Annotated in this window: 43 protein-coding genes, 1 tRNA gene and 1 riboswitch (1 of these 45 only partly in view); of the genes, 15 read left to right on the top strand and 29 right to left on the bottom strand. The window is 66.8% G+C overall.

Annotated features, from left to right (window positions below):
- Positions 1-955, top strand: a 955-nt coding sequence (locus AB4Z27_RS07405; RefSeq protein ID WP_441644156.1) for a T6SS phospholipase effector Tle1-like catalytic domain-containing protein, incomplete at its 5' end; no start/stop codon positions are given.
- On the top strand, positions 922-1,161 hold the full coding sequence (locus tag AB4Z27_RS07400) for a hypothetical protein (RefSeq protein ID WP_441644155.1): 240 nt from the start codon (positions 922-924) through the stop codon (positions 1,159-1,161). The genes AB4Z27_RS07405 and AB4Z27_RS07400, both read left to right, overlap by 34 nt.
- A gap of 27 nt (positions 1,162-1,188) precedes the next feature.
- Here the strand turns inward: AB4Z27_RS07400 and icmF are convergent, their stop codons facing one another.
- Both icmF and AB4Z27_RS07390 read right to left on the bottom strand, forming a co-directional pair.
- Complete coding sequence (gene icmF / locus AB4Z27_RS07395; RefSeq protein ID WP_441644154.1) at positions 1,189-4,503, bottom strand: fused isobutyryl-CoA mutase/GTPase IcmF; 3,315 nt, start codon at positions 4,501-4,503, stop codon at positions 1,189-1,191.
- Between the two features lie 234 nt (positions 4,504-4,737).
- On the bottom strand, positions 4,738-5,076 hold the full coding sequence (locus AB4Z27_RS07390) for a DUF2917 domain-containing protein (protein ID WP_092291522.1): 339 nt from the start codon (positions 5,074-5,076) through the stop codon (positions 4,738-4,740).
- Between the two features lie 176 nt (positions 5,077-5,252).
- Between AB4Z27_RS07390 and AB4Z27_RS07385 the strand changes: the two genes are divergently transcribed.
- Positions 5,253-6,659 (top strand): aminotransferase-like domain-containing protein, encoded by a 1,407-nt coding sequence (locus tag AB4Z27_RS07385; protein WP_092291520.1) that lies wholly within the window; start codon positions 5,253-5,255, stop codon positions 6,657-6,659.
- Here the strand turns inward: AB4Z27_RS07385 and AB4Z27_RS07380 are convergent.
- Positions 6,656-8,065 carry an amino acid permease gene (locus AB4Z27_RS07380; RefSeq protein WP_441644153.1) on the bottom strand — a complete coding sequence of 470 codons (1,410 nt, stop codon included), beginning with the start codon at positions 8,063-8,065 and terminating at the stop codon, positions 6,656-6,658. The two genes, AB4Z27_RS07385 and AB4Z27_RS07380, sit on opposite strands and share 4 nt — an antisense overlap.
- Before the next feature lie 150 nt (positions 8,066-8,215).
- On the opposite strand from AB4Z27_RS07380, the gene AB4Z27_RS07375 reads away from it, so the two are divergent.
- The 3 genes from AB4Z27_RS07375 to AB4Z27_RS07365 all read left to right on the top strand — a co-directional run bounded on the left by AB4Z27_RS07375 (position 8,216) and on the right by AB4Z27_RS07365 (position 9,987).
- Positions 8,216-8,632, top strand: coding sequence for a WapI family immunity protein (locus AB4Z27_RS07375; protein ID WP_441591387.1), 417 nt, complete (start codon positions 8,216-8,218; stop codon positions 8,630-8,632).
- Positions 8,633-8,859: 227 nt separating this feature from the next.
- Positions 8,860-9,690 (top strand): RNase A-like domain-containing protein, encoded by an 831-nt coding sequence (locus AB4Z27_RS07370; protein WP_144199062.1) that lies wholly within the window; start codon positions 8,860-8,862, stop codon positions 9,688-9,690.
- Positions 9,691-9,696: 6 nt separating this feature from the next.
- The gene (locus AB4Z27_RS07365) at positions 9,697-9,987 is read left to right on the top strand and encodes a contact-dependent growth inhibition system immunity protein (protein ID WP_144199064.1); all 291 of its coding nucleotides are present in this window, start codon (positions 9,697-9,699) and stop codon (positions 9,985-9,987) included.
- A 57-nt stretch (positions 9,988-10,044) separates the two neighbouring features.
- Here AB4Z27_RS07365 and AB4Z27_RS07360 read toward each other — a convergent pair whose 3' ends face one another.
- Both AB4Z27_RS07360 and AB4Z27_RS07355 read right to left on the bottom strand, forming a co-directional pair.
- Entirely contained in the window at positions 10,045-11,571 is a 1,527-nt protein-coding gene (locus AB4Z27_RS07360) for a CoA-acylating methylmalonate-semialdehyde dehydrogenase (RefSeq protein ID WP_092291514.1), read from the bottom strand.
- Between the two features lie 43 nt (positions 11,572-11,614).
- The gene (locus AB4Z27_RS07355) at positions 11,615-12,946 is read right to left on the bottom strand and encodes an aspartate aminotransferase family protein (protein ID WP_092291512.1); all 1,332 of its coding nucleotides are present in this window, start codon (positions 12,944-12,946) and stop codon (positions 11,615-11,617) included.
- Positions 12,947-13,245: 299 nt separating this feature from the next.
- On the opposite strand from AB4Z27_RS07355, the gene AB4Z27_RS07350 reads away from it, so the two are divergent.
- Positions 13,246-14,679, top strand: coding sequence for an aminotransferase-like domain-containing protein (locus AB4Z27_RS07350; protein WP_092291510.1), 1,434 nt, complete (start codon positions 13,246-13,248; stop codon positions 14,677-14,679).
- Positions 14,680-14,690: 11 nt separating this feature from the next.
- Here the strand turns inward: AB4Z27_RS07350 and AB4Z27_RS07345 are convergent, their stop codons facing one another.
- Together AB4Z27_RS07345 and AB4Z27_RS07340 are read right to left on the bottom strand one after the other, a co-directional pair.
- Positions 14,691-15,278, bottom strand: coding sequence for an acyloxyacyl hydrolase (locus AB4Z27_RS07345; RefSeq protein WP_255370706.1), 588 nt, complete (start codon positions 15,276-15,278; stop codon positions 14,691-14,693).
- A gap of 444 nt (positions 15,279-15,722) precedes the next feature.
- A complete protein-coding gene (locus AB4Z27_RS07340) occupies positions 15,723-16,601 on the bottom strand; it encodes an alpha/beta fold hydrolase (protein WP_092291506.1) in 879 nt (292 codons plus the stop codon).
- Between the two features lie 171 nt (positions 16,602-16,772).
- Between AB4Z27_RS07340 and AB4Z27_RS07335 the strand changes: the two genes are divergently transcribed.
- Both AB4Z27_RS07335 and dmeF read left to right on the top strand, forming a co-directional pair.
- The gene (locus AB4Z27_RS07335) at positions 16,773-17,690 is read left to right on the top strand and encodes a LysR family transcriptional regulator (RefSeq protein ID WP_092291504.1); all 918 of its coding nucleotides are present in this window, start codon (positions 16,773-16,775) and stop codon (positions 17,688-17,690) included.
- A gap of 106 nt (positions 17,691-17,796) precedes the next feature.
- Positions 17,797-18,798 (top strand): CDF family Co(II)/Ni(II) efflux transporter DmeF, encoded by a 1,002-nt coding sequence (gene dmeF, locus AB4Z27_RS07330; RefSeq protein WP_441644152.1) that lies wholly within the window; start codon positions 17,797-17,799, stop codon positions 18,796-18,798.
- Between the two features lie 15 nt (positions 18,799-18,813).
- Here dmeF and AB4Z27_RS07325 read toward each other — a convergent pair whose 3' ends face one another.
- From AB4Z27_RS07325 to glmU, 9 genes are all read right to left on the bottom strand, one after another.
- The gene (locus AB4Z27_RS07325; protein ID WP_441591391.1) at positions 18,814-19,797 is read right to left on the bottom strand and encodes a quinone oxidoreductase family protein; all 984 of its coding nucleotides are present in this window, start codon (positions 19,795-19,797) and stop codon (positions 18,814-18,816) included.
- A 93-nt stretch (positions 19,798-19,890) separates the two neighbouring features.
- A complete protein-coding gene (locus tag AB4Z27_RS07320; protein ID WP_092291498.1) occupies positions 19,891-20,334 on the bottom strand; it encodes a GNAT family N-acetyltransferase in 444 nt (147 codons plus the stop codon).
- A gap of 353 nt (positions 20,335-20,687) precedes the next feature.
- Positions 20,688-20,762 (bottom strand) — tRNA-Cys (locus AB4Z27_RS07315).
- Positions 20,763-20,857: 95 nt separating this feature from the next.
- Positions 20,858-21,346, bottom strand: coding sequence for a bacterioferritin (gene bfr, locus AB4Z27_RS07310; protein ID WP_441644151.1), 489 nt, complete (start codon positions 21,344-21,346; stop codon positions 20,858-20,860).
- 252 nt (positions 21,347-21,598) lie between these two features.
- Positions 21,599-22,054 carry a PA2169 family four-helix-bundle protein gene (locus AB4Z27_RS07305; RefSeq protein WP_092291494.1) on the bottom strand — a complete coding sequence of 152 codons (456 nt, stop codon included), beginning with the start codon at positions 22,052-22,054 and terminating at the stop codon, positions 21,599-21,601.
- 177 nt (positions 22,055-22,231) lie between these two features.
- Positions 22,232-22,828, bottom strand: a complete 597-nt coding sequence (gene ribA, locus AB4Z27_RS07300; RefSeq protein WP_092291492.1) for a GTP cyclohydrolase II — start codon at positions 22,826-22,828, stop codon at positions 22,232-22,234.
- Between the two features lie 235 nt (positions 22,829-23,063).
- On the bottom strand, positions 23,064-25,286 hold the full coding sequence (locus AB4Z27_RS07295; RefSeq protein WP_441644150.1) for a catalase: 2,223 nt from the start codon (positions 25,284-25,286) through the stop codon (positions 23,064-23,066).
- 251 nt (positions 25,287-25,537) lie between these two features.
- Positions 25,538-27,376: a glutamine--fructose-6-phosphate transaminase (isomerizing) gene (gene glmS, locus AB4Z27_RS07290; protein ID WP_441644149.1), complete on the bottom strand. Its 1,839-nt coding sequence runs from the start codon at positions 27,374-27,376 to the stop codon at positions 25,538-25,540.
- Between the two features lie 107 nt (positions 27,377-27,483).
- On the bottom strand, positions 27,484-28,848 hold the full coding sequence (gene glmU, locus AB4Z27_RS07285; RefSeq protein ID WP_092291486.1) for a bifunctional UDP-N-acetylglucosamine diphosphorylase/glucosamine-1-phosphate N-acetyltransferase GlmU: 1,365 nt from the start codon (positions 28,846-28,848) through the stop codon (positions 27,484-27,486).
- A gap of 254 nt (positions 28,849-29,102) precedes the next feature.
- On the opposite strand from glmU, the gene AB4Z27_RS07280 reads away from it, so the two are divergent.
- Positions 29,103-29,915: a DUF6279 family lipoprotein gene (locus AB4Z27_RS07280; protein ID WP_092291484.1), complete on the top strand. Its 813-nt coding sequence runs from the start codon at positions 29,103-29,105 to the stop codon at positions 29,913-29,915.
- Here the strand turns inward: AB4Z27_RS07280 and ttcA are convergent.
- The 3 genes from ttcA to AB4Z27_RS07265 all read right to left on the bottom strand — a co-directional run bounded on the left by ttcA (position 29,908) and on the right by AB4Z27_RS07265 (position 32,198).
- The gene (gene ttcA, locus AB4Z27_RS07275) at positions 29,908-30,852 is read right to left on the bottom strand and encodes a tRNA 2-thiocytidine(32) synthetase TtcA (RefSeq protein WP_441591396.1); all 945 of its coding nucleotides are present in this window, start codon (positions 30,850-30,852) and stop codon (positions 29,908-29,910) included. The genes AB4Z27_RS07280 and ttcA overlap by 8 nt on opposite strands.
- A gap of 70 nt (positions 30,853-30,922) precedes the next feature.
- Entirely contained in the window at positions 30,923-31,315 is a 393-nt protein-coding gene (locus AB4Z27_RS07270; protein WP_092291480.1) for a dihydroneopterin aldolase, read from the bottom strand.
- Between the two features lie 64 nt (positions 31,316-31,379).
- Positions 31,380-32,198 (bottom strand): SDR family oxidoreductase, encoded by an 819-nt coding sequence (locus tag AB4Z27_RS07265; RefSeq protein ID WP_092291478.1) that lies wholly within the window; start codon positions 32,196-32,198, stop codon positions 31,380-31,382.
- A 16-nt stretch (positions 32,199-32,214) separates the two neighbouring features.
- Between AB4Z27_RS07265 and AB4Z27_RS07260 the strand changes: the two genes are divergently transcribed.
- A complete protein-coding gene (locus tag AB4Z27_RS07260) occupies positions 32,215-33,393 on the top strand; it encodes a class I SAM-dependent methyltransferase (protein ID WP_441644148.1) in 1,179 nt (392 codons plus the stop codon).
- Positions 33,394-33,405: 12 nt separating this feature from the next.
- The gene (locus AB4Z27_RS07255; RefSeq protein ID WP_092291474.1) at positions 33,406-33,600 is read left to right on the top strand and encodes a DUF2905 domain-containing protein; all 195 of its coding nucleotides are present in this window, start codon (positions 33,406-33,408) and stop codon (positions 33,598-33,600) included.
- A gap of 10 nt (positions 33,601-33,610) precedes the next feature.
- On the opposite strand, the gene AB4Z27_RS07250 is transcribed toward AB4Z27_RS07255, so the two are convergent.
- The 4 genes from AB4Z27_RS07250 to AB4Z27_RS07235 form a co-directional block, all read right to left on the bottom strand.
- Positions 33,611-34,861 (bottom strand): multifunctional CCA addition/repair protein, encoded by a 1,251-nt coding sequence (locus AB4Z27_RS07250; protein WP_441591399.1) that lies wholly within the window; start codon positions 34,859-34,861, stop codon positions 33,611-33,613.
- 7 nt (positions 34,862-34,868) lie between these two features.
- Complete coding sequence (locus tag AB4Z27_RS07245; RefSeq protein ID WP_441644147.1) at positions 34,869-35,558, bottom strand: glutathione S-transferase family protein; 690 nt, start codon at positions 35,556-35,558, stop codon at positions 34,869-34,871.
- Between the two features lie 143 nt (positions 35,559-35,701).
- Positions 35,702-36,724, bottom strand: coding sequence for a complex I NDUFA9 subunit family protein (locus tag AB4Z27_RS07240; RefSeq protein ID WP_441591401.1), 1,023 nt, complete (start codon positions 36,722-36,724; stop codon positions 35,702-35,704).
- Between the two features lie 83 nt (positions 36,725-36,807).
- On the bottom strand, positions 36,808-38,766 hold the full coding sequence (locus AB4Z27_RS07235; RefSeq protein WP_441591402.1) for a transglycosylase SLT domain-containing protein: 1,959 nt from the start codon (positions 38,764-38,766) through the stop codon (positions 36,808-36,810).
- Between the two features lie 118 nt (positions 38,767-38,884).
- On the opposite strand from AB4Z27_RS07235, the gene AB4Z27_RS07230 reads away from it, so the two are divergent.
- Positions 38,885-39,478: a 5-formyltetrahydrofolate cyclo-ligase gene (locus AB4Z27_RS07230; RefSeq protein WP_441644146.1), complete on the top strand. Its 594-nt coding sequence runs from the start codon at positions 38,885-38,887 to the stop codon at positions 39,476-39,478.
- On the opposite strand, the gene AB4Z27_RS07225 is transcribed toward AB4Z27_RS07230, so the two are convergent.
- The 4 genes from AB4Z27_RS07225 to ahcY all read right to left on the bottom strand — a co-directional run bounded on the left by AB4Z27_RS07225 (position 39,475) and on the right by ahcY (position 42,963).
- Entirely contained in the window at positions 39,475-40,236 is a 762-nt protein-coding gene (locus AB4Z27_RS07225; RefSeq protein WP_092291462.1) for a Mut7-C RNAse domain-containing protein, read from the bottom strand. The two genes, AB4Z27_RS07230 and AB4Z27_RS07225, sit on opposite strands and share 4 nt — an antisense overlap.
- 38 nt (positions 40,237-40,274) lie before the next feature.
- On the bottom strand, positions 40,275-41,105 hold the full coding sequence (metF, locus tag AB4Z27_RS07220) for a methylenetetrahydrofolate reductase [NAD(P)H] (protein ID WP_441591404.1): 831 nt from the start codon (positions 41,103-41,105) through the stop codon (positions 40,275-40,277).
- A gap of 12 nt (positions 41,106-41,117) precedes the next feature.
- Entirely contained in the window at positions 41,118-41,465 is a 348-nt protein-coding gene (locus AB4Z27_RS07215) for a phage holin family protein (protein WP_092291458.1), read from the bottom strand.
- Positions 41,466-41,544: 79 nt separating this feature from the next.
- Complete coding sequence (ahcY, locus tag AB4Z27_RS07210) at positions 41,545-42,963, bottom strand: adenosylhomocysteinase (protein WP_092291456.1); 1,419 nt, start codon at positions 42,961-42,963, stop codon at positions 41,545-41,547.
- Positions 42,964-43,073: 110 nt separating this feature from the next.
- A riboswitch (S-adenosyl-L-homocysteine riboswitch) is annotated at positions 43,074-43,145 on the bottom strand.
- Between the two features lie 98 nt (positions 43,146-43,243).
- Here ahcY and thiD point away from each other — a divergent pair.
- Complete coding sequence (thiD, locus tag AB4Z27_RS07205; protein WP_092291454.1) at positions 43,244-44,083, top strand: bifunctional hydroxymethylpyrimidine kinase/phosphomethylpyrimidine kinase; 840 nt, start codon at positions 43,244-43,246, stop codon at positions 44,081-44,083.
- A gap of 9 nt (positions 44,084-44,092) precedes the next feature.
- Positions 44,093-44,509, top strand: a complete 417-nt coding sequence (locus AB4Z27_RS07200; RefSeq protein WP_092291452.1) for a PGDYG domain-containing protein — start codon at positions 44,093-44,095, stop codon at positions 44,507-44,509.
- Here the strand turns inward: AB4Z27_RS07200 and AB4Z27_RS07195 are convergent.
- On the bottom strand, positions 44,506-44,940 hold the full coding sequence (locus AB4Z27_RS07195) for a PaaI family thioesterase (protein ID WP_092291450.1): 435 nt from the start codon (positions 44,938-44,940) through the stop codon (positions 44,506-44,508). The two genes, AB4Z27_RS07200 and AB4Z27_RS07195, sit on opposite strands and share 4 nt — an antisense overlap.
- 110 nt (positions 44,941-45,050) lie before the next feature.
- Positions 45,051-45,703, bottom strand: partial view of a thiamine phosphate synthase gene (locus AB4Z27_RS07190; RefSeq protein ID WP_441644145.1) — the 3' portion only. Its footprint extends 496 nt past the window's final position; only the last 653 of its 1,149 coding nucleotides appear in the window; the start codon falls outside the window, past its right edge; the stop codon is at positions 45,051-45,053.

The following is a 45,703-nucleotide window of genomic DNA, read 5'->3' as shown; positions in this document are numbered from 1 at the left end:
CATGCTCCCAGATCACGTGATGAGAGCCGTCGTATCAGGCATGAGCTATGACCCGAATGATCCCATGCGCAAGCTCGCGTTCAAGACCTGGGAGAACAAACTGGCGAAAGTGGTGGCAGACCGCGAGCGCAAGGTCACGCGGATCAATGTCGCGGTGTTCGGATTCTCTCGCGGCGCCGCCGCAGCCCGCGCATTCGCCCATTGGCTGTTCGAATTTCTTGCGCAGAAAGATGGCGTCTACCGGCTGGCTGGCATACCGATTCGCATCCACTTCATGGGCCTGTTCGATACGGTCGCTGCAGTCGGCATCCCCGACGGCATTCCGGGCGCCGACGGCCATGGTTCCTGGGGCGCCCATATGGCCATCCACCCCGCCATCGAACAATGCGTGCATTTCATCGCCCTGCACGAACAGCGCGGCAGTTTTCCGCTGGAAATGGCGCGTGGCAAGCAGGTGGCTTACCCCGGCATGCATTCAGACGTGGGGGGCGGCTACCGGCCCGGTGATCAAGGCAAGGCGATGCCGGATTGGGGATTGTCACCGCAGTTATCGCAGATACCGCTGATCGACATGCACCACGCGGCGCTCGTCGGCGGTGTGCCGCTGTTGTCATCCGATGAAATCCAGGAGGACCCCGGCCTCGCCCGGGCCTTCCATTGCTCCCCGGACCTGATCGCCACCGTCAATGACTTCTATGCGACCTGTGGCATCGCGCCAAGTGCCACCGGCAAGCCGGCAACGCAAGCCTTCCTCGAGGCGCATACCCATCAGACCTGCAATGGCGCAGCGGCCTGCACTTGCCGGGCCAGGCGCTGGAGCGACGCCGCTTCTACCAGCGGGCGAGAAAGGACCCCGACCAGATCGACCTGCGTGAAGGGGCCGAGGACTTTGCCACCCACCACCGAAGCTTGCGCGTGGCGATGCGTCCGCCTATTCCCGCAGGAGGCCGCGTAGGCCCGAGCATCGCCAACGCGCCGCGCGTGGATGCCGCCACGGCTCGCCTGCTGGCAGCACTGGAAGCGCCGGGCGCCCTGCCACCAAGCGTGCACAAGCTCATGGACGACTACATCCACGACTCGCGGTGCGCGTTCCGACCCACCGGAAAGATGGAGTCCACGGCGCGGACAAACGGCTACTTCCGCTACCGCACCTTCTTCTAGCGTTGCGTCGGCTGCCTGCATCCACTCCTACATGTTGCGCCGATACTGCCCGCCGACCTCGAACAGCGTGTGCGTGATCTGCCCTAACGAGCACACGCGCACGGCGTCCATCAGCACTGCGAACACGTTCTGGTTGGCGATCACGGCCTGGCGCAGCCGCTCCAGCATCGCCGGGGCGTCCGCCGTGTGGCCCTGCTGGAATTCCGCCAGGCGGTTCAGCTGGCTCTGCTTCTCCTCCTCGCTCGAACGCGCCAGCTCCAGCTTCTGCGGCGTCGGGTCCCCTTCCGGATTGCGGAACGTGTTCACGCCGATGATCGGCAGCGTGCCGTCGTGCTTCAGCTGCTCGTAGTACATCGACTCCTCCTGGATCTTGCCGCGCTGGTAGCCGGTTTCCATCGCCCCGAGCACGCCGCCGCGCTCGGCGATGCGCTCGAACTCCTGCAGCACGGCCTCTTCCACGAGGTCGGTCAACTCCTCGATCAGGAAGCTGCCCTGATTCGGGTTCTCGCACTTCGCCACGCCCCATTCGCGGTTGATGATGAGCTGGATCGCCAGCGCGCGGCGCACCGATTCGCCGGTCGGCGTGGTGATCGCCTCGTCATAGGCGTTGGTATGCAGCGAGTTGCAGTTGTCGTAGATGGCGATCAGCGCCTGCAGCGTGGTGCGGATGTCGTTGAAGTCGATTTCCTGCGCGTGCAGCGAGCGTCCCGACGTCTGGATGTGGTACTTGAGCTTCTGGCTGCGGTCGTTGGCGCCGTACTTGTCGCGCATCGTCACGGCCCAGATGCGGCGCGCCACGCGGCCGAGCACGCTGTACTCGGGGTCCATGCCGTTCGAGAAGAAGAACGACAGGTTCGGCGCRAAGTCGTCGATATGCATGCCGCGCGCGAGGTAGGCCTCCACGTAGGTGAAGCCGTTCGAGAGCGTGAACGCGAGCTGGGAGATCGGGTTCGCGCCGGCCTCGGCGATGTGATAGCCCGAGATCGACACCGAGTAGAAATTGCGCACCTGATGGTGGACGAAGTACTCCTGGATGTCCCCCATCACCTTCAGCGAGAACTCGGTGGAAAAGATGCACGTGTTCTGGCCCTGATCCTCCTTGAGAATGTCTGCCTGCACCGTGCCGCGCACGTTCTGGAGCACCCAGGCGCGGATCTTCGATTCCTCGTCGGCGGTCGGCTCGCGGCCGTTGTCGACGCGGAACTTGTCCAGCTTCTGGTCGATGGCGGTGTTCATGAACATCGCCAGGATGGTCGGCGCGGGTCCGTTGATGGTCATCGACACGGACGTGCTCGGACTGGTCAGGTCGAAGCCGTCGTAGAGCACCTTCATGTCGTCGAGCGTGGCGATGCTGACGCCCGAGTTGCCGACCTTGCCGTAGATGTCCGGGCGCAGGTGCGGGTCTTCGCCGTAGAGCGTGACCGAGTCGAACGCGGTGGAAAGGCGCTTGGCGTCCATCCCTTCCGACACCAGCTTGAAACGGCGATTTGTGCGGAATGCATCACCCTCGCCAGCGAACATGCGGGTGGGGTCCTCGCCCTCGCGCTTGAACGCGAACACGCCGGCCGTGTACGGGAAGCTGCCCGGCACGTTCTCGCGCATCAGCCATTTCAGGATCTCGCCGTCGTCCTCGAAGCGCGGCAGCACCACCTTGCGGATCTTGGTGCCGGAGAGCGTGGTGGTCACCAGCCCCGTGCGGATCTCCTTGTCGCGGATCTTCACCACGTATTCGTCGCCGCTGTATGCCTGCTGCATCTGCGGCCACATCGCCAGCAGCTTGCGCTCCACGGCGCCGAGCGCGGCGTCACGGTCGGCGGCCAGCGTGTCCAGCGCGGCGGTATCGCCGCTGGTGTCGGACTGCTTCAGCATCGCCCCGGCGGCGCGCAGTTGCTGGCGCTCGCGCGCCAGCCGGCTCTGCTCGGCCACGCGGCGATGGTAGGCGCGCACGGTGTCGGCCAGCTCGGCCAGATAGCGGCTGCGCGCCGGCGGCACGATCACGTTCTGGCCRGTCGAGATCCGCCCGCTGGTGGCCGGCAGCACGCCGGGCTTCAGCGCCAGGCCACGCTCGGCCAGGGCGGCGGCCAGCCCSTGATAGAGCATCGTCACGCCRTCGTCATTGAAGCGCGACGCCTGCGTGCCATAGACCGGCATCTCGTCGGGCTTGCTGTGCCACTGCTCGCGGTTGCGCTGCACCTGCTTGGCCACGTCGCGCCAGGCGTCCTGCGCGCCCTTGCGGTCGAACTTGTTGATGGCGACGAAGTCGGCGAAGTCGAGCATGTCGATCTTCTCGAGCTGGCTCGCCGCGCCGAACTCGGGCGTCATCACATAGAGCGACAGGTCCACGTGCGGCACGATGGCCGCATCGCCCTGCCCGATCCCGGACGTCTCCACGATCACCAGATCGAAGCGCGCCGCCTTGCAGGCGGCAATCACGTCCGGCAGCGCCTGGGAAATCTCCGAGCCGGCCTCGCGCGTGGCCAGCGAGCGCATGAAAACGTGCGGATGGTTGATCGCGTTCATGCGGATGCGGTCGCCCAGCAGCGCGCCGCCGGACTTGCGCCGCGACGGGTCGATCGAGATCACCGCGACCGACAGCGCGTCCTGCTGGTCCAGCCGGAAACGGCGGATCAGCTCGTCCGTCAGCGACGACTTGCCGGCACCGCCCGTCCCCGTAATGCCGAGTACCGGCGTKGTGGCGGTCTTCGCCTGGGCATGGAGGGTCTCGACCAGCRCCGGGTCGGCGCGGCCGTTCTCGAGCGCGGTCATCAGCTGGGCCAGCGCGCGGCGGTCGCCGCCGGCCACGGCATCGAGCGAGGTGGGCGCGTAGCGGGTCAGGTCGATGTCGCAGCGCTGCACCATGTCGGCGATCATGCCGGCCAGGCCCATGCGCTGGCCGTCCTCGGGACTGTAGATGCGCGCCACGCCGTAGGCCTGCAGTTCGCGGATCTCGTCCGGCACGATCACGCCGCCGCCGCCGCCGAACACCTGGATGTGCTCGCCGCCGTGCTCGCGCAGCAGATCGATCATGTATTTGAAGTATTCGACGTGCCCGCCCTGATAGCTGGAGATGGCGATGCCCTGGGCGTCTTCCTGCAGCGCGGCGGTCACCACCTCGTGCACGGAGCGGTTGTGCCCCAGGTGGATCACCTCGCAGCCGTGGGACTGGAGGATGCGCCGCATGATGTTGATCGAGGCGTCGTGGCCATCGAACAATGACGCGGCGGTCACAAACCGCACCTTGTTGGTCGGCGAAGCGGGCGTGGTGGGCGAAATGGGGCCCTTGCCCGTGGCTGCGCGCGGCTTGGGCGCCGCGGTCCTGCTCACATCGGAAAGATCAGTCATTGTCTCCACCGCTCGGATATGTGGCTGGCGTGCCAMGCGCCGGCGGTTCTGACGACCGCACTGACGGGGCCGGACGATTATATGACGTTTACGTTAACGTAAGGCAAGGCGGGCAGGAAGGCTGCGCGCCAAGGGTCATGGCGGCATCCTCGCATGGCGGGAGGGATTGGACCAGCGGGGTTGGCCCGGATGGATCGCGGCAGGCACTTGCCCGCCGCGCGGCGTTRCGGAGGCTCAGGCGTGGATCTGCGGGCAGTCGCCGAAGGCGTCCGTCTTGCGGGCGCGCCASCGGCGCAGCAGTTGCCGGGCGATGGCGGCGGCACGTTGGAGCGAGAGCGGCGCGGGGGTCTCGGCCAGTTGGAAGCGGGCCAGCAGCGACTCGCCCGACAGCCAGACCTGCGCGCCCTCGGGTAGCGCGAAGATGTCGCCCGGCCGCAGCCAGATATCGGCGGCCTGCCCTTCGATGGTCAGCCACAGCCGGCCTTCGAGCACGGCAACGCTCTGGCCATGCCGGACACGCCAGCTCACGGGCTTGCCCGGTTCATCGAGTTCAAAGGTCCTGAGTTCACGCATGGGGGTCTCCTCGTTCTGCCCGGCGGAGCGGCGTCGAAGGACAACGCGGACGCCTCCGCCACGCTTCCATTATTCATGGCGAGGATTACAATCCCATGCACAGTTCCGAACAGTTTTCGATGAACTGTTCAGTAGTTTTTGCTGACAGTTCGCCGCCACCCCCCGCCGCCCCCGCCATGAAGCTCGTCCTCGACCCCTCCACCGGTGTACCGCTGACCGAGCAGATCGTGCTCGCCGTCAAAGCCTGGATCAGTTCGCGCGAGGCACTGCCCGGCGCCCGCCTGCCATCGATCCGCCAGCTGGCCGCCGAGCACAACATCAGCCGCTTCCCGGTCATCGAGGCCTACGACCGACTGGTCTCGCAGGGCCTGCTCGATTCACGGCAGGGCTCGGGCTTCTATGTGGCGGACAGCACGCTGGCCGGCCGCAGCGGCCGGGGCTGGTCCGACCCGAGCCTGGCCGAAGACCTGTCGGTCCATATCATCGACCAGTTCCACCACCCCAGCGGCGCGCTGAAGCTGGCTGGCGGCTTCGTGCCCGAGGAATGGCGCGATGTGGAGGGGCTGACGCAGGCCATCCGCCATATCACCCGGCATGACATCGACAGTGTGATCCACTACGCCACGCCGCTCGGCCACCCGGAGCTGCGCAAGCAAGTGCTCACGCGCGTGCGGCAGGTGGGCGTGCAGGCCGAGCTGTCGCAGGTGCTGATCACCACTGGGGCCAGCCAGGCGCTCGACCTCGTCGTGCGGCACCTGCTCAAGCCTGGCGACACCGTGTTCGTCGAAGACCCCGGCTACTACAACCTGTTCGGCCTGCTGCGGCTGCACGGCGTGCAGCTGGTGGGCGTGCCGCACACCCCGAACGGCCCCGACCCGGAAGCCTGCGAGCGCCTGCTGCGCGACCACAAGCCCAAGCTGTTCTTCACCAACAGCATTCTCCAGAACCCCACTGGCTCCACGCTGACGCCCCCGGTGGCGTTCCGCCTGCTCGAACTGGCGCGCAAGCACAACTTCCGCTTCGTCGAGGACGACATCTTCTCGGACTTCCAGCTCACGTTCACCGACCGGCTGGCCACGCTCGATCAGCTCGAGCACGTCATCTATATAGGCGGATTCTCAAAGACCGTGTCGGCGGCGCTGCGCGTGGGCTACCTCGTGGCCGACAAGGCGCTGGTCAAGGACCTGATCGACGTGAAGGTGTTGACCAGCGTGGCCGGCTCGCATTTCGCCGAAGCCGTGACGGCGACAATGCTGGAACGCGGCGCCTATCGCAAATATGTGGAGCGGCTGCGCGTGCGCACCCGCGAGGTCACCGCCGATGCGGTGAAGATCCTCGGCGAGAGCAACTGGGACGTGTTCTGCGAGCCTGCGGGCGGCAACTTCCTGTGGGCCCGGCCGCGCGGCATGGCCGACTCGCGCGACCTCGTCACGCTCGGCGAGCAGTACGGGATCGCGCTGGCGCCGGGGCACTTCTTCCGCCCGGCCGGCGAGACCACGCCCTGGGTGCGCATCAACTCGGCCTATGCTGGGGAAGCGCGCTCGCGCGCGTTCCTGGCCGATGCCGGATCGCGAGACAGCTAGCCCTCCGCGTCGCCGCCGTGGTTGTGCAGCACGGCGTTGCGGCGSGAGTAGGCGAAGTAGACCACCAGCCCGAGCGCGAGCCAGCACAGGAAGGCGACCCACGTCAGCCATTGCAGGTGCGCCATCAGGAACAGGCAGAACCCCACCGCCARCAGCGGCACCACGGGCACGCCGGGGCAGTGGAAGCCGCGCGGCAGGTCCGGCCGGGTGCGGCGCAGCACCAGGATGGCAATCGAGATCAGCGTGAAGGCCGCCAGCGTGCCGATATTGATCAGCTCGGCCAGCACGTTCAGCGGCACAAAGCCGGCGATGGCGGCGAAGATCAGCCCGACCGTCCAGGTGGCGACGAACGGCGTGGCGTGCACGGGATGGACGGCCGAGAGCGCCTCGGGCAGCAGCCCATCGCGCGACATCGCAAAGATGATCCGCGTCTGCCCGTAGGTCATGACGAGGATCACCGTGGTCATGCCGAGGATGGCGCCGAGATCGACAAACCCCGCCACCCAGTTCTGCCCGGCGTACTGGAGCGCCAGCGACACCGGGTGATCGACCCCCGCGAACTTCGCGTACGGCACGATGCCGGTCATGATGGCGGCCACCACCACATAGAGAATGGTGCAGACCGCCAGCGAGCCGATGATGCCGATCGGCAGGTCCCGGCGCGGGTTGCGCACCTCCTCCGCCGCCGAAGTCACCGCGTCGAAGCCGATGAAGGCGAAGAACACCAGCGCGGCGGCGTTGAAGATGCCGGTCATGCCGAACGGCGCGAACGGCTCCCAGTTGACCGGCCGCACACGCCACACGCCGACGACGATGAACAGCAGCACCACGCTGACCTTGATCGCCACCATCACGTTGTTGAGCCGCGCCGACTCGCGCACGCCGTAAGACACCACCCAGGTAATCGCCAGCATGATCAGCACGGCCGGCAGGTTCAGCATGGTCTCCACACCGGGCACCGCCCCCGGCGCCGCCGTGAGCGCCACGGGTAGCCGAATCCCGAATCCGGCCACCAGCGACTGGAAGTACCCCGACCACCCCACCGACACCGCCGACGTGGCCAGCCCATATTCGAGCAGCAGATCCCACCCGATCATCCACGCCACGATCTCCCCCAGCGTGGCGTAGCTATAGGTATAGATCGACCCCGACACTGGGATGGCCGACGCAAACTCGGCATAGCAAAGCGCCGCAAACCCGCACGCCATCGCCGCGATCACGAACGACACCGTCAACGCCGGCCCCGCCGTGAGCGCCCCGGTCCCCGTCAACACGAAGATCCCGGTGCCGATGATGGCGCCAATCCCCATCATCACCAGATCCMCAGGCCCGAGCACCTTGCGCAACCCGTCGTGCGCGCTGACCTCGAGCATGGCATCGATGTTCTTGGTGCGAAACAGACTCATSGCGAGGGCTCCGACGGGGGTGGGTCAGATCATTGTTGTGCTTGGGGACGGTTTGGGGAAGGGGAATATCGGCTGGGTCTCTCGCACGCATTGACTCCCTCTGATGACATTTTCAACATTTCAGTGCGTTGCGCTATGTACTATTGGCCCATGCTGACCCTTGACACAGACGACTTCAAGCTTCAAATCAGGCCGGTTTCCGCGCGGCGTGAGGAACCGGGAGGACCCTATCTCGAATGGATCGATGTCCAGATCGACTTGACTGCCCCGGGCATTCGCGCCGAGGGGGCATGGAGTGTCATGCCTGGGGAATTGCGGCAGTTTCAACAACAGCTGGAGACCATGCAAACCCAACTCCAGGTGGGACAAACAGCCGAGTTGGCAGGTGTTGAAGCTGGCTTTTCGCTGATATTGCGAACGCTTGATCAAGGGCAGATCATTGGCGACTGGCGGTTTCAGCCAGCACCACCCGTTGGCGCATGGATTACAGGGCAATGTGGGCTGGATCAGTCCTTCCTAGGCGAACTTCTGCGAGGGATCGACGCGCTTCTGTCCTTTTCTGGTTGAGCCATCTAGGCTGCCTCAATAAGAAACTGCGGAGTCCACACACCCGCCATTCCGCACTTCTCACCATCACTTCGCCACCGGCATCATGCAGCGCGTGTAGAACCAAGCCAGCCTCAGGCCACTGCAACATTTTCGTTACGAACCCGCGCGGTTTGAGATATCTCAAATGTGTCTGGCCGTTGAACAGCTAGCGTCGATCCTCCTTTTCTGACAGGAGGTAGGTTGCAATGGCTCAGTTGGACGAGATGGAAGGCGTGCGCGTRGTCCTGAGCGCGCCGCAGTTGGCTGCGGTGCTTGCGCATCGCTCGATCAGCCCCGCTGAAACGATGAGCAACCGCCTGTGGGGCGGCCTGGACATCGTCGGCGGCGTGCTGGAGATGGTCGGTGCCGGGGTGCTATGCATCGCACCGGAGCCGACCGGGGTCACCAAGGCAGGTTGCATCGCCTTTGGCATGCATGGCGCCGACACCGCCTGGCGGGGCATGCGGCAGGCATGGACCGGGCGCGACACGGCAACCCTGACCCAGCGGGGCGCCGCCAAGCTGGCCCACACAATGCGGGCGCCGCCCGATATGGCCAACAACATCGGGCTGTCGCTGGACATCGGCGTAGGCTTCGGGCTTGCGGGGATGTTGAAGGCCGCGCGGGTGGCGAGCATTACGCTGGGGCGCATCAATTTGATGCAGCATGAAGCGAAAACTGCGGGCGGCTTGGGCGGGCATACGATCCTGAAACACATCGGGCAAACTGAAGCCCAATTGCGCGCCCGTTTGGTACGGGAGTCGAAGCGGGGTAGGGTATCGACATTCACCAATCTGCACACTGCCGAATGGGCGATTTCCGACGTCATGCGTCGGGAGCAAAATCGAATAGCGGGATGGGCCGCCACCGGAAAAGGCCGACTGGTCCTCACATCTAGCTTGGGGAAACCTGTAGGGAAAGTGCTGTTTCGGAATTCAGGCAAGATGCATGACGCCACTAGCGTTACTGTAGTGCTGGAACCCGTCAGCTACAACGACATGCCGTTCTATATAGTGACGGCCTATACCGGACTTTGACTCCAGATGGCGACACCCAAATACCCTCAACTTTGGCACCTTATCATCGGCTACTTTAACGAGGACGCGGACATGTGGGGAGAAAATATCGAGGAAATCGTCGAGACCTACATGCGTCAATCGGATCCTGACATGCGCAAGAGCGTGATGCGCGAGATAGAAAACATAAAGGCAGACCACCCTTTCGATCTGGATGCAGCATTTGAGAATCTGTTTGGCGGTGAGCCTGACCCGGCGTTATGGGGTTACACCACGCAATCGTTCCTGAATGAGATTGCAAGGGTGCTTCGACAATAAAAAACGGCAGGGTCAAAACCCTGCCGTTTCGCACTTCTACGACCTTTCCCTACMCCMTCACTTCGCCACCGGCATCGTGAATTCGGCGCCCTTGCCGATACTGTCGGGCCAGCGCTGCATGATGCTCTTGTAGCGCGTGTAGAACCGCACGCCTTCCTCGCCGTAGGCGTGGTGGTCGCCGAACAGGGAGCGCTTCCAGCCGCCGAACGAGTGCCAGGCCATGGGGACTGGAATCGGCACGTTGATGCCCACCATGCCGACCTGGATCTGGCGCGAGAATGCCCGGGCGATGCCRCCGTCGCTGGTGTAGCACGACACGCCGTTGCCGAATTCGTGGCGGTTGATCAGGTCCACGGCTTCGGCGAAGTCGTGCACGCGCACCACGGACAGCACCGGGCCGAAGATCTCTTCCTTGTAGATCGTCATGTCCGGCTTCACGTGGTCGAACAGCGTGCCGCCGACGAAGAAGCCGCCGTCGTGGCCGTCCACCTTGTGGCCGCGCCCGTCCGTGACCAGCGTGGCGCCTTCGGCCTCGCCCTTGGCGATGTAGCCCTCGACCTTGGCCTTGTGCACGCCAGTCACCAGCGGGCCCATTTCGGCGTCGGCGTCCATGCCGTTGCGGATCTTCAGCGCGCGGGCGCGTTCGGCCAGGCGCGGCACGAGCTTGTCGGCCACGTCGCCCACCGCCACCGCGACCGAGATCGCCATGCAGCGCTCGCCGGCGGAGCCGTAGGCGGCACCGATCAGCGCGTCCACGGCCTGGTCCAGGTCCGCGTCCGGCATCACCACGAGGTGGTTCTTGGCGCCGCCCAGCGCCTGCACGCGCTTGCCGTGCTTGGTGCCTTCCGTGTAGATGTACTCGGCGATCGGCGTGGAGCCGACGAACGACAGCGCCTGCACGTCCGGGTGGGCCAGCAGCGCGTCCACGGCGGTCTTGTCGCCCTGCACCACGTTGAACACGCCATCGGGCAGGCCGGCCTGCTTGAGCAGGTCGGCGATCAGCAGGCTTGGCGAGGGGTCGCGCTCGGACGGCTTGAGCACGAAGGTGTTGCCGCAGGCCAGCGCCACCGGGAACATCCACATCGGCACCATCACCGGGAAGTTGAACGGCGTGATGCCGGCCACCACGCCCAGCGGCTGGCGCAGGTTCCAGTTGTCGATGCCGCCGCCGATGTTGTCGGTGAAGTCGGTCTTGAGCAGGTTGGGGATGCCGCAGGCGAACTCCACCACCTCGATACCGCGCGTGACCTCGCCCTTGGCGTCCGAAAACACCTTGCCGTGCTCGCGCGTGATCAGCGCGGCCAGGTCGTCATGRTGCTTGTCCAGCAGTTCCTTGAACTTGAACAGGATGCGCGCGCGGCGCAGCGGGGCCAGTTCGGACCATGCCGGAAACGCTGCCTTGGCGGCGGCCACGGCGGCACCGACGTCTTCGGCGCTGCCCAGCGCCACGCGCGCAGCCACCTCGCCGGTGGCGGGGTTGAATACCTCGGCGAAACGGCCGGTACCCTCGGCGGCGGCGCGGCGGACGCTACCGCCGATGTAGTGATGGATTTCGGCGATCTGCCGGTTTTCAGCGATGTTCACTGCGTCTTCCTCTCAGTCTGTCTTGGCGAGCCCCTGTACGGGCTTATTGCACGTCGTTCAGCACTTGCCTGACGGTATCGAACAACTGGTCGATCTCYGCCTCGGAAATGATCAGCGGCGGCGAGAACGCCAGGATGTCGCCGGTGTAGCGCACCAGCACGCCGCGCTCGAGGCATTTCAGGAAGGCCTCGTAGGCGCGCGCGCCCGGTTGGCCGGGGCGCGACTCCAGCTCCACGCCGGCYACCAGCCCCAGGTTGCGGATGTCCTTCACATGCGGCGCACCGCGCAGGCCATGCACGGCCGACTCGAACTTCGGCGCCAGTTCGGCGGCACGGCCGAACAGGTTGTCACGCTGGTACAGGTCCAGCGTGGCGATAGCCGCCGCGCACGCCAGCGGATGGCCGGAATAGGTATAGCCGTGCAGCAGCTCGATGCCGTTCGGCGCGCCGGCGTTGACCACGGTGTCGTGCACGTCGCGGCGCACAGCCACGGCGCCCATCGGCACAGCGGCGTTGTTGATGGCCTTCGCCATCGTGATCAGGTCTGGCGTCACGTTGAAGCGCTCGGCGGCGGTGGCGGTGCCAAGRCGGCCGAACGCCGTGATGACCTCATCGAAAATCAGCAAAATGCCATGCTTGCTCGTGATCTCGCGCAGCTTCTCGAGATAGCCGACCGGCGGCACCAACACGCCTGCCGAACCCGCCAGCGGCTCGACGATCACGGCGGCCACGTTCGAGGCATCGTGCAGCGCGATGATGCGCTCGAGTTCATCGGCCAGGTGGGCGCCCCACTGCGGCTGGCCCTTCGAGTACGCAGCCTCGGCGATGTTCAGCGTGGCCGGCAGGTGGTCCGTGCCCGGCATCAGGTTGGCCGACCAGGTCTTGCGATTCGGGCCGATGCCACCCACGGCCATACCGCCGAAGCCCACGCCGTGGTACCCGCGCTCGCGGCCGATGATGCGCGTGCGCTGGCCTTCGCCCCGCGCGCGGTGGTAGGCCAGGGCGATCTTCAGCGCCGTATCGACCGACTCCGAACCCGAGTTCGTGAAGAAAATGCGATCCAGCGTCTTCGGCATGATCGCGGCCAGCTTGGTGGCAGCCTCGAACGAGAGCGGATGGCCCATCTGGAACGGCGGCGCGTAGTCCAGCGTGGCGGCCTGCCGGGCGATGGCATCGACGATTTCCTTGCGGCCATGGCCGGCGGCCACGCACCAGAGGCCGGCACAGCCGTCCAGGACCTTGCGGCCGTCGTGGGTGGTGTAGTACATGCCGCTGGCCGAGGCCAGCAGGCGCGGGGCGGCCTTGTACTGGCGATTGGCGGTGAACGGCATCCACAGGGCATCCATATCGGGGATCACGGTCTTGGCGGCGTCCATACTTTCTCCTCAGCAATCAGGGGTAGGGGGCGCGGAGCGAAGCGCCCCGGCACGGATTCCGGCAACTCTACCGGCGCGGTCGGGCCGCACGAATATACGGTCGGGAGATCGCTGCCTTACCGTACAGTGTAGACAGCCTCGACTGTACAGATAGCGGATTGGGGCGCGAAGCCACGCGGCGGCCCGGATCGACGGTGATACGGCGCTTCACCGCTGCACCGCACCAATGGGAAAGGTGCCCGGTCGCGCGGCGCGGTAACCAGTACACTGTACAGGTTTCGCGCCCTGCCGAGTGCCTGATGCTTAACCTGAACCTCGTCCGCAGCCGCCGTGGCGGCGACACCCTGACCGAACAGATCGTGGCCGGCATCGCCGCGCTGGTGGACCGCCGCGCGCTGCGTGCCGGCACCCCCCTGCCCTCGGTGCGCCGCTTTGCGCAGCAGCACAACGTCAGCACGTTCACGGTGGCGGAAGCCTACGGCCGGCTGACCGCGCTGGGCTACCTCGCGGCGCGCCCCGGCTCCGGCTACACGGTGGCGCACCGCCACGCGCCGGCCGGCCATGCCCGCGCGCCCCACTGGGAGGCGCCGGGGCTCAACGCCGCCTGGCTGCTTTCCGATGTGTTCGCCGACCATTCCGTGCCGATCAARGCCGGCGCGGGCTGGCTGCCGGGCGACTGGCTCAACGAGGAAGGGCTGCACCAGGCCATGCGCAGCGCCGCGCGCGTGCCGGCCGCGCAGGTCTCGGGCTACGGCCATCCCTATGGCTTCGCGCCGCTGCGCGAGCACATCGCCGCGCATATGAGCCAGTACGGCATGCCGGTGCAGGCGCAGCAGGTGGTGCTGACCCAGGGCGCCACGCAGGCGCTGGACCTCGTGGTGCGCACGCTGCTGCGCCCTGGGGACACGGTCCTCGTGGAAGCGCCCTGCTATTGCAATCTATTGCAGATCCTGCGGCTGGCCGGGTTGCGCGTAGTGGGCGTGCCGCGCACGGCGGCCGGGCTCGATACCGACGCGCTCGAAGACGCCATCCGCCAGCACACCCCGCGCGCGCTGTTCGTCAACACGGTGTTGCAGAACCCCACCGGCGCCAGCCTGACGAGCATGAACGCCTTCCGCGTGCTGCAACTGGCCGAACAGCACCGGCTGCTGGTGGTGGAGGACGATATCTACCGCGAACTGGCTCCGGCCGGCTCGCCGATGCTGGCGGCGATGGACGGCCTCTCGCAGGTGGTCTACGTGAACGGATTTTCGAAGACCATCACGCCGTCGCTGCGCGTGGGCTACCTCGCGGCGAGCCCGGATCTGGCGAAGGCTTTCGCGCGGACCAAGATGGCGGTGGGACTGACCTCGTCCGAGGTCACGGAGCGACTGGTGTATTCCGTACTGACCAGCGGCCACTATGGCCGCCACGTGGCGGCTTTGGCCGAACGGCTACGCGCGCAACAGGATCGCGTGACGGAAAAGATGGAAGCGCACGGGCTGGAGGTGCTGCTGCGGCCCGAAGGGGGGATGTTCGCCTGGGCGCGGCTGCGGGGCGACGACGCGCCGCCCGCAAGCCGCCTCGCCACGCTGGCGCTGGACCACGGCATCTGGCTGGCACCGGGCTCGTACTTCGAGCCCGACGAGACCGATTCCCCGTGGATCCGCTTCAACGTGGCGACGAGCGACGCCCCGGCATTGTGGACATTCTTCGAGGCCTGCCGCGCCGGCCAACTGCCGCGCGCGGCCTAGCCTGAGACGCCTCAGAAGCGGTAACGCACGTACCCGGTGTAGAAGTTGCTGCCCGGGTTCGGCCCCTTGATGCTGGCGTTGGAGATGTGCTGGAAGCGGAAGCCCGCTTCCGTGTTGGCATTCTTGCCGAAGCCCACGCCGATACCGACCATGTCGGAGAACTGGAACGCCGTGCCCGAACGGTGTTCGTCGGACGTGCCGGTGTGGGACTGCACGCGCAGCCCCACCGACGCCTCGGCGAACGGCACGAAATAGCCACCGCGCTTTTCCACGCGCAGGATCGGCGATACGCCAAACTCGAACAGGTTCTGCTGGTTGGTGCCGCTACGTGCATCCCATCCGGCGACGTTGAATTCGCCCTGCAGGCGGAACAGCCAGCCTTGCGGATTGCCGTACTGGATCGGGGTGTTGAAGTTCAGCCCGAGTTCGTATTTGTTGATGTTATGGCCGGGATCACGGCCATAGGCCACGTGCACGGCGGGATGGCTCCAGCCAACCAGTTCCTCGGCGCTGGCGGCCGACGTGGCGCCCGCGGCCAGCGCGGCAACGGCAAGAGTCCGGGTGATAAACAGGGTACGAGCGGAGAGGGCGGAATGCATGCGGCGTTCTTGTTGTTCTGTCTTCATGAGGAGGACTACGAAGAGAGATGGCTCGACAACACAACTCGGCGCGATTGACGGGCCCTGCCCGCTTCCGAGAAGGAACGCGGGCGATCAGGCCCAGAGTCGCTCGACCAACCAGCTCGCGGCAACGCAAATTCCGAGCCAGACGGCGAGGCAACCTGCAATAAATCGGTACGTCATTGTGGAAAGGGACTTCTGAGGGGGTCTTGGAATGGAAATGTGCGCGGATTATACATCCATCCGTGAATGTATGTTTGCCCCGAACTCTGCCGAGTCAAACATGCGCAGTCAGACCATGCCAAAAGTCCTCAGTTCGYCATAATGCCAGTGAGCGGCGAACCGTGCACTGTGCCGAGCGCGGCGGATCGTACAACACACTGTTCCCCCGACGCACACAATCTGTGCCGATAACGACGCCCGTCAGCCGCGCAGGAACGGCAGCACTTCCGCAAGTAGCTGTTCCGGCACTTCCTCCGCAATATAGTGACCGCTCGGCAAGGCATGACCCGTCACCCGGCGGGCCACCTTGCGCCACTCCTCCAGCGGCTGGAAGCACTTGCCGACCGCACCGTCGGCGCCCCACAGGGCCAGCATTTCGCACTCCACCTGGCGTCCGGCCTCGGCGTCGGCGCGATCATGCTCCAGGTCGATGCCGGCGCTGGCGCGATAGTCCTCGCACAGGCCGTGGGCGGCGCCGGGCAGCTTCAGGCAGCGCAGGTACTCGGCCAGCGCGGCCTCGGTGAACGGGGCGAGGCCGGCGCTGCGCGAGCCCATGGTCTGGCGCAGGTAGAGGTCGGGGTCGGCCTCGATCAGCGTTTCGGGGAACGGGGTGGGCCGGATCAGGAAGAACCAGTGCCAGTAGGCGCGCGCGAAGGCTTCCGAGGTCTGGGCATACATCGCCAGCGTCGGGGCGATGTCCAGCGTGACGAGCTTTTCCACGGCCTGCGGGTGGTCGAGCGCCAGCCGGTGCGCCACGCGTGCCCCGCGATCATGCGCCAGCACGCGGAACCGCTCGAAGCCGAGCGCCCGCATCACCGCCATCTGGTCGGCCGCCATGGTCCGCTTGCTGTAGTTCGCGTGATCCGGCAGGCCGACGGGCTTGTCGCTGTCGCCATAGCCACGCAGGTCCGTGGCCACCACCGTGAAATGCCGGGCCAGCTCGCCAGCCACCTTGTGCCAGATCACATGCGTTTGCGGATGGCCATGCAGCAGCAGCAGCGGCGGGCCCTCCCCGCCGACCACGGCGTGAATCGCCACGCCCTGGCTGTCGATCCGGTGTGTTCTGAATCCTTCAAACATCGGCTGTCTCCTTGGTCCTTGATGCGTCGATGCGTCRATGTGGCAAGCCGTGCCATGGTAGTCGCCGCGCATGGGRTGCGCATCGGCGGGCAGTGTAATCGCGGAATYCATCGCTATAATTGCGCGAACCGAACTTCATTCGTGCGCTCGATTCACGAATTGCCGCCACCCATGGACACCTTCTCGGATCTCGCCTTCTTCGTCCTGCTGGTCAAGCGCGGCAGCCTCGCCGGCGCGGCGCAGCAGCTTGGCGTCACGCCCTCGGCCGCCAGCAAGCGGCTGGCGGCGCTGGAGGCGCGGCTGGGCGTGCGACTGCTCAACCGCACCACGCGCCGGCTGTCGGTCACGCCCGAGGGCGAGTCCTACCTGGCCCAGGGCGGGCGCATCCTGGCCGAGCTGGAGGAACTCGAACAGGGCCTCGGCGGCAGCCGGGTGGCGCCGCGCGGGCTGCTACGGGTGAACGCGACGCTCGGATTCGGCAGGCGCCACATCGCCCCGCTGGTCAGCGACTTCCTGCAGGTCTATCCCGATGTCGAAGTCCAACTGCAACTGACCGACCGGGCGATGAACCTTGCCGAGGAAGGCTACGACGTCGGCATCCTCCTCGGYGACCTGCCCGATGCGCGGCTCAACGCCCGCCTGCTCGCGCCGAACCGCCGGCTGCTGTGCGCGTCGCCGGCCTACCTCGCGCGGCACGGCGAGCCGGCCTCGCCGCGCGCATTGCAACAGCATCGTTGCATTGTGATCCGCGAGAGCGAATCGGCCTACGGCACGTGGCATCTCCAGTCGGCCGGCCGGCAGGAGACCGTGAAGGTGCGCGGCCATGCCGCGACCAACGATGGCGAGGCGGCGGCGAACTGGGCGCTCCAGGGGCATGGCATCGTGCTGCGTTCGGAGTGGGAGGTGGCGCCGCTGCTGCGCTCGGGCCGGCTGCGGCAGGTGCTGGCCGACTGGGCCTCGCCGCCGGCGGACATCTACGCCGTGTATCTCACGCGCGACAAACTTTCGGCCCGCGTGCGTGCCTTTGTCGACTTTCTGGCCGAACGGCTCGGCGCGTACGAGCAGACCGCGCCCTATCACGGCTGGTAGCCGGCGCGGCTACCCCTGCCGGCGGCAGGGTGGCGGGTGACCGGGCGCGCCATGACTGGTACGCTTGGGCAGCGCCCCCCCAAACCACTCCAGACTCCCTCCCGACATGCACACGCACGATCTGTCCGCGTGGACCCATTCCCACGTCTTCAATGCCGGCAATCCGGCAGCCGAGCGCAGCACGCGCCTGGTCATGTGGATCACGCTCGCCACCATGGTGGTGGAGATTGCCGCCGGCCTCTGGTTCAACTCGATGGCCCTGCTGGCGGACGGCTGGCACATGAGTTCCCACGCGCTGGCGATCGGCCTCTCGGCCTTCGCCTACGCCGCCGCGCGCCGGCTGGCCAACGATGCCCGCTTCACCTTCGGCACGTGGAAGATCGAGGTGCTGGCGGCCTTCGCCAGTTCCATCGTCCTGCTGGGCGTGGCCGCGCTGATGATCGCCGGCTCGGTCGAACGGCTATTCACCCCGCAGGCCATCCACTACCAGGAGGCGATGGCCGTCACCACCATCGGCCTGCTCGTGAACCTGGGCTGCGCGTTCATCCTCGGCGGCGCGCMCCATCACGGGCACGATCATGGCCATGCGCATGCGCACGATCACCACGGACATGCCGATCACCATCATCACGACATCAACCTGCGTTCGGCCTATATCCACGTGATTGCCGATGCAGCCACCTCGGTGCTGGCCATCGTGGCGCTGGCGGGCGGCTGGTGGCTGGGCTGGAGCTGGCTCGATCCGGTGATGGGGCTGGTGGGCGCGGCGCTGGTCGGTCGCTGGGCGATCGGGCTGATGCGGCAGAGCGGCACGGTGCTGCTGGACCGCGAGATGGACCACCCTGTTGTGGACGAAGTGCGAGAGGTGCTGGCCGAGTTCCAGCACGGAGAAGACGGCACGCGCGTGACCGACCTGCACGTCTGGCGCGTGGGCCGCGAGCAGTTCGCCTGCATCGCCAGCCTGGTCACGCACGACGCCACGCTCACGCCGCAGCGCGTGCGGCAGGCGCTATCGATCCATGAGGAGCTGGCCCACGTGAGCGTGGAGATCAGCCTGTGCGATGACGGGGCACCGCGCCGGGCGGCCCGTCATCGTCATCCGCACTAGTCGAAACCCGTCGAATTACGGCAGCAGCAGGATGGCGCCGGTGGTCTCGCGGCGCTCGGCGGCCTCGTGCGCGCGGGCGACCTCGGCCAGGGGGAAGCGGGCGCCGATCTCCACCTTCACCTGGCCGGTGGCGATGGCATCGAACAGGTCCTTCGCATTGGCGCGGAAGCGGGCCGGGTCCGCGTTGTGCGGGAACACCGAGGGCCGGGTCAGGAACAGGCAGCCCTTCTTGTTCAGGATTTCCGGCTCGATGGCCGGCGCCGGGCCGGACGCCCCGCCGTACAGCACCACCAGTCCGAAGGTCTGGGCGCAATCGAGCGAGCCCATGAAGGTGTCCTTGCCCACGGCGTCGTAGACCACGGTCACGCCCTGGCCGCCGGTGGCGTCGCGCACCTGCTTGACCCAATCCGCCTGCTTGTAGTCGATGGCGATGTCGCAACCCGCCGCGCGGGCGCGCTCGCACTTGGCCGGGCCGCCGGCCGTGCCGATCACGCGCGCGCCGAGCGCCTTCGCCCAGCCGGCCAGGATCTGGCCCACGGCACCGGCGGCGGCGTGGACCAGGACCGTGTCACCGGGCTTCACGGCGTGCGTGTGGCGCACCAGATATTGGGCGGTCATGCCCTTGAAGATCACGGCGGCAGCCTGCTCGTCGCTGAGGTTGTCGGGCAGCTTGACCAGCTTGTCCGCCGGCACGTTGCGCGCTTCGGCGTAGGCGCCGAGGCCGGCGTTCATGTACGCCACGCGATCGCCCACGGCGATGTCCGTCACGCCCGCGCCCACCGCCTCCACCACGCCGGCCGCCTCGTGGCCCAGCCCCGTGCCCACCGGCAGCGGATAGGTGCCGCGGCGCTGGTACACATCGATGAAGTTGAAGCCGATGGCGGTATGCCGCACGCGCGCCTCGCCGGCCGCCGGCGCCGGCAGCTCGACCGGCGTGAGCTGCATCACTTCGGGCGCGCCGAATTCCTGGAGGCGGATGGCACGGACAGTGGTCGTCATGGGGTCTCCCTGGTCAGGCTTGCAGAATTGGAGCCCCGATTATTGTCGCTTTTGTAAAACCTTGCCGAAGGCGGGCCAATCAAGGAAAAACCATCAGGTCAGCACCGCGCACATGCACAACGCGCTGGTGTTGCGCAGGCGCTGGAATTCCTCACTCTCGAGGACTTCTGGGGGCAGCTTGGAGGCGTGGATCAGCGAGAAACCGTAGCGGGCGAAGTAGCTCGGGCAACTCGAGGTCAGGAGCACCGCGCGGCGCGTGCCGTTGGCGCGGGCACGCATCATCACCGCGTTGACGAGGTGGCTGGCCACGCCCTGGTCGCGCCATTCGCGCAGCACGGCCACCGAGCGGACGATGGCCGTATCGCCGAAGCGCTCGGCGCAGGCGCAGCCGACCAGCTCTGACTCCATCAGGGCCACGTGGAACTCGCCCACCAGACGCGGCAGTTCGTCCACCGGCAGGTTGCAGCGCTCGAGCACTGCCGCGATGGCAGGCATATCCGACGGCTGCGCCGCACGCACTCGCAGATCTTTAATCATCGGGAGCCTCTGTTTCTCTCATCGTCTGGGGACGGAAACGCCATGGAAGCCCTGCATGGTGAACCCTGCCTCACGTGCTGACACTTGGTGCACGCGCGGCRAAACATTATCGCAATCGGGGCGCTATATCCACAGGGAAACTCCGCGTTGCGGCGTACTCAACGCTTGCGGCGTATCTGCCTGCGGAACGAGCATGAAATGCGCCAGCGGCTCGGCGTTATCCGCCAAATGCCCGGCAGAAAATGATAGTCCTTCCAGATGACAGATTGGTCAGATCCGGCGAAGGCAATGAACGAGGGAGAACAGGAGGGAAAGCAGGAGGGAAAGCAGGAGGGAAAACGGCAGGAAGGAGATGGAGGCGGGGATACGGAATCGAACCGTCGTAAACGGCTTTGCAGGCCGTCGCATCACCACTCTGCCACCCCGCCCCGGAGTCTGGACGCCCTGGCGGGCGCCTTGCATTCAGTGTGCGGGGCGCAGTGTAGCCGAAGATCTGGAACTCTGCAGAGCGCCTGCCTGCCGACTAGGCGTCGGACTCGCCCAGCTCGCCCATCGCGGATTGCAGGTAGTTCTGCACGCCGASCTTGCGCACGAGTTCCAGCTGCGTCTCGATCCACTCGATGTGGTCCTCGGTGTCCGAGAGGATATCGGTCACCACATCGCGCGACACATAGTCGCTAATCGACTCGAAGTACTTGATGGCATCCTTGCAGCTCGTCTGGGACAGCAACTCCACCTTCAGGTCGCCGCCGAGCATCTCCTCGACGTTCTCCCCGATGAGCAATTTGTCCAGATCCTGGAGGTTGGGCAGGCCGTCGAGCATCAGGATGCGCTCGATCAACTTGTCCGCGTGCTTCATCTCCTCGATGGACTCCTCGTACTCATGCTTGCCCAGCGCGCTCAACCCCCAGTGCCGGTACATGCGCGCGTGCAGGAAATACTGGTTGATCGCGGTCAGCTCGTGACGCAGCTGGCCGTTCAGTAACTGGATAGCTTTCTTGTCGCCTTTCATGACATTGACCCCAAAACGCCTGCACACCACGGTGGACGATTTTCATGTTAATAGCCGAGGCTAGAAGATCAAGCATACATAGGGAAAATCGCGTTAATAAATCCCTTGCCAGACGGGGCTTTACGACACGATGCGGATGATTTTGCGGATGATTGCGATTCCGATTCAGCTACCTTTCGGCACGCGCGAACATAATCCCCAATGTAAAAGGCGCCTCCCTAGGGAAGCGCCTTCGTGCCGATCCGGAAGCGGTTATTCGCCGCTCGCGCGATAGCGGTTACGCAGATCGCGGATCAGGTCGTGGTTACGCAGCACCCCCTGGTACTGGCGCTCGATCAGCGCGCGGATGTCGAAGCTCAGGTCGGTTTCCTGGAGCGCATCGCCATACTTCTTCTTGGCGACGTCTTCGCCCTTCTCGGTTTCCTCGAGGATGGCGAGGTCCGTGCGGTCGGCCACCGCGCTGCGCAGGCTCACCCAGCCGCGATGCAGCGCACCGGCCACGCTGCCGTGGTCCTCGGGCTTGCCGCCGAGGGCCATCACCTGGCTCTGCAACTCGCGCACCGCCGCGCCGCACTCGGTGGCACGGCTTGAGAACAGCGTCTTCAGTTCCGGATTCTTGGCGTCCTCGGCCGCCTTGCGGAAGCCCTCCTCGCCATCGCGCGAGACTTCGATCAAATCGTTCAGTACGGAAACGTTGTTGTCAGCCATTGTTGGACTCCTCTCACATCGGAGGCGCGCCGTGAGGCCACGGCGGCACATCGCGTGGAACATCCCGCGCCATGCCGAGCATGGCGCGGACCTTATATCCACGATAGGAGAGTGGACCCGGACAAGCTGTCGGGAGGCTGCGCAAGCGGTTGTCGGCCTTCGCCTACACCCGCTGAATCAGTCCAGCAGGTGACCCATGCGGGACCGCTTGGTGGCGAGGTATTTCTCGTTTTCGGCGTTGGCGGGCACGATGTGACGCATCTGCTCCGTCACGGCCAGGCCGGCGTCTTCGAGCGCCCGGATCTTGATCGGGTTGTTGCTCATCAGGCGGACCGACTTCACACCCCACTGGCGCAGCATGTCCGCCGCGAACGCGTAGGTGCGGCCGTCGATGGCCTGGCCGAGCGCGAGGTTGGCGTCGACCGTGTCCAGCCCRCCGTCCTGCAGCGCATAGGCGCGGATCTTGTTCGAGAGGCCGATGCCCCGGCCTTCGTGGCCGCGCAGGTAGAGCAGGATGCCGCGGCCTTCCTCGGCAATCTTCTGCATGGCGAGGTCGAGCTGCTCGCCGCAGTCGCAGCGGCACGAGCCGAAGACGTCGCCGGTCAGGCATTCGGAATGCAGGCGGACGAGAACGTTCTCGCCCGAGATGTCTCCCATGGAGAGCGCCAGGTGTTCGGTGCGGCTGTCCACGCCCTGGAAGGCATGGGCGGTGAATTCGCCGTAGCGGGTCGGCAGCCGTGCGGAGCCGATCAGCTCACTTTCTAGGTCTTTCATATTCCTGTGATCGCGGGGGGCGCCGTGGGGCCCGGGCGCGCATGATGCGGGCCGGGACAGGCGCACTGCGCGCCACCCTGAGGGGGCTGTGGCGCGCGGCATGCCGGCAAGGATACCGCGAAACGCCTCTCGCTATAGGTATCGCTGCAGGTACCCCTATGCCGAGCGGGCACTCTCGGGCGACGGCGGGGTCGCCTGACGAGTGCCCCTTAGGACGCTTTCGCGCCGCCTGCGCTCAGGCKGGAATGCGCATCGCRTCCGGCCGTTGCCACCAGCGATGCTGGCCCACGGCATCGAGGAATTCCCGATGCCGCGCCGGGTCCTCGGTCTTGGCGATCACCACGCCCGGCCCCGCGAAGCCGCCGGCCAGCCCCGCGCAGCGCGCGGCCTCGGCCACCATCACGGCGCCCGAGCCGCCCGCGCCCACGGCCTTGCAGTGCTTGTAGGCCTCCTTGATGAACAGCAGCGCGTCCGGATCSGGCTCGGCGGGGGGCTTGGCCACGTCGGGCACGTACACCGCATCGAACAGCACCGARCCGACCGACGACAGCGCATGGTCCACCGGCAGCGCCGCGCCCTTCGCCGTAGTCACGCTCGCCGCGCGCGGGCCGATGATCTTGAGATTGGCGCGCGCCGCCTCGGCCAGCTTCCTGAGCGAGGCGATGGCCGCGTCGTCCACGCCATCGTTGATCAGCACGGCGATGTTGCGGCCCGTGATGTCGCCCTTTGGCTGGGCGTCCAGGCTCAGCGCGGGCGAGGCCGGTACGCCGTAGTCGTTGATCTGCACGTTCGGCCCGACCGGCTCGACGGGAATCCCGAGCTTCTGCGCCACGCGCTCCGCCAGTTCCACGGCGATATGGTGGATCTGCCCCACCACGCGCGCCCGGATGGCGGGGTCGAAGACCTTTGAGAGTTCGAACGCGTACGCATCGACGATCTGCCTTTTTTCGACGTCGGACTGGCTGCGCCAGAAGAGATTGGCCTGCGAGAAATGATCGGCGAAGGTCTGTGCGCGCATGCGCACCTTCACCGCGCCGTCCTCGGCGGCGGCAGCGAAATGCCGGTAGGCGTCGGCATCGCCGGCCAGGAACGGGCAGCCGCCGCTGACCGAGTTCGGCTGGTAGCTCTCCTTACCCTGCACCACGGTCTGCCGGCCGAAGCCGTCGCGCTGGTTGTTATGCACGGGGCAGAGCGGGCGATTGATCGGAATTTCATGAAAATTCGGCCCGCCGAGCCGCGTGAGCTGGGTATCGGTGTACGAGAACAGCCGCGCCTGCAGCAAGGGATCGTTGGTGAAATCCATGCCCGGCAGGATGTGGCCCGGGTGGAACGCCACCTGCTCGGTTTCGGCGAAGAAGTTGTCCGGGTTGCGGTTCAGCACCATCCGCCCCACGCGCCGCACCGGCGCCAGTTCCTCCGGAATGAGCTTGGTCGGGTCCTGGAGATCGAAGCCGAACTTGAGCATGTCGGTCTCCGGCACCAGCTGCACGCCGAACTCGTATTCGGGAAACTGGCCCGCCTCGATCGAATCGTAGAGGTCGCGCCGGTGGAAATCGGGGTCCTTGCCGTTGATCTTGACCGCCTCGTCCCAGACCAGCGAATGCGCGCCGCCCACCGGCTTCCAGTGGAATTTGACCAGCGTGCCCTGCCCCTCTGCATCGACAAAGCGGAACGTATGCACGCCAAACCCCTCCATCGTGCGGAAACTGCGCGGGATGGCGCGGCCGGACATGGTCCACAGCACCATGTGCATCGACTCGGGCTGGAGGGACACGAAATCCCAGAACGTGTCATGCGCCGACGCGGCCTGCGGGATCTCGTTGTGCGGTTCCGGCTTCACGGAATGGACGAAATCCGGGAACTTGATGCCGTCCTGGATAAAGAACACCGGGATGTTATTGCCGACCAGGTCGAAGTTGCCCTGCCGCGTATAGAACTTGGTGGCGAAGCCGCGCACATCGCGCGCCAGATCGGCGGAGCCGCGCGAGCCGGCCACGGTCGAAAATCGCACGAACACTGGGGTCTTCTGGCCAACCTCGGTGAACAACGCGGCGGTGGTCACGTCAGCCAGCGACTCGGTCAGCTCGAAATAGCCATGGGCCGCCGCGCCGCGCGCGTGGACCACGCGCTCGGGAATGCGCTCGTGGTCGAAGTGCGTGATCTTCTCGCGCAGGTGGAAGTCCTCGAGCAGCGTGGGGCCGCGCAGGCCGAGCTTGAGCGAGTCGTCGTCCTGCGGAATCTGGAGGCCCTGGTTTGTGGTCAGCGTGCGGTCACGGTTCGAGACGAGATTGCCGACCGAGTCCGAACCCAGCTGCTTTGGCCGCTCGGCCAGCCGGTCCGCCACGGCGCGCTCGTAGCTGCCGTCGTTGTTGTTGCCGATGCCTTGTGGCTTGGGCGGCGTGGTGTCGCCTTTCTTGCCGGGTGGCTGGGCGGCGGTCGGTGCGGTCTTTTTCGTCATGTGGGGTCCCTCGGTGGCGTTCGGTGGCTGGGTATCGCGGATTGGAGCCGATTGGAGCCTATGGCTTCCGCAGATACCGTGCCACCGGGGGCTCGGCGCGCACCGGCTCCCCGCCAGGCCGCGCCACGTCTGGCAAGCCGGGATTGGGGGCGACAAAAAAAAAGCCACGGTGCGTGCACACCGTGGCTTCCTTTTACATCCGGCTTGTAAAACCGCTTGCCGTGTCTTGCTCTCCGGGCGGCGGCCCCGCCTTATTCCACCGTCACCGACTTAGCCAGATTCCGAGGCTTGTCCACGTCCGTCCCGCGTGCGCAGGCCGTGTGGTAGGCCAGCAGTTGCAGCGGCACCGTGTGCAGGATCGGCGACAGCGCGCCGTAGTGCTCGGGCAGGCGGATCACCTGGATGCCATCGGACGACTGGATATGCGTGTCGGCATCGGCAAACACGTAGAGCCGGCCGCCGCGCGCGCGCACTTCCTGGATGTTGGACTTCAGCTTCTCCAGCAGCGCGTCGTTCGGCGCCACGGTCACCACCGGCATCGCCTCGGTGACCAGCGCCAGCGGGCCGTGCTTCAGCTCGCCGGCCGGGTAGGCTTCCGCGTGGATATATGAGATTTCCTTGAGTTTCAGTGCGCCTTCGAGGGCGATCGGGTAGTGCAGGCCCCGGCCCAGGAACAGCGCGTTCTCGCGGCGCGCGAAGTCTTCCGACCAGGCGATGATCTGCGGCTCCAGCGCCAGCACGCCATGCAGCGCCACGGGCAGGTGGCGCAGGTTGGTCAGCGCGGCGGCCTCTTCTTCCTCGGTCAGCCGGCCGCGTACCTTGGCCAGCGCCAGCGTCAGCATGTACAGCGCGGCGAGCTGGGTCGTAAACGCCTTGGTCGAGGCCACGCCGATCTCGGTGCCGGCGCGCGTCAGGAAGCGCATCTCGGTCTCGCGCACCATCGCGCTGGTCGCCACGTTGCAGATGGCCAGCGTGTGGGTGTGGCCGAGGTCGCGGGCATGGCGCAGCGCAGCCATGGTGTCGGCGGTCTCGCCCGACTGGGAGATCACCACCACCAGCGCGCGCGGGTTCGGCACGGTGTCGCGGTAGCGGTATTCGCTGGCCACTTCCACCTGGGTCGGGATCTTCGCCACGGACTCGAGCCAGTACTTGGCCGTGCAGCCCGAGTAGTAGCTGGTGCCGCAGGCCAGGATCAGGATGTTGTCGATGTCGGGAAATACCKCGGCCGCCTTCTCGCCGAACAGTTCGGGCGCGATGGCGACGATGCCTTCCAGCGTGTCGCCCAGCGCGCGCGGCTGCTCGAAGATTTCCTTCTGCATGAAGTGGCGGTACGGGCCCAGCTCGACGGCTGCCGCGTGGGCTTCCACCACGCGCTCCTCGCGCACGACTTCCACGTCGTTCACGTCGCGGATGGTGGCGCCGGCACGGGTCAGCTCCACCACATCGCCCTCTTCCAGATAGACGATGCGGTTGGCGGTGCCGGCCACGGCCAGCGCGTCGGAGGCCAGGAACGATTCGTTCTCGCCCAGCGCCACCACCAGCGGCGAGCCGGCGCGCGCGCCCACCACCACGTCCGGGTTGTCCTTGGCCACCACGGCAATCGCGTAGGCGCCGTGCAGGCGCTTGGTCACCACGCGCACCGAGCCGAACAGGTTGCCGCGCGTGGCGCTGCTCGGGTAGGTGTAGGCCTGGTGGATCAGGTGGGCGACCACCTCGGTGTCGGTCTGCGACTCGAAGCCGTAGCCCACGGCGCGCAGTTCGTCGCGCAGCGGCTCGTAGTTCTCGATGATGCCGTTGTGCACCAGCGCGATGGTCTCGTCCGAGAAATGCGGGTGGGCGTTGACCGTATCGGGCTTGCCGTGCGTGGCCCAGCGCGTGTGGGCGATGCCCAGCGTGCCGGCCAGGCCGGACGACTGCGTCTGCGTGTCCAGATCGGCCACGCGCGACACGGTGCGCGCGCGCTCGAGCATCTCGTCGCGCACGATGGCCACGCCGCACGAGTCATAGCCGCGGTACTCCAGGCGACGCAGGCCTTCGATCAGGACCGGAACGATATTGCGCGTGGAAACCGCGCCGACGATGCCACACATCTTGTGAACCCCCCGTTTGGGTTGCCTCGCGCCGCGCGCCGCAACCCGCTGAATGATGATGGCCGGCCCTCCCCGGGCCCGGCCTGACTGACGTTGACTGACTTAGCTTACTGCTTCGGCTGCTTCACCGGGCGCTGCCATGCGTCCAGCGTCATCTGCTTGGCCCGCGAGAGCGTGAGCTTGCCGGCTGGCGCGTCCTTGGTCAGCGTGGTGCCCGCGCCGATCGTGGCGCCACGGCCCACCGTCACCGGCGCCACCAGCTGCGTGTCCGAGCCGATGAACGCGTCGTCCTCGATCACCGTGCGGCTCTTGTTCACGCCATCGTAGTTGCAGGTAATGGTACCCGCGCCGATGTTGACGCGCTGGCCCACCGTGGTATCGCCCACATAGGCCAGATGGTTGGCCTTGCTGTGATCCCCGACCTGGCTGTTCTTCACCTCGACGAAGTTGCCGATATGCACATCCTCGCCCAGCTCGGTGCCGGGGCGCAGCCGCGCGTACGGCCCGATCCGGCCCGCCGGCCCGATCTTTGCTTCCTCGATGTGACAGAACGGTTGCACGCGTGCGCCGGCGCCGATGGTGGCATTCCGGATCACGCAATGCGCGCCGATGTGCACGCCATCGTCCAGATGCACGCGGCCTTCGAACACGCAGCCGACGTCGATGGTCACGTCGCGTCCGCACGTAAGCTGGCCGCGCACATCGATGCGCGCGGGGTCCAGCAGCGTCACGCCGGCCTCGAGCAGGCGCTGTGCGAGGTTGCGCTGGTGAATGCGCTCCACCTCGGCCAGCTGGACCTTGCTGTTGACGCCCAGCGTCTCCCACAGGGCCGCCGGCTGGGCGGAGACGATCTCCACGCCCTCGGTGGCGGCGCGCTCGATGGTGTCCGTGAGGTAGTACTCACCTTGCGCGTTGTTGTTGCCCAGCGTGGCAAGCCAGCGGCGCAGGTGGCCGGTCGGGCAGACGATGATGCCGGTGTTGATCTCGCGAATGGCGCGGATCTCGTCGCTGGCATCCTTCTGTTCGACGATGCGCACGATGTTGCCGGCGGCGTCACGTACGATGCGGCCGTATCCGGTAGGATCGGGCATCTCGACGGTGAGCACGCCCATGCGCTCGGCGCCGGCCGCATGGACCAGGGCCTCGAGCGTGGCGGCGGTGGTCAGCGGCACGTCGCCATAGAGCACCAGCGTGGGCTGGTTGTCATCGAGCATCGGCAGCGCCTGCATCACGGCGTGGCCGGTGCCAAGTTGCTGGGTCTGGTCGGCAAACGCCACGTCCGGCGCAGCGACGGCCTCGCGCACGTGCTCCGCACCGTGGCCAACCACCACGACGAGGCGCGACGGCGAAAGCGTGCGCGCGGTGTCGAGCACATGGGCGAGCATCGGCCGCCCGGCAACCGGGTGCAGGACCTTGGGCAGGGCGGAATTCATCCGTTTTCCCATCCCTGCGGCAAGAATGACGATATTCACAAGGAGGTCCCTAAGTGAGTGTGTCTGATAATAAGCGCGAAAACCCGTACCAAGCGATCTCTTCAATCCCTCCAAACCCTTGTCAGGACTGGGCTGGCGGGCGATCTGCGAGGCGGGAAAACATGCGCGGCGATTTTAGCATGGCGCCTTGCGCCCGACCGCCGGTGGTTTCCGTTTTTCACATTTGGCGACGGCGCATTTTTGCAGGATTTGCAGCATTTACCGTCGTCCTGGCGCTGGGTGGCTGTAACGCCATGAAACTCGGCTATCAGCAGGGTGACCGGCTCGCCTACTGGTGGGTAGACCGCTACGTGGATGTGACGGACGACCAGGAGCCGCCCACCCGCGAGGCCATCGCCCGGTTCTTCTCCTGGCACCGCCGCGCCCAGCTCCCCGAGATCGCCAACGTGCTGACGCGGGTCAAGAGCGAGGTGGCCGGCCCGGTGGACGCGTCGATGGTGCGCCACGCGCGCGAGGACACCCAGCGGCTGGGCCGCCAGGCCTTCGAGAACGCCATACCCGACCTGGCCGACCTGATGCTGACGCTGACGCCGGAGCAGATCCAGCGCATGGAATCGAAATTCAACGAAAGCAACGCCAAATATCGCAAGGAATTCCTGAAATCGGACCCGCAGGCTCGCTCGAACGCCCGTTTCGACAAGGTCATGGACTACGCCAAGCTGGTCTACGGCAAGTTCTCGGACGATCAGGCGCAGAAGATCCGCGCCGCGATGGGGCCGTACATGCAGGGCGCCGATGCCCGCTATGCGGAGCGCGTGAAGCGGCAGCAGGAATGGCTGGGGATTGCCCGGGAGGTCTCGACGACCCATCCGCCCAAGTCGCAGGTGGAGGACATGCTGCGCAAGTACGCCGACCACTGGCAGCGCCCGGCGGCCGAGCGCGCGCAGATCCGGCAGGCTAACGAGGCCGGGGTGGACCTGACCGTGACCATCGCCAACCTGACCACGCCGGAACAAAAGGCCCACGCGGTGGACCGYTTCCAGAAATGGATCGACGATACCCGCTCGCTGATGCGCGAGGCGGGTCCGTCGCAGGCGTCTAAATAAGAGGGGTGGCCGGGGTATCGGCGCTGGGTGCCTTCTCGGCCAGCTTGTCGAAGCGGACGAACTCCATCCGATTCGGCTCGGCGCTGCCGGTGAAGGTCAGCGCCTGCTGGGTGAAGGTGGTCTCGCCGAACAGCGAGGCCTCGTCCACCTTGGCCAGGCCGGTGGCCAGCCCGGTGAACGGGAACAGGTCGGTATCGGCCAGGTGGGACGGCACCACGTTGCGCAGCGACGCGAAGATATTGTCGATGCGGCCCGGGTTCTCGCGCTCCCAACCCTGCAGCATCTCGCTGACCTTCTTGCGCTGCAGGTTCTCCTGCGAGCCGCACAGGTTGCAGGGGATGATCGGGTAGGCCATCGCCCGCGCGTAGGACGCAATGTCCTTTTCCGCGCAATACGCCAGCGGCCGGATCACGATGTGCTGGCCGTCATCGGTCGACAGCTTGGGCGGCATCGCCTTCATCTTCCCGCCGAAGAACATGTTCAGGAAGAAGGTCTGGACGATGTCGTCCCGATGGTGCCCCAGCGCAATCTTGTTGGCGCCCAGCTCCTTGGCCGTGCGGTAGATCACGCCCCGGCGCAGCCGCGAGCACAGCGAGCAGGTGGTCTTGCCCTCGGGCACCTTCTCCTTGACGATCGAATACGTATCCGCCTCGACGATCACATATTCCACCCCGGTGGACTTCAAATACTCGGGCAGGATGTGTTCCGGGAAACCTGGCTGCTTCTGGTCCAGGTTCATCGCGATCAGCTTGAAGTGGATGGGCGCGCGCTTCTGGAGCGCCATCAGGACCGACAGCATGGTGTACGAGTCCTTCCCGCCACTCATGCAGACCAGCACAGTGTCGCCGTCCTCGATCATGCCGAAGTCGCCGATGGCTTTGCCGGCCAGCGACTGAAGGCGGGTTTCGAGGCGATAGAAGTTAGCGGAGTGACTCATAAGACATACCTGATGCGGGGCGCGGGCCTTGGGAAGCCCGTCGGATGGCCCTGTCGGACGGGCCCGTATTCTACTTGACGTGGAACACCTCGACGCCGACCGAATCGCAGTCCGGGTAGACATCGGGCTTTTCCGTGGAAACGCGCACCGCGCGCACTTTCGGATGCTTCAGCATGGCACGTGCCACGTCATCGCACAGGGTTTCCTGCAGGTGGATGTGGCCCTGGGCCATGCGCGCGGCCACGGTACTGCGCATGAAGTCGTAGTCCACCACTTCCTCGAGCTTGTCGGCCTGCGGCGTGCTCTGGTCCAGCGGCACGAACAGGTCGATATTGACCAGCACGCGCTGCTCGCCCTTCTTCTCGAATTCGTGCACGCCGATATTGATCTGCACTTCATAGTTGCGCAGGAACATGCGGCGGCAGCCTTGCAGGCTGGGGTGGGAAAGCGCGGCGAAGGTCATGGTGGGGCGTCGGGCAGGTGCTGCGGTAAATCGGAAAATGCTTAAAAACGACCGGGGATCGGGATCACTCGGTCAGGAACATCACGTCGCGGGCCAGCGGCATCAGGTGCTGGCCGCCATCGACATACAGGGTGGTACCGGTCACGGCGTGGGCGCCAGCGAGGTAGGCCACGGCCTGGGCGATGTCGTCCGGCGTGGACGACTTGCCCAGCGGCGTCATGCCGTGCGCGCGGACGAAACCGGGGTCGGACTGGTCGCCGGACACCAGCGTGATGCCGGGCGCCACGCCCACCACCCGCAGCCGGGGCGCCAGCGCCTGGGCCAGCTGCACCGTGGCGGTCTGCAGCGCGGCCTTGGACAGCGTGTACGACAGGAAGTCCGGATTCAGGTTGTTGAGCTTCTGGTCGAGCAGGTTGATCACCACGCCGCGCTGGGCGGTCTGGTTGCCATCGGCGCCAAGCGCCTTGTGCATCTCACGCGCCAGCAGCAGCGGCGCGGCCACGTTGGTGCGCATATGGGTGTCGAGCGAGGCGTAGGAGAAGCTCGTCGCCACGTCGTACTGGAACAGCGAGGCGTTGTTGACCAGRCAGGTCGGTACGCCCAGCGCGTCGGCGCAGGCCGCGACYAGCTTGCTGGTAGCGGCTTCGTCGGACAGGTCGGCCTGCAGCACGGCGGCGCGGCGGCCCAGGCCGCGGATCTGCGTGGCGAGSGTCTCGGCTTCGTCGCGCGAGCGGTTGCAGTGGATCGCCACGTCCCAGCCTCGCGTGGCAAGTTCCAGCGCGATGGCACGGCCCAGGCGGCGCGCGCCGCCGGTCACGAGGGCGACGCCGCGCGCGGCGGCAGGGTGGGCGCCGGAGGCGCCAGCAGTCAGGGAATCTGGCATTGCTACAATTCGCGGTATGCAGAAAGTCGCTAGTCTACCCCTTCCCCCCGCCGACGCGCTGGACGCCTCCGCGGCCCTGACCACCTGTATTGGCGACGCCATCGAGGCCGCCGGCGGCTGGATYGGCTTCGATCGCTACATGGCGCTGGCGCTCTACGCCCCCCGGCTCGGCTATTACAGTGGCGGCGCCGCCAAGTTCGGCCGCGATGCCCGGGACGGCAGCGACTTCATCACCGCCCCCGAGTTGACCCCCTTCTTCGCCCGCACGCTGGCCCGCCAGTTCGCACCGCTGATCGCCCTGGACCTGCCGCGCGTGCTCGAATTCGGCGCCGGCACGGGCCGCCTCGCGGCGGACCTGCTGCTCGCCCTGGAAACCGAAGGTGCGCTGCCCGAGACCTACCAGATCCTCGAATTGTCGGGCGAGCTGCGCGTACGCCAGCAGGAAACGCTGGCCGCCCGCGCGCCGCACCTGGCTAGTCGCGTGCAGTGGCTGGACGAGCTTCCCGCGCAGTTCGAAGGGGTCATCGTCGGCAACGAGGTGCTGGACGCCATGCCRGTGCGCCTGTTCGCGCGCCTGGACGGCCGCTGGCACGAGCGCGGCGTGGCGCTGGCCGACGGGAAGTTCACGTTCGAGGACCGTCCGCTGGCAGACAACGCCGTCCCCGACGCGCTACGCGCGCTGCCGGGCGACCACGACATGGTCACCGAGACCCATGCCGAGGCCGAAGGCTTCACGCGGGCGGTGGGCGCCATGCTGACGCGCGGCGCGGCGTTCTTCATCGATTATGGCTTCCCGGCGGCCGAGTACTACCATCCGCAGCGCGCCGAAGGCACGCTGATGTGCCACTACCGCCACCACGCGCACCCCGATCCGTTCCTGTATCCCGGGCTGCAGGACATCACCGCGCACGTCAATTTCACCGGCATCGCCGAGGCGGCGGTGGACGCCGGGCTGTCCGTGGCCGGCTTCGCCTCGCAGGCGCGCTTCCTGATGAACGCCGGGATCACCGAGTTGCTGATGGAGCTGGACCCGACCGACGCCCGCGCCTTCCTGCCCCATGCCAACGCGGTGCAGAAGCTGCTGTCCGAGGCCGAGATGGGCGAGCTGTTCAAGGTGATCGTGCTGACGCGCGGTCTGGACGACGCGCTGCCGCTGGCAGGCTTCGCACGCGGCGACCGCGTTCACGCACTCTGAGGAACAGCCGCCATGCTGCGCTGGACATTCACCATCTTCCTCTGCGTGATCGTGCTGTCGGCCTCGCTGCCGTGGCTGCAGAAGATCGGCCTGGGCAGGCTGCCCGGCGACGTGCGCTTCCGGCTGTTCAAGCGCGAGTACGTGCTGCCGTTCGCCTCGACCATCCTGCTGTCGCTGATCGCGCTGGCGATTGGGAAGCTGCTGTAGGCGTAGCCCTTCAGTCGGGCTCCGCGCCCAGCCCCAGCTTCTCCGCCACCGCCGCGATGCGGGCCTTGTGCACGCGTTCCTTGATCAGGTCCGGCCGGTCCGCGCAGGCCTTGGCGATGGCGCCGGCATCGACCGAGGCCGCCGCTGCCCGTGCCGCCATCAGGCGTTCGGTCTGCGGATAATCCCGATCCTCGAAACCTAGCCGACCACGCGCGTCGGCCTCGCAGGCCGTCAGGGCCTCCGCGAAGCGGTCCGGCTTGCGCAGCGCGTCGCAGCGCTCCACCAGCCGGGTCAGCGCGGCGGCGCCGAATTCCATCGATCGATGGATGTTGCCGTGCTCGCGCGCCACCAGCACCGCCAGGTCGCGGCAGTCGTTCGGCACGCGCAGCCGCTCGCAGACCGCCTCGAGCAGCTTCACGCTGCGCTGTTCATGGCCGATGTGGCGCGGCAGCACGTCYGCCGGCGTGGTGCCCTTGCCGAGGTCGTGGACCAGYGCCGCGAAGCGGATCGGCARCGACGCGCCGGTCGCGGCTGCATGATCGACCACCATCATCACGTGCACGCCCGTATCCACCTCGGGGTGATACTCGGCGCGCTGCGGCACGCCCCAGAGCCGGTCCAGCTCGGGCAGCAGCCGCGCCAGCGCGCCACATTCGCGCAGCACGTCGAACATCCGCGACGGCTTCGCCTCCATCAGCCCGCGCGCCAGTTCCTGCCACACCCGCTCCGGCACCAGCGCGTCGACCTCGCCCGCCTCGACCATCGCGCGCATCAGCGCCACGGTCTCGGGCGCCACGGAGAAGTCATGGAAGCGCGCCGCGAAACGCGCCGCGCGCAGGATGCGCACCGGGTCTTCGGCGAAGGCATCGGAGACATGACGGAACAGCCGCGCGTCCAGATCGCGCTGGCCGCCGTACGGGTCGATGATCGGCCCGACGAGCTGGCCGGCATCGTCCACGGCCTGCGCCATCGCGTTGACGGTCAGGTCGCGCCGGACCAGATCATCCTCGAGCGTGACGTCGGGCGCGCAGTAGAACGCGAAGCCCTTGTAGCCCGCCGCCGTCTTGCGTTCGGTACGCGCGAGGGCGTACTCCTCCTTGGTGCGCGGATGCAGGAAGACCGGGAAGTCCTTGCCCACGGGCTTGTAGCCGGCCGCTTCCATCTCGGCCGGCGTGGCGCCGACGACCACGTAGTCGCGGTCCTGGCTCGGCTTGCCCAGCAACTGGTCGCGGATGGCGCCGCCCACGGCATAGACCTGCATGAAATTCCTAGTGATGGATGATGATGGCGTCCGGATGGTCCGGCACGGTGCGGTACGGCTCGTCGTCGGCCAGGAAATCGCGTTCCTCGCGCGCGGCGGCGATCCATTCTTGCATGGCCGGCAGCGCGAGGATGAAATCGGCGTATTGCTTGGCCGTCTCGGGCAGGTGGATGCCGTAGGTGGCGAAGCGCGAGACCACGGGCGCGTAGAACGCGTCCGCCACCGAGAAGGTGCCGAACAGGAACGGGCCCTCGGCGCCGAAGCGTGTGCGCAGGTCGGTCCAGATCGTGGCGATGCGCTCCACCTCGCGCTGCACGGCCACGTTCCAGCCGCAGCCGGGCAGCACGGCAGTCACGTTCATCGGCAACTGGTTGCGCACGTTGGCGAAGCCCGAATGCATCTCGGCGCAGACCGAACGTGCCAGCGCGCGCGCGGCGGGGTCAGCCGGCCAGAGCGCCTTCTCGGGGAAACGTTCGGCCAGGTATTCCGAGATCGACAGCGAATCCCAGACCGTGACGTCGCCATCCACCAGCGTCGGCACCTTGCCGGCCGGCGAGTACTGGGCGATCTGCGCCGCGAAGCCGGGCGTGCCCAGCCGCACGGGAATCTCCTCGAACGCGATGCCAGCCTGGCGCAGCAGCAGCCAGGGGCGCAGCGACCAGGACGAGTAGTTCTTGTTGCCGATGACGAGTTTCATCGCGATTCCTTGGGGGGCGGGGGGGAGGGAAAATGGCCTGAACCGATGATTCTAGCGAGTGGGCCGCGCCGCCTCCAAATGAATTGCGCTCGCAAGGCTGTGAGCGCAAGTCACATCGGCGTCAGAGGGAGCGATGTTGGGGGTCAGCGGTGCACGCTCTCCCGCATGGCCTGGAGCGCCGCCTCGCGGTTGCGGCCACCCAGCACATCGGTCATCACGGACTCCAGGCTGGCCGGTTCCAGGCCGAGTTCGGCCGACATCGGCGCGTGCAGCACGTTGTCCAGGCGCATCGAGTCGAGGTTGTCGCGCGACATGACCGGGCCGCCGGGCATGTGTTCGAGCACGGCCGCCTGCACGCGCGCCAGCGCATCGGGCAGCGCGATGACCGGGCGCGGATGGCCCGACGCCCGCCCGGCGAAGCGCACCAGTTCCTCGAGCGTGTAGACCTGCGGCCCACCCACCTCGTAGACCTGGCCGACCGTAGCCGGGTTGACCATCGCGCGCAGGAAGGCCTCCACCACATCCATCACGAACACGGGCTGGAAGCGCGCCTGGGCGCAGGCCAGCGGCACCACGGGGGCCATCTGCTGCATCTGGGCGAACAGGTTCAGGAAGTGGTCGTCCGGGCCGAACACGACCGACGGCCGCATGACGGTCCAGTCGAGCCCGCTCTCGCGCACCATGCGCTCGCCCTCGCCCTTGCTGCGCAGGTACATCGACGGCCCCTGCGCGTCCGCGCCGAGCGCGCTCATATGGATCAGCCGGCGAACGCCGGTGCGCTGGCAGGAGGCCACGATCTGGCGCGGCAGGTCTACGTGCGCGGCGGCGAACTGGGGGCCATATGGGTCGCCCCGGTCGCCATGCAGTACGCCGACGAGATTGACGACGATGCCGTCCACGCCGACCGAGCCAATGGCGTCGTCCAGCGCGGCGGCGTCGGCCAGGCCCAGTTCGCAGACTTCCACGCGCGGCAGCAGCAACAGGTGCTGGGCGTGCTCGGCACGACGCGAGCCCACCAGGATGCGCTCTGGCGCGATGGGACTGTCGGGATTGGTGGCGGGATTGCGCGGCACCCCTGAGGCGGAGGCCGCGCCGGCAAGGCGGGAGACGAGGTGGCTGCCGATGAATCCGGCGCCACCGATCACGAGGACATTACTGGTCAGCATGGTGGGCTCCGTGACGGTCACGTAACGCTGGCATCTCTCGATGCGCGCCCGGAGTCACGGCGCCTCCTGCTGGCCCCGCTACATCAAGGCAGGCTGGTGGTCGTGACCGAGGACGGCGCGACCGTTCCCAGGCGGTCTTTGAGAGACTGGGGCCGGCCGCTCATCAATGCAGCATAGTACGTAGCGTTGGAAAGCACATTCTTGACATAAGTTCGCGTTTCCGTGAACGGAATCGTCTCTGCAAAGATCGCGCCTTCTACCGGCCGGGAGAGGCTGCTGCGCCAGCTCTTGGGCCGTCCCGGGCCAGCGTTGTAGCCCGCCGAGGCCAGCGTCCACGAGCTGTCCAGGTCCGTCAGCACCATGCTCATGTAATTTGTACCGAGCAGGATGTTGATATTGGGGTCACTCATCATCGACGGCGAGAAGTCGGTCATGCCGATCTTGCGCGCCACGAACTTGGCCGTGGCCGGCATCACCTGCATCAGGCCATGCGCGCCGGCCGACGAGCGCGCGTTCATGATGAAACGCGATTCCTGGCGGATCAGGCCATAGGCCCAGGCCATGTCCAGGCCCACGTCGTCGGTGGCCCGCTGCATGATGTCCCGGTACGGCATGACGAAACGCAGCGAGAAATCGTGCTCCGCCTTGGTGCGGTCGGCCGTGTTGACGGTGCGGTCGAGCAGTTCGATCTTGCGCGCGTACTCGGCGGCGGCCAGCAGTTCGCGGTCGCTCATGCTGCGCAGCTCCCAGTTCCACTCGCGATTGCCTTCGAAGCGCAGGTTCAGGTCATAGAACTTCTGCGCGCGCACGAAGCCGGGCCGCGTGCGCATGGCCATCGCCTCGGCATCGGAGACCGTGGTGCGCGGCGGCAGCGTGATGCGGTTGCCGAGTTCCTCGGTGGCAAGCTGGCCGTAGAAGTTGAACTGGCCAGCGATGGTCTGGAACTGCGTCTGCGCGTCCGCGGTGCGGCCATCGGCCTTGAGCGCGCGGGCGTACCAGTAGATCCACGCCGGGTCCTTGGCGCGCATCTCGGGGCGCATCAGCTCCACAGCCTGGCGCACCTGCTTCCAGTCGCCCTGGCGCAGCGCGGCGCGCACGCGCCATTCCTGCGATTCATCGGACAGCCACTGGTTGCCGCCCAACGTCATCTGGTTCTTGTAGTAGCCGGCGGCCTCGGGCATCAGCTTCTTGGCCGCGTACTGGCCGATCACGCCCCAGCCGGCGCCCTGCTCGTCGCGCGACAGCGTGCCGCCCGAGGCGGTCAGGTAGGCCGCAGCCTGGGCCGGATCGTTGCGGGCCATCTTGACGACGGTGGCCAGCGTGTCGCTGTCCACGCGTGCGTCGGGCACGGTCGCGGCGATCCTTGCCGCCAGCGTCGTGAAATTCAGTTCGAGCGCCTGGCGTGCCTGGAACGCCACGTCGCTGCGCTGGATCTGCTGGCTCTGCGCCAGATAGCTGATCAGGTCGACACAGCCCTCGCCGTAATAGCGCGGGTCCGCCAGCACCGCGCGCGAATCGGCGGCCACGTTCTTGCCCTTGAGCGCACTCGACAACAGCGCGTAGCACTCCACCTGCGTGTCGTCCTTCAGCACGAACTGTGGGTATTCGACGTCGAAGTTGGCCCAGTCGCGCTTCTTGCCCAGCACCAGCAGCCAGTCATTGCGCATGCGGTCGGCAATCGCCTCGCCCTGGTAACGCTTCAGGAACACGCGCACCTGCTCGTCGGGCGCGTCGATGCGGGCCAGGCCGCTGGCATCGAACAGCTGCGGCTTGATGCGGAAATACTCCACATACGACGGAATCGGATAGTCGACCAGCGTGGCCGAGATGGCGGCCGTGCGGTCCACATCGTTCTTGCGGGCAGCCTCGCGCAGCGCGACAAAGGCATCGTCCGGATTGCTGGGGATGGTCAGCGCGGCCGGCTGCGGCGCCGGGCGCTTCTGGGCGTAGGCCGGCGTGGCCAGCAATGCACCTGTCAACGCCCCCAGTCCTGCCAGCCACGCGGCGCGTTGCGCACGGCGCAGATATACTCCCTTCGGCATTCTTGCTATCCCTTGTTGGTCCGCGCGCGGCGCCGGGGTACCCGGTCGCGCCCCGCGCGTGTTGGTATTCGGATGTCGATCCATCGATCGATCGCGGTGCCGGCCATTATTGCACGCCATGCAGCCTGAACAGGCCCCAGACAACGGGGCAGAAAACCTGCCATTCCTCGAAGAGCGCCGCGCGCTGCGCCGGCGRCTGCTCGCGCTGCGCGCCRGCCTGYCGGATCGCGCCGAGGCCGACGCGCGCATCGGTGCCGCCCTGGCGCCCCTGCTCGAACGCCTGGGCGCGCGACGCGTGGGCTTCTATTGGCCGATCCAGGGCGAATTCGACGCACGCGCCGTCATCGTGCAATGGCTGGCCGGCATGCCGGGCCGCCAGGCCGCGCTGCCGGTGGTCACCCGCCCCGGCACGCCGCTGGACTTCCACGCCTGGACGCCCGAGACGACAATGCGCGCCGGCCACTACGACATTCCCGTGCCCGATGGCACCGAGGCCGTGTTGCCCGACGCGCTGCTCATTCCCTGTGTCGGTTTCAGCCGCGATAAGTTCCGCCTCGGCTACGGCGGCGGCTTCTACGACCGCACGCTGGCGGCCCTCGCAGAAACGCCGGTGTCCATCGGCATCGGCTTCGCGGCCTGCGAGATTCCCTTGCAGGCCCAGCCACACGACCTGCCGATGGACTGGATCGTCACCGAAGGCGGCGCGTTCTAAGCGTTCTCCTCGGCTAGCAATTCGTCCACCAGCGCACGCATCTTGCGCCAGTGCGACCCCTCCCAGAACACCCGCCGGCAGTGCGGGCAGGTGACAAAGCGCGTGTGCCGCGCCAGCACGCCCTCGGGTACGCGGCCGTCCACTTCCGACTTGTCGATCCGATGCAGTGGCACATTGCAGTCCAGRCACAGCGAGAACGGACGCGCACTGCGRGCCAGGTCGAGCCGCCGGAAGACCTCGCGCACCTGGAGCGCCGACTTGATCGCCCGTACATAGCAGCCGTGCGTCACGCCGCGCCGCTTGAGCAGTTCGCGGTCGCGCGTGAGCACGATGCGGCCCTCCTCGGCGGCAATCCGCGCGATCTCGCTGTCTTCGAAATGGTTGTCGTAGAGGGTATCGAAGCCGGTCATGCGCAGCAGGTGCGCCAGGCCGCCCAGATGGGCATCGGCAACGAAACGGGTCTCGCGCAGTGGCTGATCGCGCACGCGGAGCAGGGGCGAGATGTCGAAGGCTTCGAAGGTGGGATAGACGGCCACGCGGTCGCCGTCCTGCACGGGGCGGTCGAATGCCACCGATTCGCCRTTGACCAGGATCAACTCCACCTCGGTGTGCGGCACGCCGAGCGCCTCGATCATGTGCTTGACCGTGGCCGCGCGGGCGCAGGGCACGACGATGTCCTGGTGGCGTCGGGTGCGCGCCAGGAAATCGTTCAGCTCCTCGTAGAAGCGGAAGGTGGCGGTGACGGTGGCGGGAACCATGGGGCGCAGTATGCCCCCATGACCCCGTCCGATGGAAGTTACAGCTTCAGCCGTTCCCAGACCGCCTTGGTGGCGCCGGCGGCGTTGAGCGTGTAGAAGTGCAGGCCCGGCACGCCGGCGGCCAGCAGGCGGTCGCAGAGCCCGGTCACCACGTCCAGGCCGAACGCGCGGATGGACTCCCGGTCGTCGCCGAACGACTCCAGCCGCTTGGCCACCCAGCGCGGCACTTCGGCACCGCACATTTCCGAAAAACGCATCAGCTGCGAGTAGTTCGTGATCGGCATGATGCCCGGCACGATCGGTACGTCCACGCCCAGCGCGCGCACTTCGTCGACGAAACGGAAGTAGGCGTCGGCGTTGTAAAAGTACTGCGTGATCGCCGAATCGGCGCCCGCGCGGACCTTGCGGACGAAATTGTCGAGGTCGTGGCGCGGCGACTTCGCCTGCGGGTGGTACTCGGGGTACGCCGCCACCTCGATGTGGAACCAGTCGCCGGTCTCGGCGCGGATGAATTCCACGAGTTCGTTGGCGTATCGGAATTCGCCGATTTCGCCCATGCCGGACGGCATGTCGCCCCGCAGCGCCACGACATGGCGGATGCCGCCGTCGCGGTACGTCTTCAGGATCTGGCGGATGCTGTCGCGCGTGGAACCCACGCACGAAAGGTGCGGCGCGGCCTCGATGCCATCACGCTGGATCTCCAGCACGGCGTCCAGCGTGCCCTGCTGCGTGGTGCCGCCGGCGCCGAACGTCACCGAGATGTACTTGGGTTGCAGCGGAGCCAGCTGCGCGCGCGTGTTGCGCAGTTTCTCCGTGCCTTCCGCCGTCTTCGGCGGGAAGAATTCGAAGCTGTAGTAGCGGTCTGTCATGCGAATAAAGTCTCAGTCGCGGTCGCCGAGCAACAGGCTCGACAGCACCCACGAGATCACGCTGTACAGGATGGAGCCCAGCAGCGCGGCGCCGAAGCCCTGCACCACGAAGCCCGACAGCAGGTTGCCGACGAACAGGAACAGCAGCGCGTTGATGACGAAGATGAACAGGCCCAGCGTCAGCAGCGTGACCGGCAGCGTCAGAATGACCAGGATGGGCCGGATCAGCGTGTTGACGAGGCCCAGCACCAGCGCGGCGATCATCGCCGAGCCGAACCCGCCCAGCGAGATGCCGGAGATGACRCTTCCGACCAGGAACAGCGAGGCGGCATTGATGATCCAAACGGCCAACAGTCTCATTGCGACTCCTTTTCCAGGTTGCCTGTCGATTTCCCCCCTCCCCCGCGAACGGGAGAGGGGGGGGGACACCTCCCGCCGATCAATAGCGGTAGTGGTCAGCCTTGTACGGGCCTTGCTTCTGCACGCCGATGTACGCGGCCTGCTGCTCGGTCAGCTCGGTCAGCTGCGCGTTCAGCTTCTTCAGCTGCAGGCGCGCGACCTTCTCGTCCAGGTGCTTCGGCAGGGTGTACACGCCCACCGGGTACTTGCCGGTGTCACGCTCGGCCCACAGTTCGATCTGGGCGATGGTCTGGTTGGCGAACGAGCTGCTCATCACGTACGACGGGTGGCCCGTGGCGCAGCCCAGGTTCACCAGGCGGCCCTTGGCCAGCAGGATGATCTTCTTGCCGTCCGGGAACACCACGTGGTCCACCTGCGGCTTGATCTCGTCCCACTGGTACTTTTCCACCGAGGCGATGTCGATCTCGTTGTCGAAGTGACCGATGTTGCAGACGATGGCCTGGTCCTTCATCTTGGCCATGTGGTCGTGCGTGATGACGTGGTAGTTGCCGGTGCAGGTGACGAAGATGTCGCCGTGCTCGGCGGCGTAGTCCATGGTCACCACGCGGTAGCCTTCCATGGCAGCCTGGAGCGCGCAGATCGGGTCGATCTCGGTCACCCAGACCTGGGCCGACAGCGCGCGCAGGGCCTGGGCGCTGCCCTTGCCCACGTCACCGTAGCCAGCCACCACGGCCACCTTGCCGGCGATCATCACGTCCGTGGCACGCTTGATGCCGTCCACGAGCGATTCCCGGCAACCGTACAGGTTGTCGAACTTGCTCTTGGTCACCGAGTCGTTCACGTTGATGGCCGGGAACTTCAGTTCGCCGCGCTGTGCCATCTGGTACAGGCGGTGCACGCCGGTGGTGGTTTCCTCCGTCACGCCACGGATGGCGGCCAGGTTACGGCTGTACCAGCTCGGGTCCTTGGCCAGCTTTTCCTTGATGGCGGCGAACAGGTAGGTTTCTTCCTCGCTGGTCGGCTTGGCGATCAGCGACGCGTCCTTCTCGGCACGGGCGCCCAGGTGCAGCAGCAGCGTGGCGTCGCCGCCGTCGTCCAGGATCATGTTCGGCGTGCTGCCGTCGGTCCAGTCGAAGATGCGGTGCGTGAAGTCCCAGTATTCCTTGAGCGACTCGCCCTTGAACGCGAAAACCGGCACGCCGGACGCGGCGATGGCGGCGGCGGCGTGGTCCTGCGTCGAGAAGATGTTGCACGAGGCCCAGCGCACGTCGGCGCCCAGTGCCACCAGCGTCTCGATCAGCACGGCGGTCTGGATGGTCATGTGCAGCGAACCGGCGATGCGGGCGCCCTTGAGCGGCTGCGCGGCGGCGAATTCGTCACGGATGGCCATCAGACCCGGCATTTCGGTCTCGGCGATGGCGATTTCCTTGCGGCCCCAGCCGGCCAGGCCGATATCGGCCACGAGGTAGTCTTGCTTGAGTTCGGTCACAGCGTTCATGTTTCACTCCGGTGAAGAGTGGCACGCAGGTGACGAGGGGGGACAACGGCCGCATCCCGCGCGAATTGCGGAACGGGCGGATAGGTCGACTCGCCTCCGTGCGGACCACGGATCAGCGAGCGCCGTTGAAACATTCCGAGCCTGGCGGATGAGGGCCATCCGTTGCAACGCTCCTCGGAGTGGCGGTATTGTAGCGTGCCTGTCCGCGCCTGCGGCGCGAGAAACGGACTTTTTTCCCGTCTATTCCTCTTCCAGCCTCCCTGCCATCCTGCCCGCCCACATGCTTTCCACGCCACCCCGCACGCTGACCATCGCCGGTTCCGACTCCGGCGGCGGTGCCGGCATCCAGGCCGACCTGAAGACTTTCAGCGCACTCGGCTGCTTCGGCATGAGCGCGATTACCGCCATCACGGCGCAGAACACGCTCGGCGTGACCGGCGTGCACGCCATTCCRGCCGACATGGTGGCCGCCCAGATCGATGCCGTCGCCACGGACATCGGCGTGGACGCGGCCAAGACCGGCATGCTCGGCACGGCCGCCATCGTCGAGGCCGTGGCCGATGCGGTGGACCGCCACGGTATCCGCCAACTGGTGGTGGACCCGGTGATGATTTCCACGTCTGGCGCCACGCTCTCGGACGACGCCACCAGCCAGGCCATGGTGCGGCTGCTGTTCCCGCGCGCGCTGGTGGTCACGCCCAACCTGCCGGAAGCCTCCTACCTGCTCGGCCGCCGCATCGCGCGCCGCGCGGACATGGAGACCGCTGCCGCCGACCTGCTCGCGCTAGGCTGCCAGGCCGTGCTGCTCAAGGGCGGCCATCTGGAAGATGATCGGGACGATGGCCCGCACGGCCGGGGGCTCGACGACCTGCTGATGCTGGCCGATGGCACGGTGCGCGTGTTCACCCATCCGCGCATCGACACGCCGAACCTGCACGGCACCGGCTGCACGCTGGCGGCCGCCATCGCYGCGCAACTGGCCCGTGGCGACGCACTCGCCGATGCCATCAGCACCGCGCTGGACTACGTGGCGCAGGCCATCGCCGCCGGGGCCCGGCTGCGCATCGGGGCCGGGAACGGCCCGCTGAACCATGCCTTCGCGCCGCGCGCGCTGGGTTGAGGACCGACCATGCAGACTTTGAGCGATATCGACCTGCGCACCGATCCGGCCGCGGCCCGCTATATCAAGGAGGAAGTCGTCCAGGTGACGTTTGCCGCAGAGCCCGGCGAGCTGGTGAGCCGGGAAGGCCCCAACCGCTACCAGCCCGGCGACGCCATCGTGACCGGCGCCACGGGCGACCGCTGGGTGGTCTCGCGCGACCGCTTCGACGCGCGCTACCTGCCGGTGGACGGCGGTGGCTGGCGCAACCGGCCGGTGCCGGTGCTGGCGAAGGAGATGACGGTGCCGTTCGCCATCGCGCGCTCGGCCGGCGGCGATGTGCTGACCGGCAAGGCCGGCGACTGGCTGATGCAATACGCGCCCGGCGACTATGGCATCACCGAGCGCGCGCGCTTCCTGGCGGTGTACCGCCGGATGGAGGATTAGTTGCCGCCGGCCAGCTGCACGAGCTTGAACGCGGCGCGGGCCACGCACACCACGGTGCCGGCCGCGTCACGCGCCTCGCCTTCGCAGAAGGCGATCTTGGCGCCGCGCCGGATGCAGCGCGACTCGAAGGTCAGTTCACCGCGCGCGGCGGCCAGGAAGTGCGTGGACATGTCGATGGTGATCACGCCCACGTCGAGCGGCGAGTAGGACCGCGCCGCGCCGCTGAGCGTGAAATCGAGCACGGCCATCAGCGTGCCGCCGTGCACATCGCCCCGGCTGTTCACGAGCGCCGGGTTGGCCGGCAGGCGCGTGCGGCACTTCCCCTCTTCCATATGTTCCGGCTGCAGGCCCAGATGCCGCATCAGCGGAATGTCGATGCCGAAATACGGCTTTTCCGGGGTGCCAGGGGCGACGGGCTTGATCTCGTTCACGGCTGTTTCCTCTCTGCTCCGGGTTCCGTATGGCGGAACCTCGATCCATTGTGTTCGGTGGAGCGGAGAGGATATGCGGATTTCAGGGGCCGTGCCAGCCGGCTGGGCGGTCAGCGCCCAAACAATGCGGTGAGCGAGGCCACCGCCGCCGGCACGTCGCTGGMCTCGGTCACCGCGCGCACCACGGCGGCGCTGCCGACGCCCACGTCGAGCACTTCGCGCAGATTGCTCCCGTTCACTCCGCCGATGCCCACCAGCGCGGGCACCACCGGCTGCATCAGCGCCACATAGGCCCGGAAGCGGCCCATGCCCTGCGGCGCGGTCGGCATGACCTTGGTCGTGGTCGGGAAGATCGCCCCGAGCGCCAGATAGCTGGGGCCGATGGCGGCCACGCGCAGCATCTCGGCGTAGCCGTGGGTGGACACGCCCAGACGCAGCCCGGAGGCGCGAATCGCCTCGAGATCGGCCTCGTCGAGGTCTTCCTGACCCAGGTGGATGCCGTAGATGCCGCTGTCGCCACCCATCGCCGCATGGTGGTCGAGCGCCACGCGCCAGTGATCGTTGATGAACAGGCGCGATGCCTGCCCCTTGGCGGCCTTGGCGGCGCGGGCCACTTCGGCCTTGACCGCCGCCGCGTCATCCGACTTGAAACGCAACTGCACGGTCGGCACGGCCAGCGGCACCAGCCGCTCGATCCACTCCGCGCTCGGCACTACCGCGTACAGGCCGAGGTCCGGCGGGCACGGCGCGAAGGGCTTGGGCG

Source organism: Cupriavidus sp. KB_39, assembly GCF_052114485.1.
GTDB lineage: Bacteria > Pseudomonadota > Gammaproteobacteria > Burkholderiales > Burkholderiaceae > Cupriavidus.
This window is presented reverse-complemented; position numbering and strand designations above follow the sequence as displayed.

Excerpts from the sequence above, each read along its gene's own strand:
- AB4Z27_RS07400 (WP_441644155.1), top strand. The coding sequence starts at position 922 with ATGCGTCCGCCTATTCCCGCAGGAGGCCGCGTAGGCCCGAGCATCGCC.
- AB4Z27_RS07385 (WP_092291520.1), top strand. The coding sequence starts at position 5,253 with ATGAAGCTCGTCCTCGACCCCTCCACCGGTGTACCGCTGACCGAGCAG.
- AB4Z27_RS07375 (WP_441591387.1), top strand. The coding sequence starts at position 8,216 with ATGCTGACCCTTGACACAGACGACTTCAAGCTTCAAATCAGGCCGGTT.
- AB4Z27_RS07365 (WP_144199064.1), top strand. The coding sequence starts at position 9,697 with ATGGCGACACCCAAATACCCTCAACTTTGGCACCTTATCATCGGCTAC.
- AB4Z27_RS07345 (WP_255370706.1), bottom strand. The coding sequence starts at position 15,278 with ATGCATTCCGCCCTCTCCGCTCGTACCCTGTTTATCACCCGGACTCTT.
- AB4Z27_RS07340 (WP_092291506.1), bottom strand. The coding sequence starts at position 16,601 with ATGTTTGAAGGATTCAGAACACACCGGATCGACAGCCAGGGCGTGGCG.
- AB4Z27_RS07325 (WP_441591391.1), bottom strand. The coding sequence starts at position 19,797 with ATGACGACCACTGTCCGTGCCATCCGCCTCCAGGAATTCGGCGCGCCC.
- AB4Z27_RS07320 (WP_092291498.1), bottom strand. The coding sequence starts at position 20,334 with ATGATTAAAGATCTGCGAGTGCGTGCGGCGCAGCCGTCGGATATGCCT.
- AB4Z27_RS07305 (WP_092291494.1), bottom strand. The coding sequence starts at position 22,054 with ATGGCTGACAACAACGTTTCCGTACTGAACGATTTGATCGAAGTCTCG.
- ttcA (WP_441591396.1), bottom strand. The coding sequence starts at position 30,852 with ATGAGTCACTCCGCTAACTTCTATCGCCTCGAAACCCGCCTTCAGTCG.
- AB4Z27_RS07270 (WP_092291480.1), bottom strand. The coding sequence starts at position 31,315 with ATGACCTTCGCCGCGCTTTCCCACCCCAGCCTGCAAGGCTGCCGCCGC.
- AB4Z27_RS07255 (WP_092291474.1), top strand. The coding sequence starts at position 33,406 with ATGCTGCGCTGGACATTCACCATCTTCCTCTGCGTGATCGTGCTGTCG.
- AB4Z27_RS07245 (WP_441644147.1), bottom strand. The coding sequence starts at position 35,558 with ATGAAACTCGTCATCGGCAACAAGAACTACTCGTCCTGGTCGCTGCGC.
- AB4Z27_RS07240 (WP_441591401.1), bottom strand. The coding sequence starts at position 36,724 with ATGCTGACCAGTAATGTCCTCGTGATCGGTGGCGCCGGATTCATCGGC.
- AB4Z27_RS07235 (WP_441591402.1), bottom strand. The coding sequence starts at position 38,766 with ATGCCGAAGGGAGTATATCTGCGCCGTGCGCAACGCGCCGCGTGGCTG.
- metF (WP_441591404.1), bottom strand. The coding sequence starts at position 41,105 with ATGACAGACCGCTACTACAGCTTCGAATTCTTCCCGCCGAAGACGGCG.
- ahcY (WP_092291456.1), bottom strand. The coding sequence starts at position 42,963 with ATGAACGCTGTGACCGAACTCAAGCAAGACTACCTCGTGGCCGATATC.
- AB4Z27_RS07200 (WP_092291452.1), top strand. The coding sequence starts at position 44,093 with ATGCAGACTTTGAGCGATATCGACCTGCGCACCGATCCGGCCGCGGCC.